The following is a 57,429-nucleotide window of genomic DNA, read 5'->3' on the forward strand; positions in this document are numbered from 1 at the left end:
AGCCGGTGTTCAGCTGGACGACCTACCCGGAACGCCTGCAGCAGCACGGGGTTTCGTGGAAGGTGTACGCCAGCAAGGAGGTCGGCGACGCGGGCGGCTCGTTCGTCGGCGACTACGGCGACAACCCGCTCTGGCTGTTCAAGGCCTACCACCAGGACTACGCGAGCGACCTTTCGAAGCGCGCCAGCGTCTTCAAGACCTGGGGCCCGGACTCGGGTAAGGGCAAGGACGTCAACCACGTCCTGAGCGAGTTCACCGCCGACTGCGCGAGCGGGTCGCTCCCCCGCGTGTCGTGGATCGTCGCGCCCTACGGTTACTGCGAGCACCCCGAAGCGCGTCCGGTCGACGGCGCCGCGTACACCCAGACCGTGCTGAACGCCCTGTGGGCCAACCCGAAGCTCTGGGAGTCCACCGTGGTCCTCATCAACTACGACGAGAACGACGGGTTCTTCGACCACGTCGCGCCGCCGATCGCGCCGTCCGGCACCGCGGGTGAGTACATCGGCGGCAAGCCGATCGGGCTCGGCGCCCGGGTGCCGATGACGGTGATCTCGCCGTGGAGCCGCGGTGGCTGGGTCAGCTCCGAGGTCACCGACCACACGTCGGTGATCCGGTTCCTCGAGCGCTGGACCGGCGTCGCCGAGCCGAACATCAGCGCGTGGCGCCGCGCTCTCTGCGGCGACCTGATGAGCTGCTTCGACTTCGGCACCTCCGACGTCCGGATCCCGCTCCTGCCGGACACCGCGGCGCTGCGCAAGCAGGCCGACGACACCCAGCGCAAGCTGCCGAAGCCCGCGCCACCGGCGACCGGGAAACAGCAGGTCCCGGTGCAGGAGGCCGGCACCCGCCCGGCCCGCGCGCTGCCTTACCAGCCGCTGGTGACGACGTCGCTGAGCGCCGACCACCAGATCCTGACCACGACGTTCGCCAACCAGGGCACCGCGGCCGTCCAGCTGATGGCGTACCGCAACGACGGCCAGACCGACGGGCCGTGGCCCTACGACCTCGCCGCCGGTGCGCAGGTCAGCGACACGTGGCGGATCCAGCTCTACGGCGGCGGCAAGTACGGCGTCGCGGTGCACGGGCCGAACCGCTTCCGCTGGGTGTTCGCCGGGGACGCGAACAGCGCGGGTGCCGGGGTCGACGTCACCGCGGGCTACACCGCCGACCACAAGCTGCGGCTGACCCTGCGCAACGGCGGCACGACGGCCGTCAAGGTCACGGTGACCGCGAACCAGTACCGCACCGACGGGCCCTGGACGTACGCGCTGGCCGCGGGCCAGACCGTGACCGACGACTGGAACGCCGTCGCCTACGGCTCGGGCTGGTACGACCTGTCCGCGACGCTCGACGCCGACCCGAAGTTCCTGCGCCGGTTCAGCGGGCACATCGAGACGGGCTCGCCGAGTATCACGGGCTGATCTTTCACATACGTGACGGGCGTTCAGTTTGTTGACGCACGTCACATCCGTGACCTATAAAGGGCGAGTCCGGGTGTCCGCCGCAACACCTCCGCTGTAACTCCTCTCCCGGAGGTCACGGGTGTTCCGACGCAGTCCGCTCCGCCGTGCCGCTTTCCTGGGCGGTGCCACCGTTTCGGCCGCCGCCGTCGCCGTCGCGCTGATCGGCGGCGGCCCCGCGCAGGCCGCGGCGGCGAACCTGTCCGCCACGTTCGCGCAGACCTCGGTCTGGAACGGGGGTTACGGCGCCGGCTACACGATCGCGAACCGTGGCGACGCGGCCTCGACCGGCTGGACGGTCGAGTTCGACCTGCCCGCCGGGACGTCGGTGAGCAGCTCGTGGAGCTCCGTGAAGACCCAGGCCGGGCAGCACTACAAGTTCACCAACGCCGGGTTCAACGGCACGATCAAGCCGGGGGCCACCGCGGACTTCGGGTTCAACGTCAGCGGCGCCGGACTGCCCTCGGGCTGCACCGTCAACGGCGCGGCGTGCGCGGGCGGCGGTCCCGTCACGACGACCCCGACGACGACCACCACCACGACTCCCCCGCCGACCACCACCACGACGCCTCCGCCCAGCGGCGACACGGTGACCGTCTCGACGGCCGCCCAGCTGCAGGCGGCGCTGGCGAACGCGACGCCGGGCCAGGCGATCAAGCTCGCGGCGGGCACCTACCGCGGCTCGTTCGTCACCACCAAGGCCGGGACGGCGGCGAAGCCGATCACGCTGTCGGGGCCGTCGAACGCGATCCTGATCAACGACGGCCCGTCCGGCGACGCGCCGGACTGCCCGGTGCCGACGGCGGGCTGGGACTCCGGCTACGGCCTGTGGCTGTCGGGGGCGCCGTACTGGAACCTGACCGGCTTCACCGTGCAGGAGTCCAAGAAGGGCATCGTGGTCGACAACTCGCCGCACACCGTCGTCGACGGGGTGAACGTCAACCACGTCGACGAGGAGGCGGTGCACTTCCGGCGTTCGTCGGCCGACAGCGTCCTGAAGAACTCGACGATCACCTACACGGGCCTGGTGCAGCCGGGCTACGGCGAGGGCGTCTACCTCGGCTCGGCGAACTCGAACTGGGCCTGCCACGGCAACTCCGGCGGCGTCGACCGCGGCGACCGGATCCAGGTGCTGGACAACCACATCGGCCCGTTCATCGCGGCCGAGCCGATCGACGTCAAGGAAGGCACGTTCAACGGGGTCATCCGCGGCAACACCTTCGACGGCCGCGGCATCTCCGGCGAGAACTCGGCCGACTCCTGGATCGACGTCAAGGGCATCGGCTACACGATCGAGGACAACACGGGCACGTTCGCCCCGCCGGGGGTGTTCGCGAACGGCTACGAGAACCACAACACGAGCACGTCGCCGTCGTTCGCCAACGGCTGCGGCAACGTCTGGCGCAACAACAGGTCCGACCTGGGCGGCGTGGGCGCCTACGCGATCAAGATCAGCTCGGTGTCCAAGTGCGCGGCCGACCCGAACGTGGTGTACGCGTCGAACACGGTCACGAACGCGACGTCCGGGCTGACGAACATCACCGTCACCCCCTAGGGGCACTGGTCAGAGGTGCATGGCCAGCCAGAGCGCTATCCAGGCGGCGGCCGCGAAGGCCGCGCCCATCACCGCTCCGAAGAGCACCCGCCGTAGGGCCACTGGTGTCCTGGTCTGCTCCATGCAGATGATCATGAACCACGCGGCCGGATCGCGACAGGCGGCGCGCTCGACCGGGCGACCCCCGCGCGGGGTACCCCGGCGACGTACGTCACTCCGCGGGGCGGAACACCACGCCGCCCGGGGCGTTGTACGGTGTGTCGGTACGGCGGTGCCCCCGGGCCTCACCCCTTGCCTTCACGGAATACCGGTCACGCTGGAGCCGTGTTGTGCCACTCGCCGCGAGGCGGACCCCGTACCGGCCCCAAATCTCTCGTCCTCACCCGGGGTTCCCCCGTGCTTCCGGGTGGGGACGGGACTCACGGCACGATCGAGTCCACATAACCGCCGTCGACGCGGACGGCCGCGCCGGTGGTCGCCGAGGCGAACGTCGAACTCAGGTACACCACCAGGTTCGCGATCTCTTCCGGCTCGATCAGCCGCTGCAGCAACGACTGCGGCCGGTGCTTCTTCATGAATTCGCGCTGCGCCTCGTCCCACGGCAGGTCCTTGTCGACCAGCTCGTAGACGAAGTCCTCGACGCCACCGGTGTGCGTCGGGCCGGCGATCACGGAGTTGACGGTGACGCCGGTGCCCGCCGCGTGCTTGGCGAACCCGCGGGAGACGCCGAGCAGCGCCGTCTTCGACACTCCATAGTGGATCATCTCGGCGGGGATCACGATCGCGGAGTCGCTGGCGATGTACTGGATCCGGCCCCAGCCGCGCTCCGTCATGCCCGGCAGGTAGGCGCGGGTGAGGCGTACCGCGGCGAGGACGTTGACCTCGAAGTAGCGCCGCCAGTCCGCGTCGGTGATGTCGAGGGGCTCCTGGGCGCCGAAGATGCCGAGGTTGTTGACGAGGACGTCGGCGTCGGGCACGGCCTCGACGACCTTCGCCGCGCCGGCCTCGTCGGAGACGTCCCCCGCGGCGGCGACCAGGTCGGCGTCCGGCATCTCCCGCTTGAGCCGCACGATGGCGCCCTGCACGCTGTCGGCGGTCCGGCCGTTGATCGCCACGCGCGCGCCCGCGGCGGCGAGTCCCTTCGCGATCGCCGACCCGATGCCCTGGGTGGACCCGGTGACCAGCGCCGTCTTCCCACTGAGGTCGACCCGCATTCGTGAAAGCCCTTTCTCGCGCCGACGTCCGTCCGGCCGATTGAAGCACAGCTCAGGACCACCCACCGGCTGGACGACGGCGGCCGAAAAGTGGTTGCCCCGGGTTCCGGTGGGCGGCACCATCGGCGCCATGACCACGCACCGCACCGCGCTCCTGCCGACCGTCGCCGCGATCTCCGCGCCGGTCCAGCAGCAGCCGTGCCGTCCGCGGAGGTCCGACGCCGTCGCGTCGTGACCGGCGCGCTGGTCGCCGGCCTGCTGGCCGGGTACGGCATCGCGATCCCCGTCGGCGCCGTGGCGACCTACCTCGTCGCCCTCACCGCGCGGACGTCCCTCAGGACCGGCCTCGCCGCCTCGCTCGGCGTCGCCACCGCCGACGGCGTGTACGCGCTGGTGGCGGTACTCGGCGGTGCCGCGATCGCCGGGCTGATCACGCCGATCGCCGGGCCGCTGCGGCTGGTTTCCGCGGCGATCCTGATCGGGCTGGCCGTCCGCGGCGCGGTGCAAGCCCTCCAGAAAACGACGACCAGACCGGTGACCGAGATCAGCGCCGGGCGCGCGTACCTCAGCCTGCTCGGGATCACCCTGGTCAACCCGACCACGGTCGTCTACTTCACGGCCCTGGTGGTCGGTGACCGGGCGGGCACCGCCGTCGCCATCACCGACCAGGCCGTGTTCGTGCTGGCCGCGTTCGCCGCGTCGGCGAGCTGGCAGGCGCTGCTCGCCGGGGGCGGGGCGTTGCTCGGGCGGGTGCTGACCGGACCGCGCGGGCGGCTCGTGACGGCCCTCGTCTCGAGTGCGGTGATCACCGCACTCGCCGTCCGGCTTGTGGCGCAAACCGTTGCCCTGTAACGGTTTGCCCGGTTCGTACGGTCCTCATGAGACGCACGCAGGGAGAAGGTCCGGTGCCGTTTTCCCGGCTACCCTTCGACCAGACCGGGGGAATTGGAGGCCGTCATGACCATGCCCATGTCTGCGATGTCGGGCTGGGACACCGCGGGCGCGACGCTGCTCGTGCTCTGGGCGCTCGCCATGTGGGCGGCCGTCGGTGTCCTCGCCTACGCCAACCGCGGGCCGGTGCGCCCCTGGGTGTACCGCGGTTCGGTGCTGCTCATCGGCGTCGGCGTGCTCGGGCAGCTCGGGCACGTCCAAGAGCACGTCGCCCAGGTCGGCTACTGGCTCGGCCACCCGAACTCGCCCGCCTGGATGACGCCGTGGGGCACCAGCCTCGCCAACGGGCTGCAGATGGTGCTGCCGAACCGGCCGACGTTCGGCATGGAACTGCTGCACCTGACCGGGAACTTCATCTTCCTCGCCGGCCTGGTCGGCGTCATGGTGATCACCCGCCGCGCCACGCAGACGCGGGCCCGCCGCTGGGGGAAGATGGGCGTCTGGATGCAGGGCATCCACGGCCTCGAGCACCTCGTGCTGACACTGTCGGTCGCGTTCGGCTCGCGCGCCATCGGCCTGTCCACGTTCTTCGGCCTCATCGACCCGGGCCCGGGCCTCACCACCTACCGCGTCTGGTGGCACTTCATCGCCAACGTGATCGGCACGATCATCTTCGGTCTCGCCGTCTACCACCTGTGGAAGGAGCGCCGGGCGGTCCGCGCCACGTACTTCGTCCGCCCGGCGCCCGTGCTCACCGAGCAGGCGGCGTGACGCAGGTCAGCGTCGGCTGCGCCCAGTCCGCGTGGTCGTTGCCGTTGCCGTCGCCGCCGTCGTTCACCAGCAGGTCCAGCACCTGCGCGCCGGTGACGTCGACGTCGATCGGGACCGCCGCCTGCCCGCCGCGCAGCACCGGTGTCGTCACCCGGGTCGTGCCGTCAACTGAAACGCTGAAGCTGACGCTGCCCGCGGTGCCGACTTCGCCGTCGACGCCGACCGAGGCCGTCAAGCGGGTGCAGGCGCCGGCCAGGTAGAGCTGGACGTCGCCCGGCGCGTGGACGCCCAGGCCCTTCGCGTACGACGTCCCGGCGATCGTCATCGGCTTGCCGTCACCCGCGTTCGCCTCGCCGTTGCTCGTGTCGCGCTCGACCGGGCCCCAGCCGTTGGCCGCGGTCAGGAACGGCAGGTCGCTGACGGCGTCCTGCCCGGCGGGCGGCGCGGCCGGGACGGCGCCGACGATCCGCTCGTCCGTCACCGTCCCGGGCCGTCCGGCCTGCCGGTAGCCGACCCGCACCGAGAGCGCCGCGGTGTCTACTGTGGACGGCGCGGTCACCGGCCAGGAGAACGTCGCCGAGGCGCCGCCGTTGATTCGCGCGACGGAAGGCGGTGACGCCGCGCCGACGGTCCACCCGGCCGGGGCCGTCAGGACCGGCCGGACGTCCGTCGCCGGCGGCGCGCCCGCCGGGACCCGGACGGTGGCCGTCGCCGTGAACGACTGGCCCGCTGTGGCGGTGTCCGGCGTCGACAGCGAGACCGCCGCCGTCGGAGCCGGGGGCATCGTGTACCGGCCGTCGTAACCCGGCGACGCGTTCTGCCGCACGACCAAGGGCGAGCGGTGCGAACCGTAGTTCGTCCAGGTCACCGAGCCGAGACCGCCGGTGCTGCCGTCCAGGTTCCAGACGGCGACGGCGATCGTGTTGTGGCCGTTGGGGTTCAGGATGCCGTTGGGGATCGGGAAGCTGTGCTGCGGCCCGAGGTAGTTGACGTACTGGCCGAGCTGCCACCCGTTGACGAACAGCAGCGCCCGGTACTGCCGACCCGGGTCGTCGGTGATCGTGAGACCCAGCGACGTGTCCTGGCCGCGCGGCAGGTCGAGGTCCGCGTTGGTGCGGTACCAGGAGACACCCGGTGTGCTGTCCTTCACGGGCAGCGTGGCCGGTTTCCAGGCCGCGTCGGGGAAGCCGGGCAGCGACCAGCCCGCGCGCTCGCCGTAGAGGCCGCCGGTGTTGAGCGGGCCGCGCACGGGGTCGAGGCCCTGCTCGCCGCCGCGGACGCCCTGCAGCCGCCAAGTCACCGACGTCAGCGGGGACCCGGTCAGCCGCGCCGACGTCAGGCCGCGCGCGGCCTTGCTGCCGTTGGCCGCGCCGTAGTCCTCCTCGTGCCCCATGTTCACGGTGAGGACGGAGATCTCGTTGTCCCCCGGTTTCACCGCACCGGCCGGGAACGTGAAGGTGTGCTGCTGGGTGGTCGAACTGCCCAGGAAGACGCCGTTGAGCCACGCAGAGAATGCGCCTGCCGGTCCGCCGCTCTGGCTGTTCAACGTGATGCCGGTCTGCTTCCCGTCGCCGGTGAAGCGGCCGCGGTACCAGGTGTTGCCGGTGTGGAAGCCGTAGTCGTCGGCGAACAGCACCGGTTTGGTGCCGACGGCGGTGCTGCTGTTGCTGGTGGTCTTGTCGGCCACCGGCCACGCCGAGTCGTCGAAGCCCGGCGCGCTCTCCGGCGACTCCTGCTGGTGCTTCCAGCCGGTCAGGGCGGGCAGGGTCACCGGCTTCGCCGTCGGCAGGGTGCCCGTGCGGCTGCCGCTGGACGTCGGCCGCGTCGCGACCGGCTGCCCGTTCCAGGTGACGTTCCCGCCGCCGAACACCTCGAACGCGCCGTCCGCGCCCGTGTCGCCGGTCAGGTCGAGGCTGCCGGGACGGGCCGTCGCCGTGCGCAGCAGGTCGGTACCGCGGACGAGCACCGGCCCGGCCGCGGTGTCCTGACGCCAGAACGTCCCGGCCATCGCCTTGTCCGCGAGCAGCAGGAGCAGCGGCCGCTTGCCCGGGGCGGTGACGAGCACCCGGGCCACGCCGTCGTGGGTGTAGTTCAGCCGCAGGTCGCCGCGGGCCGCGTCCCAGGTGCTGGTGGCGGCGCCGTCGAGGACCTGGACCTTCGGCTGCTGCGCGAACCGCAGGACCGTCTCCCCCGGGCCGCCGTGGTCGCCGTAGAGCACCGCGAGGTCGCGGCCGCCGATCGTCGCGGACGTCATGATCTCCGACGTCGAGTACTGCAGCCGCGTCTGCCCGAGGTCGTAGCCGGCGACGACGATCTTGGACTGGCGCCCGTCGAGCGTCACGCCGGTGCCGGGCTGCTGCGGCACGACCGGGTAGAAGTCGGTGCTCGCCGAGAGCAGGTCGACGGCGTCCACCACGACGAACGGCCCGGTCGCCTGCGCGTTCTTCTGGCCGGTGACGACGATCTTGAGCGTGTGCGGACCGGCGGGCAGGCCGCGCGTCTCGTAGCCGGTGACCTGGTTCTGCTTGCTCGTCGCGTAGAGGTCGACGGTGCTGACCTTGGCGTCGTCGAGGTAGACGTCGGCGACACCGTGGCTCGGGTCCTTCGAGGTGACCCAGCGAATCCCGGTACCGGTGAACGGGATGCTCACGCTGTCGCCGGTGACCTCGGAGAACGACTCCGTGTGCTGGTAGTCGCCACCGGTGTAGTCGACCTCGGGCCCGGCGTGGGTCCAAGTGCCGGTGTAGCCCACCTCGGCCGCGCGGTCGTCGTAGGTGTAGCCGGCGTGCGCCGCGAGGTCGAGGGACAGGCTGGTGGTGTTCTTCGCGTTCGACGTCGAGTCGGTGTGGCGCAGGGTGTGGAACTGGGTGCGGGTGTCCGGGTTGATCCGCGCGGTGTCGGTCAGCGCCGGGTCGGTCAGCGGCGCGGCGGCCAGGCCCTCGGTCTTGGTCAGCGGCGCGACGGACTGGGTGAAGTAGCCGATCAGCTTGTCTTCGCTGTACTTCGGGTCGAACTGCCGGGCTTCGGTGATCGCCGCGCCGTAGTCGTAGGACGTGTAGTTCTGCGGGATCGCGCTCCAGCCCCACGACGTGCCGCCGTGCAGCATGTAGAAGCTCTGGCCGGTGGCGCCGACCGCGATGTTCTGCTTGTAGAAGACGTTCGCGAACTTGTCGTTGATCAGCTGGGCACACTTCGCGTACCCGGGGCCGCCCCACGGGTCGAACGCGCCGCCCTGGAACTCCGCGGTGATCAGCGGTTTCCCGGGGACGTGGTCGTAGCTGATGTCCGGGACGCCGTTCCACTTCTCCGGGTTCGAGCAGTCGAAGCCCTGCGGGTAGGAGTCGGCGGCGTCGACGTCGAGGGCGGCCTCACCGGCGTTGAAGGTGCCGTTGTTGTTGCCTACCAACGGAACCGTGATGCCGTCGGCGTGGGCCTTGTCCTCGAGGTGCTTCATGTAGGCGCGGCCGTCGGCGTCACCGTTGTAGTACTCGTTCTCGACCTGGTAGGCGAGCACACTGCCGGTGCCGTTGGTCAGCTGGTGGCGCGCGATGATGCGGTCGATCTGCGTCTGCCACTCGTCGGAGTACTTCAGGTAGACGGGGTCGGCGCTGCGGGTGTGGCCGGGCGTGGTGGACAGCCAGGTCGGGAAGCCGCCGCCGTCGACCTCGGCGTTGATGTACGGGCCGGGCCGCGCGATCACGTAGAGGCCGGCCTGCTGGGCCATGTCGAGCAGCTTGTCGAGGTCGCGGACGCCGGTGAAGTCGTAGACGCCCTGACGCGGCGAGTGGTAACCCCAGTCGAAGTAGAGCGAGGTCGCGTTGAAGCCGGCGGCCTTCATCTTCTGGAAGATGTCGAGCCACAGGTCGGGGCTGGGCAGCCGGTAGGAGTGGAACTCGCCGGACCACAGGTAGGTGCGGTTCCCGTCGACGAGGAACGAGTAGCCGTCGTAGGTGACGGTGTGACTCGCTCTGCCGGGCGGCGGTGGCGCGGCGGACGCGGCCTGCGGGACCACGACCCCGGCGAGCGCGAAGACGACCGAAAGCAGGGCGGCGAACAGCGTCCGGGCGGCGGTGCGCATGGCGAGGTCCTCCTGGATCGACGGTGAACCAGAATGTCCGGATTCACGCAGAATCGAACACGAACGCTAGGGAACCTCAACAGAAGCCGTCAAGATACGACACCAGGATGGATCAAGCCGTACGTCGGGGTCAGCGCGGGCCCGGTGCTCTCGCGGACGATCAGCTCGGCCGGCCGACGTCTTACCCGCGGCAGTCCTGCCGGACCCGTCGACGAGCCTCGGACGCGTGACACCAGGTCGCTCGAGGTGACGCGGAGGCCTCGGTGTTCGTCGCCATGAACAGCGGTAAGCCGCCGGGGTCAGCGCGGGCCGGTGCTCTCGCGGACGATCAGCTCGGCGGGTACCAGGTGCCGGGCGCCGACGTCGCCGCCGGCCATGCGGGCCTCCAGGAGCCCGAACGTGCGGCGGCCCACCTCGATGAAGTCCTGGCGGACCGTCGTCAGGGGCGGGGAGAAGTACGCCGCCTCGGGGACGTCGTCGAAGCCGGCGACGTGGACGTCGCCCGGGACCCGCAGGCCGGCCTCGGTGAACGCCCTCAGCAGACCCAGCGCCATCTGGTCGTTGGCCGAGAAGACGGCCCCCAGGCCGCGCACGGCGGCGAGCGTCCGGCCGGCGTCGTAGCCCGACCGGGGGCTCCAGTCGCCGCGGATGACGTCGGGAACCTGCAGGCCGTGGCGTTCGAGGGTCTCGCGCCAGCCGCGCTCGCGGTCGCGCGCCTCCAGCCAGTCCTCCGGCCCGGCGACGTGCCAGACGGTCTTGTGCCCCAGCGCCAGCAGGTGCTCGGTCGCGCGGCGGGCGCCGTCGTACTGGTCGACGGAGATGACCGGGACCGGGGCCCCTTCGCCGCCACCGACCGCGACGACCGCGATGTCCGCGGGCGCCGCCGCGAGGGCGCGTCCCGCCGTGACGTGCGGGGCGATCACGATGATGCCCTCCACGGCCTGGCGCCGCAGGCTCTCCACCGCGTCGCCGATCGACGACCGCCCGGGCCGGCCGACGCTGCAGATCGCGACGCCGTAGCCGGCCTCGCGGGCGGCGTTCTCGATGCCGTAGAGGGTGCTCGCCGGCCCGTAGAGGTTCGACTCCAGCGCGACGACGCCGAGCGTGCCCGACCGGCCCGTGACCAGCGTCCGCGCCGCCGAGTTCGGCCGGTAACCCAGCTTCTGCACGGCCGCCTGCACGCGGGCGCGGGTCTCCGGGTGCACCGGCCCGCTCTCGTTGACCACCCGCGAGACGGTCATGTGCGAGACGCCGGCCAGGCCCGCGACGTCGGCCAGGCTCGGCTGGCGCTCCCCCGGCCGTGTCCGCTCCGCCACCTGGCCCCCCTCCGCTCGTCCCCCGCCGGGTTCACGATAACCAGTCCCGGGAACCGTCCGGGGCCCGCGTTCGTTGCCAGTACCTACGGCACCGTAAGTTACGGTCGCGTAGGTGACGGACGGAAGGAACCCCGCCATGCCGGTCCCCGAAAGCACGCGCCTGATGTACGAGCTGGAGGGCACGGTCGAGGAGAACCTCAACCGGCACCTCACGGCCGCCCAGGAGTGGATGCCGCACGAGTACGTCCCCTGGAGCCAGGGCCGCGACTTCGCCGACCTGGGCGGCGAGGCCTGGGACCCGGAGCAGTCCCGTGTGACGCCGATCGCCCGGACGGCCCTCGAGGTCAACCTCCTCACCGAGGACAACCTGCCCAGCTACCACCGTGAGATCGAGCGCGCCTTCGGCCGCGACGGCGCCTGGGGCACCTGGGTGCACCGCTGGACCGCCGAAGAGGGCCGCCACGGCATCGCCATCCGCGACTACCTGCTCGTGACGCGGGCGGTCGACCCGGTCGAGCTCGAGCGGATGCGCATGGAGACCATGCAGGCCGGGTACGAGACCGGCGACAAGCCGCTGCTGCACGTCTGCGCGTACGTCTCGTTCCAGGAGCTGGCCACGCGGCTCTCGCACCGCAACACCGGCCGGTACACGCAGGATCCCCTGGCCGAGAAGCTCCTCGCCCGGGTGTCCACGGACGAGAACCTGCACATGGTCTTCTACCGCAACCTGGTCAAGGCCGCGCTGGAGATCTCGCCCGACGCCATGATGCGCGCCATCACCGACGAGGTCCTCGACTTCGCGATGCCCGGCGCGGTCATCCCCAGCTTCGTCCGCAAGGCGGCCCTGATCGCCAAGGCGGGCATCTACGACCTGCGCATCCACCACGACGACGTCGTGATGCCGCTGCTGCGCTACTGGAAGGTCTTCGAGCTGACCGGCCTCGGCGAGGCCGGCGAGACCGCGCGGCAGGAGCTGGCGGACTTCCTCAAGACGCTCAACGCCCAGGCGTCCCGCTTCGAGGAGCGCCGTGACGCCGCCGCCGCGCGGGCCGCGGCCCGGGGCGTGCCGGCGGTCTGACGCCAAGGGCAGCATCCAAGCGGGCGCGGGTGACCCCCCGCGCCCGCTTTGCTTTCTGCCCGCATCGACACCAGAAGTGACCAATGGTCACCACCCGGCACATCCCCATGGCCTGCGCGTGTGCGGATAACAAGGTCTAGACCAAACGACCTAACTTCGTTGACTTTACCAATGGTCACCTGCAAGCTCCTCACCACCCGAGGAGGTTGCCCCCGTGAACAGACGCTCCCTTGCCGCCGTGGTCGGCACGCTCGCCCTCACCCTCACCGCCTGCGGCACCTCCGCCGGCCCGGCCGCGGCGCCGGGTGGCGGGCAGCTGACCGTGTGGCTGATGAACGGTGACCTGAGCGACCAGGCCACCGCCGCCGTGAACACCGCGTTCGAGAAGGCCACCGGCGCCAAGGTGACCGTGCAGATCCAAGAGTGGGACAACATCAACACCAAGATCAGCACGGCGCTCGCGCAGGACGACACGCCGGACGTGATCGAGATCGGCAACACCGACGTCCCGCTGTTCGCCGCGAACGGCGCGCTGGCCGACCTTTCCGGCCACCGCGACGACCTGGCCGCGGGCCAGACCTGGCTGCCCGGCCTCGCCGGACCCGCCACAGTGGACGGCAAGATCTACGCCGCGCCGCTGTTCGCCGGGAACCGCGCGGTGATCTACGACAAGCAGCTCTGGGCCGACGCCGGGGTCACCGCGCCGCCGGCGACGTTCGCCGAGCTCACCGCGGACCTCGACAAGATCAAGGCCAAGCACCCGGACCCGGGCTTCTCCGCCTTCCACTTCCCCGGCCAGTACTGGTACGGCGCGCTGCAGTTCGTCTGGGACGCCGGGGGCGAGCTGGCCACCGAGTCCGGCGGCAAGTGGTCCGGGGCGCTCGAGACGCCGGCCGCGCAGCGGGGACTGCAGGCGTGGAAGGACTTCCAGGCCGCCTACTCGACCCCCGCGTCGCGCAATGTCGACACCAAGGCACCCGACCAGGCCGCGATGTTCGCCTCCGGCGGTGCCGGAGCCATCCTGGACACCAGCGTGAACACCGTGCTGAAGAACAAGCCCGAGCTGAAGGACCGGCTCGGCACGTTCCCCTTCCCCAGCGCGACGCCGGGCAAGAGCCAGCCGGTGTTCCTCGGCGGGTCCGACCTCGGGATCGCGGCGAAGAGCAAGAACCAGGACCTCGCGCTCGCCTACCTCAAGGCCGCGGCGAGCCCGGCCGTGCAGCGGGACGCGATCGTCGGCATCGACGGCTGGACGCCGGTGTCGCCGCAGATCATCGACCAGGTGACGCCGACGCTGCCGCCGGTGCGGGCCGCGTTCTACGCCGCCGCGAAGTCGAGCGGCGCCACGCCGGCCACGGCGGGCTGGGCGACCATCGAGAGCGACAAGTCCGTCAACACCTTCTTCGCCGACATCGCCACCGGCCGCAAGTCCGTGGCGGACGCGGCCAAGGACTTCGACGCGCACCTGACGCAGGCGCTCAACGCCGGCCAATGACCGGGTGGGACGCCCGCGGTGGACTGCCGTCCCCTGACCGCGGGCGTCCCGCCCACCCCCATGGAGGAACGCCGTGAAGGTCCTGAAGCGGCCCGCGCCGGTCGCGCCGCCACCACCCGTACCCGCCCGGAAACGCCGCCGCACCCTGCTGCCCTACGGCCTGCTCGTGCCCGCGGTCGTCGTCCTCGGGCTGGTACTGGGGTATCCCCTGGTCCGGCTGGTGCTGATCTCGTTCCAGGACTACGGGCTCCGGGCGCTGTTCACCGGCACGGCGACCTGGGCGGGCGGGGACAACTACGCCGCCGTGCTCGGCGACGGCCAGCTGGTGCCCGTGCTGCTGCGCAGCGTCGGGTTCTGCGCGGCGCTGGTGCTCGGCACGCTCGTGATCGGCATGGCCGTCGCGCTGATGCTGCGGCGGCTCGGCCCCCGGATGCGGATCGCCGTCACGATGAGCCTGATCGCCGCGTGGGCGCTGCCGAACGTGGCGTCCACCTTGGTCTGGCAGTGGCTCTTCCAGCCGGGCTACGGCGTGGTGAACTGGCTGCTCTCTCAGCTGGGCCTCGGCGACTTCACCCAGCGGGACTGGACGACGACCCCGGCGTCGGCGTTCACGCTCGTGTGGCTGCTGGTGGTGTGGCAGTCGGTGCCGTTCGTGGCGCTCACGCTGCACGCCGGGCTGTCGCAGATCCCCCGGTCCTACTACGAAGCGGCCACTTTGGACGGTGCCGGCCCGTGGCGGGTGCACCTGACCATCACCTGGCCGTTCCTGCAACCGATCCTCGGCCTGGTCACGATCCTCTCGGTGATCTGGGACTTCACCGTGTTCAACCAGATCTGGATCCTCACCCAGGGCGGCCCCAGCCAGGGCACGACGACACTCGGGATCTGGACGTTCACCCGGGCCTTCAGCACCAACTCCTTCGGGCAGGGCGCGGCGATCGCCGTCGTCTCGGTCCTGCTGCTGCTGGCCATGACCATCGTGTACGTGCGCCGCCTGGTGCGGGCGGGAGAGGACTTCTGATGCGGGCACGGCGGATCGGCACCAACGTGATGGCAGCGCTCTTCTGCCTGGTGTGGGTGTTCCCGGTCTACTGGATGGTGAACACGGCGTTCAAGCCGCGCGGGGACATCCTGAGCCCGACCCCGCAGTTCCTCCCGCTGAACTTCACGTTGGACAACTTCGCCGACGCGCTCGCCAAACCGGGCTTCACGCGGGATCTCCTGAACAGCGTGCTGGTGACCGTGACGGTGGTGCTGCTGTCGATCGTGGTGGCGTTCCTGGCGGCGACGGCGTTGACCCGCTTCCGGTTCTTCGGCCGCCGCAGCTTCCTCATCGGCGTGCTGATCCTGCAGATGGTGCCGGTGCCCGCACTGGTCATCCCGCTGTTCCTCGGCCTGAAGAGCGCGCACCTGCTGAACAACCTGCTCGGGCTCACGCTCACCTACGTCGCGCTCGTGCTGCCGTTCACGATCTGGACGTTGCGGGGCTTCCTGCACGGGATCCCGGTGGAACTGGAGGAAGCGGCCATGGTGGACGGCGCGTCACGGGCCCGGATCATGCGCTCGGTGCTGCTGCCGCTCGTACTGCCCGGGCTCATCGCCACGAGCGTGTTCGCGTTCATCACCGCGTGGAACGACTTCCTGTTCGCGTACGTGATCATGAAGGACCAGTCCGGCTACACGCTGCCGGTGTGGCTGGTCTCGTTCAGCACCAGCACCGGGACCGACTACGGCGGCCTGATCGCGGCGTCCACGCTGTTCGCGCTGCCCGTGGTCGTGTTCTTCGCGCTCGTCCAACGGCACCTCGTCGAGGGCATGACCGCGGGCGCGGTGAAGGGCTAGTGCTCCCCCTCATCCCCCGGCCCGCCGAACTGGCGCGCCGCAGCGGGTTCTTCGCGCTCCACAACGGGGTGCGGGTCGTGGCCGGCCCGGGAGCCGGGCGGGCGGCGGACCTCCTGACGAGCGTCGTCGGGTCCGGCCACGGCCCGGAGATCCGGCTGGACCTGCGCCCCGGGCTCGGGCCCGAGGAGTACGAACTCGACGTCGCCGAGGACCGCGTCACGCTCGTCGCGACGCGGGAAGCCGGGCTGTTCCACGGGGTCCAGACCCTGCGGCAGCTCGGCGCGGACCAGTGGCCCTGCCTGCGGATCCGGGACCGGCCGAAGCTGGCCTGGCGCGGGGTGCTGCTCGACGTCGCCCGGCACTTCATGCCGCTGGAGTTCCTGTACGAGTTCACCGACCTCATCGCGCTGCACAAGTACAACGTGCTGCACCTGCACCTCACCGACGACCAGGGCTGGCGGCTGGAGATCGAGGGCCGGCCGAAGCTGACGGAGATCGGCGCGTGGCGCAGCGAGTCGATGGTCGGCGCGGCCGGCAGCACGCTCTTCGACGGCGTCCCGCACGGCGGTTTCTACACCCGCGCCGAGCTGCGCGGGCTGGTCGCCCACGCGGCCGCCCGCGGGGTACGGGTCGTGCCGGAGATCGACCTGCCCGGCCACGTCCGGGCGGCCCTGGCCGCCTACCCGGAGCTGGGCAACCACCCGGACCGGCCGCTGCCGGTGTGGACGGAATGGGGCATCAGCCCCGACATCCTCGGCATGCACGACGAGGCCCTGGACTTCTGCCGGGACGTCCTGACCCAGACCGCCGGGATCTTCCCCTCGCGGCACCTCCACGTCGGCGGGGACGAATGCCCGACGACGCAGTGGGAGACCGCGCCCGCCGCCCGGGACCGCGCGAGGGCGCTCGGGCTGGACGGCACGGCCGGGCTGCACAGCTGGTTCCTCGGTGAGCTGCACGGGTTCCTCGGCGAGCTCGGGCGTCAAGCCGTCTGCTGGGACGAGACGGGCCACTCGCCGGGCACGCTGCCCTCGGGAATGACCGTGGCGAGCTGGCGGGACGCCGGCCACGGCGCGCAGGCCGTCGCCCGCGGCCACCAGGTGATCATGGCGCCGCACACGTCGACCTACTTCGACTACCCGCAGACCGACGGGCCGGGCGAGCCGCCACGCGAGCTGGTGACGACCCTGGCCGACGTCCACGCCTACGACCCGTTGGCGGGAAACCTGCCCGTCGCGGACCCCGACAACGGCGGCCGGCCCGGCGTCGTCGGCACCCAGGCGCAGCTGTGGACCGAGCACGCGCCGACCCCCGACCACGTGCGGCAGCTGGCCTTCCCGCGGCTGTGCGCGCTCGCCGAGTCGGCCTGGTCCCCGGGCCCACGCGACTATGCTGGCTTCCAAGCCCGCTTGGCCGGTCACCTGGATCTGCTGCGCGCGCTGAACGCCCTGCCGAAGGAGCGCGTCCGGTTCCCGGGCGCGGTCCCCGTACCCCGAAAGCCGAGAACTTGACCGCAGACGCGCTCGGACCCGACCGGCCGCCCACCGCGAAACGGGACCGGGTCCGCCGCCACCTGCTGAACGTGATCGAGAAGGCCGGGCCGGGCACCGGGCTGGCCTCGGAACGCGACCTGGCCCAGGAGCTCGGCGTGTCCCGCCCCACCGTCCGCGCGGCCATCGACGAGCTGACCCGCACCGGGCTGCTGGTCCGCCAGCGCGGCCGCGGCACGTTCACCAGCCCGCACAAGGTCACCCAGGAGCTCGCCGGCACCGCCGCGGGCCTGGGCGTGCCGCCGGCCGAGGGGCACTGGACCAGCGGCGTCGTCGGGTTCACCACGGCGCCCGCGAGCCCGCCCCGAGCGGCGCGGCTGGAGATCACGCCCGGCGCGCCGGTCCTGCGGGTCACGCGGGTCCGCTACGTCGACGACGAGCCGATCGCCATCGAACGGCTGGACCTGCCCGCCGAGCTCGTCCCCGGCCTGGCCCCGGCCGACATGGAGGCCGGGAACTTCTACCGGCTGCTGCGGGAGCGGTTCGGCATCACCGTGGCCGAGGCGGAGCAGACGATGGAGCCGGCGGTCACCAACCCCGAACAGGCCGAGCTGCTCGACGTCCCGGTGTACGCGCCGATCCTGCAGGTCGAGCGGGTCACCCGGGACTCCGGCGGCCGGATCGTCGAGCTGACCCGGTCGGTCTACCGCGGCGACCGCTACCGGATCACCTCGAAGCTGCGGTTCGACGCCGACTCCGGCTGAGTCACTTCGCCCAGCCGAGCGGCCCGGAGAGCGCTTTCACCACGGCCGTCACGCGGTCCGAGGCGGTCTGCCAGCCGGTGTCGGCGGACTGGGCGCTGAGGACGACCACGACGTAACGCCGTCCCTCGACGAGCCCGCTGGTGTGCAGGTTGCGGCCCGGGTCGCAGCACGACCAGCCCTGCTTGACCGCCCAGTCGACGGCCGTGACCGCGCCCGGGATGCCGAAGAACTGGTCGAAGCCGTCGGCGCCGTGCTCGGTGGCGGCGTCCAGCGCGTGGAGCACCACCTGCCGGGTACCTTCCGGTGCCTGGTCCATCAGGTACTCGTAGAGCTTCACCAGGTCGGTGGCGGTGACGGTCGTGCCGCCCCAGTGCCCCGGGTCGGCCGGCGGACGCGTCGACCTCATGCCGATCCGCGCGGCCCAGCCCGAGACGATCGCGGGGCCGCCGAGCCGGGTCCACAGCCGGCTCGCGACGTCGTCGTCGCTGCGCGAGAGCATCTCCGCCACGACACCGGAGTCCACGCCCTGCCGGAGCGCCTCGAACGCGATCAGCAGCTTGACCAGCGACGCCGAGGTGTAGGTCGCGTCCGGCCGGTAGGAGACGAGGTCGTCACCGTTCTTCCGGTCGTGGACGAGCACGCTGACCTTGCCCGGCACCAGCTTCGCCAGCTCGGCACCCGAAGGCAGCTTGCCCTGCCCCTGGTCCACCGTCGGCGACGGCTTCGCCGGCGTGGTCTCCGGCGGCGCCGAGGTCGCCGTGGTCGCGACGCTCGTCGTCACCGGCGGCGCCGTCCCGAGCAGCGACGCGGACGCGGCCACCGGGCCGGGGGAACGCAGGGTCGCCGCCGCGATCAGCATCGCCGCGACCGCCCCCGCACACAGCCCGGCCAGCAACATGACGTTTCCTCGGTGCATACCGGCTGTTGTCCGGGCGCCCCGGTCGTGTTCGCCCGAGCGGGCCGGAATGTGGGATGCGTCTCACCCGGCCGTGAAATCGGGGACGCGGACGCACGTTCCGGACAACAAGTACCGTGACCAGAATCGTCGAACGGCTGGACCGGCCCGATCTGGCCGCGCGGGATCCGAAGCAGGTCTTCGCGCGGCTCTTCGACGAGTACGCCCCTCCCCTGCGCGGTTACCTCGCGGGCCGGGTGGGCGTGCACGCCGCCGACGACCTCGTGGCGGAGACGTTCGTCGTCGCCCTGCGAAGACGGGCCAGCTACGACCCGCGGCAGGCCCCGATCCGGGGCTGGCTCTACGGCATCGCCACCAACCTGCTGCGCAACCACGTCCGCCAGGAGGTGCGCGGCTTCGAGCTGACCGCGAAGGCCGGCGCCGAAGACCGCCCGGCCGAGAACCACGACCTCGCCGTGGCCGGCCGGGTCGACGCGGCGGCCCGGCTGCGCACCCTCGCCGGTGAGCTCGCCGGACTGTCCGAACAGGACAGAGACGTCCTGCTCCTGACGTCTTGGGCCGGGCTCGAACCGGCCGAAGTCGCCGAAGCACTCGGCGTCCCCGCCAGCACCGTGCGGTCCCGGCTGCACCGCGTCCGCCACCGCCTCCAGGCCCTGCTCGTCCCCACCGAGGAGAACACGCATGAATGAGCTCGACGAGACCCTCGAGCGGCTGCACCGGGACGCCCGCCGGGCCCCCGCCGACCTGACCGCGGCCCGCGCGAAGCTGATGGCGGAGCTGGACGCCGTCTCCGCGCCGGACGCCACCGTGCTCCCGCTGCGGGCGGGCCGCCGCCGGGCGCGCCGGTTCGCGCTGCCGGTCGCGGCGGCCGTCGCCGGGGTGGCCGCCGCGACCGTCGTGGTCGTGCAGTCCGGTTCGCCCGGTGCGCCGCCCGCCGGGCCGGACGTCCGGCTGATGTCGGCCACCGAGGTGCTCACCAAGGCCGCGGACCTCAGTGTGGGCGCGGTCGACCAGCCGCTCGCGCCCGGGCAGTTCCGCTACGTCGTCGAGCACACGTGGGTGACCAGCGGCGTGCGGCTCAACGGCACGACCGGCTACACCTACCTGTGGGAGCAGCAGATCCAGCGCTGGATCCCGGCCGACGAGCACGATGTCTGGCAGGAGAACCGCAAGATCCTGAGCACCGGGAAGTTCCTCGGCGGCACGGTGCCGCAGGCGCAGGCGCCCGAACCGGAGATCACCGACACCGACCAGGGCCAGTGGCAGGGCCGCTGCGGCGACTTCTTCCCCGCGTCCAAGCCGGCCAAGACGTGCGACGACCCCGCGGACTGGGACGGCCCCGCGTTCTACGCCACGCTCCCCCGCGACCCCGCGCAGCTGTACGCGAAGCTGCAGGACCTGACCAAGGTGCGCGGCTCGACGCCGGCCGTGCTGTTCCACTACGGCATCGAGATCCTCCGCAGCGGCATGATGCCCGCGTCGCTGCGGCCCGCGTGGTACCGGGCGCTGGCGATGATCCCGGGCATCCAGGTGCTCGCCGCCGAAACCAACCTGGATGGCCGGGCGGGCGTCGCGCTCGGGCTCGACGACCGGCACGAGCTGACCCAGCTCATCATCGACCCGGTGACCGGCCAGTTCATCGGCGAGCGGACGATCGCCGGTGCCCAGCCGAACGAGCCGTGGATCAAGCCGGGCACCGAACTCGGCGCCAGCGCCATCACCACGGCCGTCGCCGACCGCATCGGCGTCGCCCCGGCGAAGTAGCCGGCCTTGGTCACCGGGTGAGGGCGGCGTTCAGGTCGCCGTAGGGGATGCCGTCCGCCGTCGCGTCGTAGGTGCCTGCGGCCAGGAGTTCCGACGTCGCGCGGGCTGCGACTGCGTACGCGGCTTGGGCGATCGCCGAACCGAGGCTGATCCGGACGGCGCCCGCGGCGGCCAGCTCGGCCACCGAGGGCGCGCCCGCCCAGACCATCACCGCGACCGGCAGCGGGCCCGCCGCCAGCTCGGCGATGGCGTCCGGATCGGTCAGGCCCGGCACGAACAAGCTGTCCGCGCCCGCGGCCGCGTAGACCTCCGACCGGCGCCGGGCCTCCTCGAGACCGCCGGTGCCGGTCAGGTATAGGTCGGTCCGGGCGTTGAGCCACACGGGAATCCCGAGCGCGTCGGCCGCCGCGCGGGCCGCGGCCAGGCGCTCGGCCTGCGCCGCCTCGGCGAATAGCCCGGTGCCGGACCGGTCCTCGAGGTTGACCCCGACGGCACCGGCCCGGACGACCGCGGTGGTCGTCTCGGCGACGTCTTCGTACCCGCCCTCGATGTCGGCGGAGACCGGGACGTCGACCGCCGCGCAGAGCCGGGCCACGACGGCGGCGGACCGTTCCGCGCCGAGGCCGGCGCCGTCCGGCACCCCCAGGGACCACGCGACCCCCGCGCTGGTCGTCGCGATGGCCGCCGCCCCGGCGCCCGCGATCGCGACCGCCGACGCGACGTCCCAGGCGTTGGGCAGCAGCAACGGGTCCCCGCGCCGGTGGCTCGCGGCGAACGCCTTCGCCCGCGCGAGCTGCCCCTCGTTCACAGCGCGACGAGCAGTTCGTGGTCGAGTTCGACGAACTCGACGACCATGCCGGCGAACCGCCCGGCGATCAGCTCCCGGTAGGCCGCCGACCCGGTGTGCGCGTCGTAGGCGGCTTGGTCCGCGAAGTGCTCGACGAACAGCAGGTAGTCCGCGCGGGCCGGGTCGCGGTAGACGCGGAAGGACAGCGTGCCGTCCTCGGCGCCGGGGCCCTTCGGCGCGAACTCCTCGACGAGCGCCTCGGCCTCGGCCTGCTTGCCGTCCTTGAGCTGGATGGGGAAAACCTTGGTGAGCAACGGAAAATCCTCGTTCTCGATGACTGACGAAGACCATCTTGGAGCGGCGCGCGCGCCGGGTCCGGCCACATCCGGACACGGCCTCGATGTCCGGATGTGTCCGGCGCCGCCGTCGCGGCACGGCTATACCTGGGTCATGACCACGTATTCCGCCGTCGTCACGACCGGGATCTACTGCCGGCCCGGCTGTGGTGCGAGGCCGCTCGCGAAGAACGTCCTGACGTTCGAGCACGCCGCCGCCGCGGAGGCCGAGGGGTTCCGGGCGTGCCTGCGCTGCCGTCCCTACCGGGTGGCCGGGCCGGTCACCTCGGACGCGCCCGAGCTGGTGTGCCGGGCGGTGCAGCTGGTCATCGGCGGCGCGCTCGACGACGGCACGGAGGCCGCGCTCGCGGAGCGGGTCGGGCTGTCGCCGCGGCACCTGCGCCGGCTGTTCCTGCAGCACCTCGGCGCGAGCCCCGACCAGCTGGCCCGGTCGCGGCGCGCGCACTTCGCCCGCCGGCTGCTCGACGACACCGACCTCACGGTGCTCGACGTCGCGTTCGCGTCCGGGTTCGGCAGCCTGCGGCAGTTCAACCGGACCATGCGGGAGGTGTTCCGCGCGGCGCCCTCGGACCTGCGCGAGCGCCGCCGCCGCGCGGACCGCCTGGTCGCCGACGGCGGGCTGCCGCTGCGGCTGCCCGTGCTGCCCGGCTACGACTGGGACGCCGTCCGCGGGCTGCTCGCCGCCCGCGCGGTGCCCGGCGTCGAGGCGGTCGACGGCGCGGTCTATCGCCGCACGATCACCGTCGAAGGCGCGCCGGGGGTGCTGGAGCTGTCCCCCGGCGACGGCGGGCACCTGCTGCTGCGCGCCCACCTGCCGTACTGGGAGGGCCTGATCCACGTCGTCGACCGCGCGGCGCGGCTAGCCGGGACCGACGTCGACCCGGGCCCGGCCGTCGCGGAGCTGGCCACCGATCCCGTGCTGGGCCCGCTGGTCCGGGCGCGTCCCGGGCTCGCCGTCCCGGGAACGTGGAGCGCACTGGAGGTCGGCGTCCGGGCGCTGGCGGGCGCTTCCGGAGTCCGGACCGTCGTGCAGTCACTGGGCACGCCGGTGCCGGGGCTGCCCGGCGGCCTCACACACACCTTCCCACCGGCGAGCGCGCTGACGGCCACGGCCCTGCACGACCTCGGGATGCCCCGCGCGGACACGATCGCGGCGCTGGCGAAGGCCGCGGACCACCCGGCGCTGGGCGAGGGAACCAGCCTGAGCGCCCTCGAAGCCGTACCGGGCCTCGCCGAAGGCCTGCGCCACGACCTGGCGTTCCGGCTGGGAGTCCGCGACGCGTTCCCCAGCACCGACCCGGCTTTGCGGTCGGCACTCCGACGGCTCGGCACGCCGGGGGCGACGAGGTGGCCCGCCCTCGCCGCAGCCCACCTACTGGCCGCGGCCGGCCCGGGTGGCCAGCAATGAGGGTTGGAGCGGACCCACTTTGGTGAGCTGCCGGTTCCGGTTGGCGGCCTGTGGTCGCCGGAGCTGGCGCGGCTGCCGATCATGGTCTGCCGCGGCTGGTCGTGAGTGTTTAGAAGGGTTAGAACCCTCCTAAACACTCACGACCGGTACCGGGGTCGCGCATGTGACGTCTAGTGCGGCGGGGGTTGGCCTGCCCAACGCTGGTCCGCAGGAGCCGCCGATGAGGGGGCACGGCTCGGGCCGTACTACCGTCGGGGTGTGAGTTTCTCCGCGGGCGGATCGTGTTAGCCGTTCTGCTGGTCGCGGTGCCGGTGGGGGTGCTCATCGGGACCGTCGGGGTCGGCGGGGTGGTGCTGCCGCCCGCGCTCGTCGGGCTAGGTGGGCTCGACGTGCACGCCGCGGCCGGGACCAGCAGCTGGGCGTTCCTGTTCACCGGGATCGTCGGCACCCTCGGGTACGCGCGCCGGCAGGCGATGCCCTGGCGGTTCGGCGGGCTGCTCACCCTCGGGGCCGCGCCCGCCGCGGCCGCCGGGGCGCTGGTCAACGGGCTGCTGCCGGCCGCGGTGCTGTGGCTGGTGCTGGCCGTGGTGACCGCCGGGTCCGGCGCCTACAACCTGTGGTTCCGCATGAAGACGTCCCGGGTGCGGGAGGACCTGCCCGTCGCCGCCACCGTCGGGATCGGCGTGGTCGTCGGGTTCGGTTCGGCGCTGACCGGGACCGGCGGGCCGGTGCTGCTCGTCCCGGCCCTGCTGGCGCTCGGCGTGCCCGCGCTGACCACCGTCGCGGCCGGGCAGCTGATCCAGCTGCCGCTCGTCGGCTTCGCGACGCTCGGCTACGCCGCGCACGGGTCCGTCCACTTCGGACTCGGCACGCTGCTGGGCGTGCTGGCCGGGCTCGGCGCGCTGCTCGGCACGCAGCTGGCGCACCGCCTGCGCCAGCAGCACCTCCACCGCGTCGTGTCGGCGGCGCTGGTCGTCTTCGGCGCGTTCCTCTTCGTGCTGGCGGCCCGGAGCTAGGACGTCAGGCGGACGCAGCACCGGCCCGGCCGCGGGTCGGGGCGCGCGGTCAGCCCGTCCGGGCCCGCCGCGGCCAGCATGCCCTCCACCAGCGCCAGGCTCATCGCGCAGACCAGCCCCGGGTGCGCCCGGGCCAGCCGGTGGAACGGGCAGTTCCCCAGCTCCACCTCGCCCTCCCCGGCCCGGGGCTCGAACCCGTGGGCCTCGAGGACGGCGAAGACGTCGGACGCCCCGGCGCCCCGCTCCCGCCCCAGTTCGCGCGCCCGCCGCGTGAGGATCTCCCGCGGCGAGCCGCCGGACTCGCCTGCCTCCTCCACCGCCGTCGCCAGGAGGTGCCCGGCCAGCTCGTAGTCGCGTTCCGGCAGCGAGACCGTCACCTGCCGGTCCGAGCGGCGGTAGAGCTTCGCCGGGCGCCCGGCACCCGGGCCGGTGCGGCCCGTGCGGCGTTCGTGCCCGACGTCCAGGAGCCGTTCGTCCACCAGGCGGTCGAGGTGGAACGCGACGGTCGCCCGGGGCACACTCAGGGCGGCGGCGACGTCGTCGCGGCTCACCGGCGCGGGCTGGCGGACGACGTAGTCGTACAGCCGGCGGCGGGTGGGCTCGTCGAGGGCGGCGGCCGCGGCCAGCTCACCGGCCTGGGCTTCGTGCATCACAGCACTCTAAAACAAATAACCGTTGACGAAAACCCGGGCGGCCTTCTAACATCGGTACAACTTGGTTTTAGAAGGAAGGGGCGCCCCGTGACCGTCGACCCCATGAGCGAGCCGGTTCCCCTCAGGCACCTCGGCGTCGTCCCCGACCGCGACGACTTCGACCTCCACGCGGCCGAGCGCGCGGTCGCCGACCTGCTGCGGGCCCTGGGCAAGGACCCGACGTCGGAGCACCTCGGCGACACCCCGCGGCGGGTGGCGAACGCCTACGCGGAGATGCTGCGGCCGCGGGACTTCAAGCTCACGACGTTCCCCAACGACGAGGGGTACGACGAGCTCGTGCTGGCCAAGAGCATCCCGGTGCAGTCCCTGTGCGAGCACCACCTGCTGCCCTTCCGCGGGGTCGCGCACGTGGGCTACCTCCCGGGCGAGCGGATCCTCGGCCTGTCGAAGCTCGCCCGGGTCGTCGAGCTGTTCGCGCGCGACCTGCAGGTGCAGGAGCGGCTGACCAAGCAGGTCGCCGACTGGCTGCAGGAACACCTCGCGCCCAAGGGCGTCGGCGTGGTGATCGAGGCCGAGCACCTCTGCATGTCGCTGCGCGGTGTCCGCGCGACCGGCGCGCTCACCGTCACCTCGTCGCTGCACGGCCTGCTGCGCGAGGAACCCAAGACCCGTCAGGAGTTCTTCGCCCTGACGGGGGTCAACGCCTGAGTCAGTTCCGGCGGTGGCGGCCGCCCGGGCCCGCTTCGATCGCCTGCACCCGGGTCACCAGGTCGCTGCGCCGGGCGCGGCGCGCGTACTCCAGCAGCGCTTCCACCTGGGCCTCCGGCAGCCAGCCCTGGTCGGCACCGATCTCCAGGCGGAGCAGGTGCGTGACCAGCTCGCGGGAATCGTCGTCGCACTCGCCCGCCAGCTCCGCGAACCGCAGCGCCGCGTCGGCCGCGCCGTCGCACCAGGCCGTCATCGCCAGCAGCGTCGCGGTCGCGGTCAGGATGTCACCGCGGTGGACGCCTCCTTCCGCGGCCAGGTGCTCGGCCAGCTGGAAGCTGTGGGTACCGACGCCGCCCGCCCCTTCCTCGCGCACCGCTCTCGCGAGCGCGTGGATCTGCTGCGTGACGTAGTCCCCGCTCGAAAACCCCGACATGCCGTCCCCTCCACCCGCACCAGGTCCCGTGCGGCCCGTGCGGTCACACGACAGGTGTACTCCATCCGTGGCCAGATACGTCGGATGCCCCACCGGTTTTCCCCCGACTGGCCGGTGAATCACCCCGAACGCCCTGGTTCGTTCCGCCGCTGCGACACGTAGACCGCCGCCGACGTCCGCCGCTCGACGCCGAGCTTGTGCAGCACCGAGGATACGTAGTTCTTGACCGTTTTTTCGGCCAGGAACAGCCGCTCGGCGATCTGCCGGTTGGTCAGGCCCTCGGCGACCAGGTCGAGCACCCGCCGCTCCTGCGGGCTGAGCTGCTCGTACCGCGGATCCGGGGCCGAGACCGTCTCCCCCCGCAACCGGTTCATGACGGACGCCGTGAGCGTGGCGTCCAGCAGCGAGCCGCCCACGGCGACCGTGCGGACGGCGTCGATCAGCGACCGCCCGGAGACCTGCTTGAGCATGTACCCGGCCGCGCCGGCCATGATGGCGCCGAAGAGCGCGTCGTCGTCCGAATAGGACGTCAGCATCAGGCAGGCCGGCGGCGGCTCGACCGTCGAGCGGATCTCGCGGCACACCTCCACGCCCTGGCCGTCCGGCAGCCGGACGTCGAGGATGGCCACGTCCGGCCGGACCTGCGGGATCCGGACCAGCGCCTCGGCCGCCGTGCCCGCCTCCCCCGCCACTTCGATGTCCTCCTCGGATTCGAAGACGGTCTTCAGCCCGGTGCGGACCAGCTCGTGGTCGTCGAGCAGGAACACCGAAATCGTCATCTTCCATTCCCCTGTCCGCCGGCAATCCGGGCCGGCAGTTCGGCGGTCCATTCCAGCCGGGACCCGCCCCCGTCGGCGGGCAGCAGCGCGCAGCCGCCGCCCCACCGTTCCGCGCGGGCCGCCAGGTTGGCGAGCCCGCTGACCCGCCCGGGTCCCTCGGGCGGCCCGGTGCCGTCGTCGCGCACCACCAGGTTCAGGCGCGTGCCGAGCGTGTCCACGGTGACGTCGACCGAGCACGTGGTCGCCCCGGCGTGGCGGGCGACGTTGGTCAGCGCCTCCCGCAGCGACGCGATCAGGTCGGAGCGCACCGCGTCCGGCACCGCGGCGTCCAGCGGCCCGTCGAAGCCGACGCGCGGCTCGAAGCCCAGCGTGTCCCGGGCGTCGACCGCCACGCGCAGCAGCTCGGCGCGCAGGCTTCCCTGGGCCTGCGCGGGCGCCTGCAACGAAAAGATGCTGTTGCGGATCTCCCGGATCGTCCCGTCGAGGTCCTGGGCGAACCCGGCGACGCGCGCCGCGACCCCCGGGTCGGCGATCAGCCTGCTGACGCCCTCGAGCCCGAGCCCGGTCGCGAACAGCCGCTGGATCACCAGGTCGTGCAGGTCCCGCGCGATCCGGTCGCGGTCCTCGAAGACGGCGAGCTGCTGCCGGGCCTCCTGCGCCCGGGAGAACTCGACGGCCAGCGCGGCGTGCCCGGCGAACGTCTCGGCCAGCTGGACGTCGGCGTCGGTGAACGGCGAGCGGTCGCGGAACTTCGCCACCAGCAGCACGCCGAGGGTCTCCTCGCCGACGAGCAGCGGCACCGAGATCGCCGAGTCCAGGTCCTTGATCATCGCGGGCATCGGCCCGGCGCGGTCGCGCTGCTCGTTCTGGACGTGCTCGCCGTAGTCCCGCACGACGATCGGGCGGCGGGTGGTGAAGGCGATCCCGGTCGCGGTGCCCTCGGTCGGGATGGTCAGGCCGGTGAGCCGCTCGGAGTCCTCCCCCGGCGGCTCGACGACGTCGAACACCAGCAGGCCCGGCCCCGCGGGCAGGGCGATCGCCCCGCCGGTGCCCCCGGCCACGACGCGGGCGCGTTCGGCGATCAGCCGCAGCGTCTCGCGCAGCCCCTGGGAGCTCACCAGCGCCTTGGTGACGTCGTAGGAGGCTTCGAGCCAGCGTTCGCGGCGGCGCATCCCGTCGACGAGCAGCGCCTTCTCGACGGCCATCCCGGTCGCCGCGGTCAGCGCGCCCAGCACCTCGCGACGCCGGCCGCCGAGGCCGTCCTCGCCGGGTTCGATCCGGAACGTGCCGAACACCTTGGGCCCGGCGCGCACCGGGATCTCGACGACCCCGTCGTTACCGTCCGCGGCCTGGCCGTACTCCGCCACCCCACCGTCGGGTCCGATGACCTCGAGCCGGCCGTGGCGTGCGCCGACCAGGTCGCACACCGTCGTCACCGCGCGCCGCAGCAGCGCGGGCATCTCCAGCTCCCGCGCGATCCCGGCCACCGCGGCCAGGATCGCCGGCATGCCGATTTCGTCCGCCACTTCCCGTTGACTCCGCTGGCGTCGCCCACTCCCGGGGGTATCCCCGGGCCGTCAAGGGTCCCACAGGTGACTGCCCGTGTCGGCCCATGCCGGTTCGTCCATCCGGTGGGTCGCTCGGTGACATGACCTTGTTACTCGGCGGCACAAACCATGCGGTGACCGGTGATGGTCTCGACCGGGATCTGCAGGAACCGCCGTCCCGCCTGGGAAGGACAGGGGCACAGGCAGGCGATTTCCGCGGCCGAGGCGTCCCGGAACTCCCCCGCCCGGCCGAGCAGGCTGACGAACCAGCCCGCGCCGAGGTCGTCGGCGAACTCGTCGGCTTCGAACGCGACGACGGCGCCCCGTGCGCCGGCGTAGAGCGGGCTTCCGTCGGGAACGGCGAACACGACCGCGTCCCCGACCACGGTGAACCGCACGGGACGGACGGCGGGCATCGCGCGGTGGGTGAAGATCACCCGGCCCAGGCTCGCCGTGCGCAGCAGCGCGAGGCACTGCGCCCGGTCGAGCAGGAGGCCGAAGCCCACATCGTCAGCCATCTCGTCCCTGTGTTTCTCCTGTGAAAACCCCGGCTACCAGCGTGATCCGTAGCGGCAGGCGGCCGATAGGGCCGTTGGACCCACCCCCGCGCCACCCCGGGTACGAAACACACGGGCCGGAGCCGTCCGCCAGTGCCGAAAGACCCGGGTCCGCACGGGCGCCCGGCACGTGTGGCGGACACGCACCGCGACCTACGGTTCTCACCGTCCGTTGCCGGCCCGTGTCCGAGGGGAGAGTGAGGCCGATGCCGCCGCAACCCGCCGGGGGTGACACCCCACCCACGGCGACGTTCGCCCTCGACACCGCGCTCGTCCGGCAGGCCGTCGGCGGCAACCGGGCCGCGGTGGCGGGACTGCTGCGCGAACTGCGGCCGCTGGTGCACCGCTACTGCCTCGGCCGGCTCGGCAGCTGGCAGGACGGCTCGTCCGACGCCGAGGACTGCGCCCAGGACGTGCTGCTCGCGGTCGTCCGCGCGCTGCCCGGCTACCGGTACGAGCTCGACGGGTTCCTGCCGTTCGTCTTCGGCATCGCCGCACACAAGGTCTCCGACTTCCACCGCCGCCGCGCCCGCGACCGCACCAGCCCGGTCGCCGAGCTGCCCGCCGGGCGCAGCGAGGGCGCGGAGGCCACCGACCCCACGGGGGAAGAGGTCGAGCGCTCGGCCGCGCTCGACTGGTCGTCCGGCCTGCTCGACACGCTCCCGCCGCGCCAGCGCGAGATCCTGGTGCTGCGCATCATCCTGGGCATGACGGCCGAGGAGACGGCGGTGGCGGTGGGGCTGAGCAGCGCGGGCGCCGTCCGGGTCGCCCAGCACCGGGCCCTCACGACGCTGCGTCGCAACCTGCGGGCGAAGTCCTCCTCTTGACCGCTCCCGCCGATCCCCGACAGGACCCCGGATGCTCTACCGACTCCACCCGCCGGCCACGGTGACCTGGTGCGCCGCGCCTGGCGGCACCCTCCGGCTCGGCCCGGCCGGCCTGGACGCGCTCGCGTGGGCGCCCGCCGAGGAGCTCGGCTTCACCGATGACCTGCTGCGGATCGCCCTCCGGCACGGCGTGCCGTCGGGCACCGGCCTCGTCCTCGACGTCCGGCACACCCTGGACCTGGGCCGGGCCGACGCCCTGCGGCGCAACCAGGCCGTCCTCGACGAGGCCCGCGCGGAACTCGCCGAGAGCGAAAGCATGCGGGTGGTCGAGCAGCTCTACCCCGGGTCGTACGAATGGGGCGCGCAGCTCGACGAGCGCGCGCGGGAGACCATCGAAAACGTGGCCCGCAAGGCCGAAGCCGATCTCACCGAGGTGCTGGCGGCCCCCGTGCGGCCCGAACTGGCCGAGCACTGGCGGCGGCTCGGCGGGCACGACCCGGACTGAGCGCGTGCGATCATGCCCGGGTGCCTCCGCTGCTGATCGTCGTCGGCGGGCTGCCGGCGTCCGGGAAGACCACCGTGGCGACCGAACTGGCCCGCCGCACCGGGTTCTCCTACCTGCGCGTCGACACGATCGAGCAGGCGATCGTCCGCAGCACGCCGCTGACGAACCCGGTCGGGCCGGTCGGATACGTCGTCGCCTACGACGTCGCCGCGGACCTGCTGCGGACCGGCGTCAGCGTGATCGCCGAGTGCGTGAACTCCCTGGCCGTCACCCGGGATGCCTGGCGGGACACCGGAACCGCCTGCGGCGCGCGGGTGCTGGAGACCGAGATCGTCTGCTCAGACCCGGCGGAACACCGGCGCCGCGCGGAAACCCGCGACACCGGCATCCCCGGCCACGTGCCGCCGACGTGGCGGCAGATCGTCGACCGCGAGTACGAGCCCTGGACCCGCGACCGCCTCGTCGTCGACACCGCCGCGCTCTCGAGCGGCGAGGCGGCCGCGCTCATCGCGTCGGCTGCCCGGCCCTGACGTCGTCGTCGAAGGCCGCGCCCGGAATGACGATGCGGGTGTCGTGATATGTGGCGGCGCCCGATCCCGGGAATGTGATGCTGGGACCGGAGGGCGTCCGGCGGGCGCGATTGTGACCAGTCTGCGACGATCTGGCCGGCAGGCATTCGAGCCGCTTCACTGAGGGATACGGCTGCCGGTTCGGATCGGTTCAAGGAATTTTCCGCGGGTTTCGACACACCCCCGGATGCTGGACAACCACCCGGTCAGGGGCCCAGGATGACCGCCGTCACCCAGTACTTGAGAGCGCAACCAGCGTACACGCACGACTACCGCGCGTGACGCACCCGCGAGCCGCTGCGGGCGCGATGCGCGCACGCCTGTTTTCGCGCGTGCCATTCTTCGACCATTCTTGGTGACCATTCACGACCGCATCCGATTACGGAAACGGAAACCGGCCCTGACGGTTCGTGATTGCCGGAAACAGCTTCTTGCCCGGTGTCAAACCCCGGTGTAGCGTCCATAACGGAACGATAACCACCCGGTCGACGGCGTGGTCACGGGCAGGTGACCAGCCGCGTCCACTGATGTCGGGTCAGTGGACCGGCCGGGCTTCGTTCCTTCCCTGCCGACGTCTTTCCTGATGGGTACGCCCCTGGGCTCGTACCGGTCAGTGTCGCGTTTTCCCGCCAGCCCGACCCGGAGGATCCATGTCCCGCACCCAAGGACGGCATCGCATTTCCCGCAGAACGAAGATCGCCACCGGCGGTCTCGCGTTCGCGATCGCCGTCGGCGGCATCGCCGTCGCCGTCACGACCGGCAACACCGGCCAGGCCAGCGCCGACGAGGTCGACCCCGCCCTCTTCGTCGACATCCTGACGGTGCAGCCGAACCAGTTCGACCCGCGCCCGGTCTACGGCGCGTCGACGGGCACGTTCACCGTCGACTGCGGCCGCAACGAGAACGGCCACTTCAACCCCGACAACTTCATCGCGCAGCCCGGCGTCAAGAACGGCGCCCAGCACCTGCACGACTACGTCGGCAACCTCTCCACCAACGCCGACTCCAACAACAAGAGCCTCGTCAAGGCCGGCACCACCTGCCGCAACGGTGACAAGTCCGCCTACTTCTGGCCGGTCGTCCGCATCGACACCGGTGAAGAGGAGAAGGCGGCCGCCGAGAACCCGCCCGCGAAGGCGCCGGACGCCGAGCGCGCCCAGGCCGCCCAGGAGGCGAAGACCGACCAGGTCGCCTGCCCGGACGTCGCCAGCAAGCTCGCCGACGTCCCCGACCAGGCGATGGACGAGGTCGACGGCAACCTGGACCAGCTCGACACCCAGACCGACGAGGCCAACCAGCGCGTCGCCTCGACGCAGGGCCAGGGCGGCGCGGACTTCATGCGCAACGCTATCCTGACGCCGCTCAAGGACCGTCGTGCCGCGATCCTGGAGCGGATCGCCGCCGCGATCGCCCGGTTCCGGCAGAAACCGGACCTGGGCGGGCTCGCGCCGTGCGCGCCGAAGCCGGGCAAGGACACCGGGACCGGGACGACCCCGCCGCCGAGCAGCACCGCCCCGGGCGGCGCGCTGCCGGGGCAGGACCAGAACAACGAGCTGCCCGGCAACGACGGCGTGATCCAGCGGCCGCAGAAGGTGCAGATCACCTTCCGGGGCAGCCCGGTCGGCAAGGTCGTGGCGATGCCGAAGTTCCTGCGCGTGCTCTACGGCGACGCGAAGGTGTCGACCAACGGGCCGGCCAACGCCCGCGCGAGCTGGACGTGCAGCGGGTTCGAGAACCGCGTCACCCAGCTCTACCCGATCTGCCCGCCGAACAGCAAGGTCAAGCGGATCCACACGTTCCCGAGCTGCTGGGACGGGCAGAACACCGACAGCGCGAACCACCGCACGCACATCGTGTTCCCGGACCAGAACGGCCGGTGCGCCCAGGGTTTCAAGGCCGTGCCGCAGCTGCAGATCTCGCTGACCTACGACATCCCGCACGACATCCAGGTCAAGAAGCAGTACAAAGTGGACGGTTTCCCGCAGGAGCACCACAACCCGTTCTCCGACCACGACGACTTCGCCAACGTGATGTCGCAGCGGATCATGAACAACCTGGTCAACTGCGTGAACCGCGGCAAGACCTGCCGGGCCTGACCACCCCCGGCACTCCACAAAGGACAGACCGAGCGCCCCGCCACCCATTCCCGGGTGGCGGGGCGCTCGCGTGCGCGCGGGGAATCGTCATTCCGGGGGCGTGCGTTCCTCACGGGTGCCTCCGTGCGCATCGCACTCCAGAAGACGTCGCGGTGCACCCCGGCACCCCAGACTTGTTCACGTCACCCCGTCCCGGAATCCACACCGGAGACACTCCACATCGCACAGGAGGACCCATGATCTCGACCTTCGAGCGCCCCTCGGCCGTCGTCGTCCACAACCGCGCCGTGGTGCACAACCGGGCCGTCGTCCACAACCGCGCGGTGGTCCACAACCGCGCCGTCGTCCACAACCGCGCTTCCGCCAAGTAGCAGCACCCGTTCCCTGCCGCACCACGTGCCGCGGCCCCACCCCGGGGCCGCGGCACGGCCGTCTCGACCCAGGGGGTCCGCCATGCCTTCCGACGACGTACGCCTGGAGCTCACCGGGGTCGAGGTCCACGACCTGGAGCCGGCCCTGTGCCTGCTCATCACGCCGAACGGCGGCCAGTACTCGATCACGGCGCCCACCAGGGAGTTCCGCGCGTGGATCGCCCGCTGCGACGGCACCCGCACCCGGGCCGAGCTGCTCGCCGGGATGAACCCCGACTACGAGGAGGTGCTCGACGTCCTGGAGGCGGACGGCAGCCTGCGCCCCGTGTCGGACGGGTCCGGGGTCCTGCGCGCGGCCGAGACCACCGTCCTGATCGCCGGGACGCCCGAGCTGACCGCGCCCCTCGCGCAGCTCCTCGCGCCGGTCGGGTACGCGCGAGTCGAGACGCTCTCCGACCTCGACGGGCCGTTCCCCGTCGACCCGGCCGACACCGTCGTCGTCGCCGCGTTCACCCATCCGGCATATTCGGAACTCACCGCGCTCGACGCGTTCTGCACGGACCGCGGCGTGCGCCTGCTGCCCTTCCGCTGTGAACGCGGGCAGGGGCTCGCCGGCCCCGCGATCACGCCCGGCGGCGCCGGCCCCGACTTCGCCGACGTGCTCGCCCGGCGGCGCTCGGCGGCCCTGGACCCGCGGGTGATCGACGCCTTCGCCAGCGCCGACCCGCCGCGCGGCCGGCGGTTCCGGCCCGGCGACGCCCGCTGGATGATGAGCGTGCTCGCCGTCCAGCTCGAACGCTGGCTCGCCGGCGAACCCGCCGAGACGACCACCGGCGAGCTCGAGATCGACCCCGTCCGGCTGAGCGTGCTCCCCCGGCCGGTGCTGCCCGTCCCGGACCGGCCCCGGCCGGTCGAGGCGCACGGCCCGCGCCCGGACCTGCTCGTCGACGACCGCACCGGGATCGTGACCGCGGTGCACGAGCTCCCGCCCGCGCCGGGGATGCCCGCGCGGCTGCGGGTGTGCGCCGTGGACGTCGCGGACATGCGCCGGGTCGTCGACTGGCCCAACGACCGCCAGGCGTTCGGCACCTCCTGGCACGACTTCGACCAGGCCCGCGACTCCGCGATCGGGGAGGCCGTGGAACGCTACTGCGGCAGCTGGCTGGCCCCGGAGCGCGAGATCCGGCACGGGAGCTTCCGGCAGCTGCGCCGCAACGGCGTCCCCGCGCTCGATCCGCGCCGCCTGAACCTCTACTCCCCGCGCCAGCACGCCACGCCCGGCTTCCCGTTCGCGCCGCTGACCCCCGAGACGGAGTGCGCCTGGATCGAGGCTTTTTCGCACACGACAAGGGAAGCCGTGTGGGTCCCCGCCTGTCTCGTGTCCCAGGAGGCCGAACCCGGCGGCGCCCGGTTCACCGATCCCCTGATCGCCGGCCTCGCCAGTGGCACCAGCGAAGAGCACGCCGTGACCTCGGGCCTGGAAGAGGTGCTCGAACGCGACACCACCATGCTCTGGTGGGCCAACACGCCGCAGCTGCGCCGGCTGCCGGTCCCGGCCGAGATCCGGGCGCTGGTCGCCGACACCGCCGAGACCTACGACGTCACGCTGATCCCGCTGGACAACGAGTTCGCCGTCCCGATCGTCGCCGCCGCGGTGTTCGACCGGGCCCGGCGCTGGCTGTCGATCGGCTTCGCCACCCGCCCCGACGCGCTCGAGGCGGCCAAGAAGGCGCTCGCCGAAGGGTTCACGCTGCAGCACACCTGCCTCGCCCTCGACGACGAGCGCGAACTCGCCGGGATGCAGGCCGACCTGCCGCACCTGTCCAACCTCAAGGCCTACCGCGCCGACCGCCGCTACCTCGACTCCTACCGCGAGGACTTCGGTGACGTCGTGGACCTGCTGTGCCAGCAGCAGATCTACCTCGACCCTCGTGCCGCGACCCGGGTGGCGCCGTGGGTGCGCGACCTGGCGGTGCGGCCCTGGGAGGGCCTGCCCGCCCTCGGCGAGCGGCGGCTCAAGGCCTACCGCGAACGCGTCGAGGAGCGCGGGTTCGAGGTGATCAGCGTCGACCTGACCACCCGGGACGTCGCGGCCGCCGGGTTCCACGCCGCGCACACGATCGTGCCGGGGCTGGTGTCCAACTTCCCGGCCGGGTTCCCGTACTGGGGCGACGGCCGGATCCGCCGGGCGGCCGTCGACCTGGGCTGGCGGACGACACCCCTGCCCGAAGAGCGGCTGAACGTGTTCCCGCTCCCCCACGCGTGAGGGATACCGATGGCTGTCACCGAACTGCTCGGGCTGCCCCGCACCCGCGGGCGGCTGCCGCTGGTCGCCGCGCAGGGCGTGGACGCGCTCGGCACGGGGCTGTTCCTCCCGTTCGCCGTCGTGTACTTCCACGCGGCGAAGGACCTTCCGCTGACGGCGGTCGGCGGCGCGCTGTCGGCCGCCGCGCTGCTGGCGCTCCCGGCCGGCCCGCTCGCGGGCCCGCTCGTCGACCGGCTCGGCGCCCGCCGGGTCGTGGTCGTCGCGAACCTGCTGCGGGTGCTGACCTTCGCCGGGTACGTCTTCGCCGGCTCCCTCTGGCAGCTGGTCGTCCTGGCGGCGCTGACGTTCTGGGGTGAGGGCCTGTTCTGGCCCGCCTCGGGCGCGCTCGTGGCGCAGGTGGCCGACGAGGGCCAGCGGGCCCGCTGGTACGCGATGGACCGCGCGCTGCGCAACGTCGGCATCGGCGTCGGTGGGCTGGCCGGGGGTGTGCTCGTCGCCTGGGGCGGGACCAGCGGCTACACCGGGATCGTCCTGCTGAACGCGGCGACCTTCCTGGTCGCGGCCGCGCTGGTCGCGTCGTGGCGGGGCCCGGCCGCCACGCCCGCCCCGCCACCGCGTGAGACGGCGGCGCGCGGGGGTTATCGCGCGGTGCTCGCGGACCGGGCGTTCCGGCGCGTGCTGGTGACCGTCTTCGTGTTCGCCTTGTGCGACCTGGCGTTGACCGTGCTGCTCAGCGCGTACGTGATCGACACCCTCAGCCTGCCGACGTGGCAGCCGGGGATCCTGTTCGCCCTCAACACCGTGCTGGTGGTGGCCGGGCAGACGGTGGTGGCGAGCCGGCTGGAAGGACACCGCAAGCCGCGCGTACTGCAGATTGCCGCGATCGTGTGGGCCCTGTCGTTCCTGCTGTTCGCCGTCGTACCGTGGGCTGTGCCCGTACCCGCGATCGTCGTGCTCACGGTGGCGACGGCGGTGTTCACCGCCGCGGAGCTGCTGCAGGCGCCGACCAGCAGCGCGCTCACCGTCGCGCTGGCCCCGCCGCACCTGCGCGGCCGCTACTTCGGCCTGGAGGAGCTGCTCTGGGGGGCCGCCAGGGTCGTCGCGCCGGTGACGTTCACCGCGTTGCTGGCCGGCGGGGCCCAGCTGCCGTGGCTCGTGCTCGCCGGCTGCTGCGCGGTGGCCTTCGCCGTCCTCAAAGGACTGAAGCCGGCCGAGGCCGTCTCCGAGGCGAAACAGCCCGCGGATGCGTGATCCGGCGGAACTGGAAGACGTCTACCTCGCGGTCTACCGCGAGCCGCCGTACCGGGAGGACGCGGCGGACGCGGCCCGCTTCCGTGACACCGTGACCCGGCACGCGCGGCTGCCGGGGTTCGCGCTGACGACCGTCCGCGACGGTGCCGGGCTCGGCGGGTTCGCCTACGGCGTCGGCCGCGAGGCCGGCTGGTGGCACCCGGCCGCCGCGACGCCGGCGCCCCTTCCGCTCGGCCGGGGTCCGCTGTTCTACGTCTACGAGCTCGCCGTCCGGCCGGCCCTGCGCGGCCGGGGGCACGGCGGCGCGCTGCTGCGCGACCTGCTCGACGGGCGGCCCGAACCATTCGCCGTGCTGGCGGCGGCGAGCGCGGCGCCGGCGTACGCGATGTACCTGCGGTGGGGCTGGGAGCGGGTCGGCGCCCTCACGTCGGGCTCGGACCTGCTGGCGCTGCCGCTGCCCGTCCGGCCTCGCGTTCCGCGGCCACGAGCGCGTCCTCGGTGACCACGAAGAGCCCGGCCACCACGGTGAAGGCCAGCACCGCCATGACCACGAACACCGCGTGCAGGCCCAGCGCCTGGGCGAGCACGCCGGCCGTCAGGGCGCCGAGCGACTTGGTGCCCCAGGCGACCAGGCGGTAGCTGCTGTTGAGGCGCCCGAGCAGCCGGTCGGGCGTGAGGCGCTGGCGCAGCGACACCATGACGACGTTCGACACCACGATCCCCATCCCGCCGGCGAAGAACCCCGCGCCGACGGCGTACGGATTCGCCGTCACCGCGAGGACGCCGACCGAGAGCCCGCCGGCGAGCCAGGCCACCCACAGCGCCGGGATCCGGCCGAGCCGGCGTTCCACCGCTTCGGCGAGGAACGACCCGGCGACCCCGCCCGCCGCGTTGACGGCCATCAGCAGCCCGAAGGCCGGCTCGGACAGGCCCATCGGCGAACCCGGGCCGACCGCGTAGAGCACGAACACGGCGAAGGTCGCGCCGGTCGCGAAGTTGAACGTGCCGACCATGACCGAGAACGTGCGCAACACCTTGTGCCGCACCAGGAACCGCAGTCCTTCGGCGATGTCCGCGCGGAGCGTGGTGCGGCCGGTCCGCTCGACCCGGTACGAGCCGCGCACCAGCAGCAGTGCCGCCACGGCCACCGCCCACAGCGCCACCGGCGTGACGAGCGCGGCCAGCACGCCCGCGGCGACCAGCAGCCCGGCCAGCGGCGGCCCGGCGAACTCGTTGGCCGTCTGCTCGGCGGCGTACATCCGGCCGTTGGCCGCCGGCAGCCGCTCGCGCCCGACGACCTGCGGGACGATCGACTGCGCGGCGGTGTCGTAGATCGTCTCGGCGAACCCGACCCCCGCGGCGACGACGTAGAGCGCCCAGATCGACCCGCCGCCGAAGAGGGTCAGGGCGGTGACGGCGGCGAGCAGGCCGCCGCGGACCAGGTTCGCGCCGAGCATCGCGCGACGGCGGTCCAGCCGGTCGACCAGCGCGCCGGCGGGGAGCGCGAAGAGCAGCCACGGCAGGGTGAAGGCGAAGGCCAGCCCGGCGATCAGGGCCGGCGACCGCGTGTAACCGACCGCCAGCAGGGGCAGGGCCACCTTGAGGACGCCGTCGGCGAGGCTCGAGAGGCCGGCCGCGGTCCACAACCGCCAGTAGGTGCTGCCCAGGCTCATGCTATTGAGAGTTGCACATCGATGGGGAAATCTCCATCGATGTGTCGGAATTCGATCGATGGACTACGCTGCGTTCATGACCGAACCCCGCCGGCGCCGGCCGGCGACCCCGCGGGAGGCGAAGGCCCTCGGCCACCCGCTGCGCCTGCGCATCATGCGGATGTGCCTGGTCGAGGAGCTGACGAACAAGCAGCTCGCCGACCGCCTCGACCGGGATCCCGGCACGGTCCTGCACCACGTCCGCCAGCTGGTCGCCGCCGGGCTGCTGGAGCAGGCCCCGGTCCGCACCGGCCCGAGCGGCGCGCTGGAGAAGCCGTACCGGTCGAACAACGAGACGTGGTGGCTGGACGGCCCGCTGGCCGGCGCCGACGCCGAAACCCGGTTCGCGCCGATCGAGATCTTCCAGGAGGAGCTGGCCGCGTCCGGCCCGGACTCGGTGGCGGTGCACGAGAAGTTCCTGCTGCACCTGTCCCCCGACGAGGTCCGGGAGCTGGACCGGCGCATCCTGGCGGTGCTGGACGAGTACGTGGCGTCCGACCACGAGCGGCTGGACCGCCCGGCCCTGGGCGGCATCTTCGTGCTGCACCGGGTGAAACCGTCGTGAGTGGCAAGGAGGGTTAGAACCCTCCTCACCACTCACGACCAGCCGCGGCAGACGATCAGTGGTTCACCTTGAACCACGGCTGCGACCAGCCGAGGTAGGTCTGGCCCCACTTGCTCTTGATCTGCGCGATCGTCGTCTCGGTGTAGGTGCCCGCGCCGTTGATGTCGTTCGACAGGAACTTGCCGCCGCCGATGGAGATCATCGTGTGGCCCGAGCCGCCGTTGGAGAAGAACGCCAGGCCGCCGGCCGGGACGTCCGTGCTGCCCGCGTGCTTGTACTGGGCCGGGATCTGCGTCCAGTGCACGTACGCCGTTTCCGAGCCGCTCGCGCTGAAGCCGTAGTTCTGCGCGTTGATGCGGTCGCACCAGCCGTTGTAGGACGAGTCGTTGTTCGTGTGCACGCGCGACTTCGCCTTCGCGACGGCCTGGGCGCAGGTGTTCGGGTCGTTCAGCCCGGACGTCGTGCAGTTCGCCGCCGGCGGCGGCGGGACGTCGGTGCAGTCCGGCGCGATCCGGCCGTCGGAGCCGGTGTAGACGTAGGTGTCGGTGATGTAGCCGCCCGGGACGTGGTCCCAAATGTTGCTGGTGCCGTACTTGCCGGTGACCGACTCGCCGGTGGTCTGGCAGTCGATGTCGACGGCGGTGCCGTCGGCGACCGTCCCGGTCGAGCCCGCGCCGGTGCTCGGCGACGAGCGCACCGTCAGCGGCGCGCCCGAATCGGTGTGCACGGTGCCGGTGGCCGCCAGCGCCGGGGTGGCGCCGGCCAGCACGATCGCCGCGGCGATGCCGACCACCCCGGCCGCACGCTTGCCGATGCGAATTCTCATTTGTCCGTCCTCCGTCGTTCTGGTGTGCCGACAGAGTGACGAGCACCGGTACAAGCCCCGTACAAACGCCGGTGCGGCTCGTGGAGATACGGCAAAAAGGACGGGCCCCGCCGGTCGAAACCGGCGGGGCCCCGTCAAGGCGAACTCAGGCCAGGTACTCGGCCGCCGCGCGCAGGCTGACGTACGAGCCGCTGAACGTGTCCAGCCGCGGGCCGTCGCCGTCCGGCGGTCCCGGGACGCCCGTCTCGACGCGGATGAAGTCCACAGTGGACAACGCCGACAGCAGGGCGCGCACCCGCGGGTGGCGGTGCGCCTCGCGCGTCACGACGACGACACTCGAGAACCCTTGCGCCGCTTCGAGAATCTTGTCGAGGTCGTCCGGGCCTGCGGTGATCGCCCGCGTGCCGGGAACCAGCTCGGCCAGGTGCGCGCCGAGGCCCCACGGCATCGGGCCGGCCGCGATGGTCGGCTCCGTCTCGACGTCCACCACCAGCGGCGGGCCGTCGAGCCGGGGCTCGCCGGTGACGCGCAGGGCCTTGCGGGCCGCCTCCAGGCCGAGCCGGCGGTCGACCGGGCCGACCGTCGCCGGGGCCGGGTCGGTGCCCAGCGCCGCCGTCCGCTCCGCCGCCTCCGCCAGCCGCTCCAGCGGCAGGTCCCCCGACGCGACCGCGGCCACGATCGCCGCGTTGATCGCGTCCAGGGCGTCGGCCTCGAAGGCCGCGCCGCCGATGCAGAGCGCGTCCGCGCCCGCCTTCAGCGCCCGCACCGCCGAGAGGCCGAGACCGTCGTGGCGGCCGTACCCGCCCGACACCGCGCCCATCTCCAGCGCGTCGGTGATGACCGCGCCGGTGAAGCCCAGCTCGCCGCGCAGGACGTCGGTCAGGGCGGTGCGGTTGAACGTCGCCGGCTCGTCGCCCCAGGCCTGGACGACCAAGTGGCCGGTCATCACCGAACGCACCCCCGCCCGGATCGCGGCGGCGAACGGGACCAGCTCGATCTCGCGCAGCTCTTCGGGCGTCCGCGGCAGCACGGGCAGGGCCACGTGCGAGTCCTCGGTCGCCGCGCCGTGGCCCGGGAAGTGCTTCGCGCACGCCGCGACGCCGTACTTCTGCAGCCCGGTGACGTACGCCGCGACGTGCGGTGACGCCTTCGCCGGGTCGGACCCGAACGCCCGGACGCCGATGATCGGGTCCTCGGCCGCCAGGGTCAGGTCCGCGCACGGCGCCAGGTTGATCGTGACGCCGCAGGCCGCGAGCCGCTCGCCGAGCGCGGCGGCGACCGCCGTGGTCAGCTCCGGGTCGTCGGCCGCGCCGAGGGCCAGCGGCCCCGGCACGAACGACCCGGTGTTCACGTCGAGGCGGGGGGGGGCGCCCCCCCCCCCCCCCCGCCGTTCACACCGCCGCGATCAGCTCTTGGCCGCGACTCCCTGCCGGGCCCGCAGGTCCAGCTCGATCTGCTCCAGCGAACGGCCCTTCGTCTCCGGGACCAGCCACTTGGTGAGGACGAACAGCACCACGTTGATGCCGGCGAACAGGAACATCGAACCGCCGATGCCGAGCGAGCCCACCGCGGAGATGAGCGGGAAGACCGCGCTCACGATGCCCGTCGCCGCCCAGAGGATGACGCTGCTGACGCCCATGCCCGCCGCGCGGTACTTGAGCGGGAACACCTCGGCCATCATCACCCAGACGACCGCGCCCCAGCCGAGCTCGTAGCCGACCAGGTACAGCACCATCATCACCAGCATCAGGATGCCGCGGGTACCGGTGTCGTGGACGTTCAGCACCACGAGCCCGGCCGCCACCAGCGTGATCACCATGATCACGTTGCCGATGAGCAGCAGCGGCTTGCGGCCCCAGCGGTCCACCACGAACACGACCCACGCGGTGAACAGGAACTTCGTGACGCCCAGCAGCACGCCGGACAGCAGCGCGGCCTGCGTGGCGAACCCGAGGCCGATCAGCATCGTCGGGAAGTACGCGTTGATCGCGTTGACGCCGCTGAACTGCTGGCCGATCGCGAGCAGGGCCGCGACGATCATCATCGGCCGCACGAAGCCGGAGAACAGGTCGCGGAACCGCGGCTTGTCCTCGGTGTCCATCTGGATGACGCCGCGGATGGTGGCGATCTCCTCGTCGAGGTCCACGGTGTTGCCGTGCGCGCTCGCCAGGACCCGCCGGGCCTCTTCCTCCTGACCGTTCTTGACCAGCCAGCGCGGGGTCTCGGGCAGGAACGCGAGCCCGACGAGCAGGATCGCCGCGGGCACGATCGCGCCGGCGAACATCCAGCGCCACGCCGAGATCGGGCCGAGCCAGTAGCTGACCAGGAACGCGATCAGGATGCCGAGCACGATGAAGATCTGGTTCAGCGCGCCCATCGCGCCCCGCAGCCGCGCCGGGGCCAGTTCGGACAGGTACGTCGGCACGGTCGACGAGGAAAGGCCGATACCGAGCCCGATGACCAGCCGCGAAACCACCAGGAGCGCGAACGTCGGCGAGAAGGTCGCCGCCAGCGTGCCCACGATGACGATCGCCGCGGCGACCATGATGGTGCGCCGCCGGCCGAGTGCTTCGTTGATGCGGCTGGAGAACAGCGCGCCCACGATGGCACCGACCGAAAGGCTGGCGGTGATCACACCCTTGTCCCAGGCGGTCAGCGACCACGCTTTCCCGATGAACGGGAGCACCCCGGAGATCACCCCGAGGTCGTATCCGAACAGGATTCCGCCGAGCGCGCCGAAGAAGTACAGGGTTGTTCGGCTTATCTGCCGTGGCGGGGCCGTCTGCGTCATTGCCGGGTCGCCTCTTTCATAGGTCCAGTCCAGCCAGCGGCACCACACTCACACGCCGAAAAAGGCCCGGCAAGACAGTCCTTGATAACGATTCAGAAACGTGATCGCCGTTCACATATGTGACAGCAATTGGCGCACAACGCTACTCCGTCCGCCATTTCGCCATTCACATGCTCGAATCGGTGCACAGTGGACACGGTTCGGATTCGCCGGCGGTTCAGGCGTCCATTCCGGACGCCGGACCGGGAAGGGTTTGAAAGCGCTCCCAGAGGGGAAAGAAGAACGCAGCAGGAGAGGGGTTCAACCCACCCCCAGGTGGTTGAACCCCTCTCCGCGCCCCCAGACCGGACAGTCGGGGCCGAGCATCCGCAGCCTTGCTCGGGTGCTGTCCGATGTCTGTCTGGTACCACTCTCCCCGGTACTGGGACCCGACGCCATTCCTGCCCGGATGCGAGTTTTTCGCCCGTTCGCACCCCGCCTGAGCTGCGGAAATCGTAGATCGGGGTACAGAACTACCCAAGCGGGCGGGCAAAAATTACCCGGTCACGGGGCTTCCAGCACGACCTTGCCGACGTGGGTGCCGGACTCGAGGTGCTTGAACGCCGCCGCGACGTCGTCGAAGCCGAACCGGCGGTCGATCACCGGCCGCAGCCCGGACTGCTCGATCGCGCGGTTCATCACCTGGAACGTCTCCCGGGAGGCGTTGGTGAGCCCGCGCAGGGTCAGCTGCTTGACCAGCACGAGGACCGGGTCCGCGGCACCTTCGTGTGTGAGGACGCCGGCGACGCTGACGTGCCCGCCGACGCGGGCGGCGAGCATCGACTGGCCGATCGTGCCGCCCCCGCCGACGTCGACGACGTGGTCGGCGCCGCCGCCGGTCAGCTCCGCCACGGCGGGACCCCACTCGGGGGTGGTCGTGTAGTTGAGGGTCTCGGCCGCGCCGAGCGCGCGCAGCCGCTCCAGCTTCTCGTCGGAGCTGGACGTCGCGATGACGCGGGCCCCGGCGAGCGCGGCGAACTGCAGGGCGAACGCGGACAGGCCGCCGCTGCCGAGGGTCAGCACGGTCTGGCCGGGGAACACCCCGCCCTCCTCGACGATCGCGCGCCACGCCGTCACCCCGGCGCTGGGCAGCGTCGCGGCCTCGGCGTAGTCCAGGTGCGCCGGCACGGCCACCAGCGCGTCCTCCGGGAACACGGCGTACTCGGCGAGCGTCCCGTCGAGCGAGCCGAACAGATCGTCCGCGGTCTTCTCCGGCGTCCCGGGACCGGCGAGCCAGTTCGGGAAGTACGTCGCGGCCACCCGGTCGCCCACCGACCACGAGCCCACGCCGTCGCCGAGGCCGACGACCTCGCCCGCGCCGTCGGACAGCGCGACGACGTCCGGCTTGACCGGTTTCGGGTAGAAACCCTTGAGGATCATCAGGTCGCGGGCGTTGAGCGCCCACCCGCGCAACCGCACGAGGACCTGACCGGGGCCGGGTTCCGGGACGTCACGCTCGCCCAGAACGAGCCCGGCTCCGGGACGCGGCAGGGAAAAGTACTTCACAGCGGCTCCAAGGGTGCGGGAAAGTCGTCAACAGGGCCAGTGTGTCGAAGTCGCGAGCTCTTCGTCGACGGTCCCGAGAAGTTCCGGCGTCAGTTCGGCGAGTGACACCGGGAGGTGCCGGACGCCGTACCCGGCCATGAACTCCCGCTGCCGCGCGTGGGCCGGGCTGGAGGGGAACCCGATGAACCCCGCGCCGTGCTCGCGCGCGTCGGCGGCCACCCGGCTCACGTCGTCGACGAACACGATCTCGTCGAACCCGACGTCGAACACCGTGCGGGCGATGTGCTCGACGCCCGGCCGGTGTTCGTTGATGCTGACGTACGGCACCTCGGGGTCGAGCAGCGCGGTGAAGTCGCCGAGGTACCGGTCGAACGTGTGCTCCCGGGTCCGCCCGCCGTAACAGGCGAGCCGGACGGGCAGCCCACCCAGCGCCGTCAGGCAGTCCTGGACGCCCTCGGCGACCCGGATCGGGTGCTCCCGCAGGTACTCCTGCCGCGCGGCCCACAGCTGCTTCAGCGTCTCCTCGGCCGGCTGGTCCAGATCGCAGAGCCGGGTGACCTTCTCGGCGACTACGAGGTCGCGCAGCCCGATCACGTCCCGCTCGGCCGCGGCGTCGTACCGGCCGCCGTGCTCGGTGACGAACCGGGCGATCATGTCCAGGTACGTGTCGTCGATGAGCACGCCGTCGCAGTCGAGCGCGACCACGCGCAGCTTCTCGAGCGCGGTCACCGCTGCGCGAACACTTCCCGCGCGGCCGCGATGGCGTTGAGCGCGGCCGGGAAGCCGCAGTAGAACGCCAGGTGCAGGATCGTCTCGACGATCTCCTTCTCCGTGCCGCCGACGTTGAGCATGCCGTGCAGGTGCACCTTCAGCTGCGGGGTCGCGGTCCCGAGCGCGACGCACGCGGCAATCGTGACGATCTCGCGGTGGCGCAGGCTCAGGTGCGGCCGGCTGTAGAGCTCGCCGAAGGAGAACTCGATGATGTAAGTGGCCAGGTCGGGCGCGATGTCCTTCAGCGCCTCGGCGACCTTCTCCCCCGCGTCGCCGTCGATCGCCTTCATCGCGGCCAGGCCGCGCTCGTAGCGGTCCTCGATGCCGGCCCACGGCACGGCGGGCTCGTTCCGTTCCTCGGGCGCCGGCTCGTCGTCCGGCAGGCCGGCGAACGCCGCCTTCAGCTCCCCCAGCGCGTTCAGCGTGGCGGGGAACCCGGCGAACGAGCTGATGTGGATGACCGCCTCGATCAGCTGGCGGCGGGTGCAGCCGACGTTCAGCGCGGCCTTCGCGTGGAACTGCAGCTGGGAGCCCGCGTAGCCCAGGGCGGTCAGCGCGGCGACCGTCGCCAGCTGCCGGTCCGGGAGCGGGAGGCCGGGACGGTGGTAGACGTCGCCGTAGATGAACCCGACGCACTGCTCGCCGAACTCGGCTTCGCCGATGCTCGCGAACAGGTCCAGCACGGCCGGGCGGTCCACCCCGCCGAGCCGCTGGATGAGGGCCAATCCCTGGGCGAAGGACGCGTCGGACATCGTCGTGGGGTTTCCTTCCGCAGTGGTTTCGCCGGGTGTTCCCCGCGTCAGCCGAGGTAGGCGCGGGTCGCCTGGTCCGCCTTGCGGCGTTCCAGGGTGTCGATGCGGTCCAGCCGGATCATCGCGTAGTCGATGCCGGCGGTGGCCACGGTCCGCCCGTGCTGGCGCACGGCGGCGGTGGCCCGGAACTTCAGGTGGTGGTCGCGGCCGAGGTCGGACTCCTCGATGCGCGACTCGACCGTGGCCGGCAGCGGGAACAGGAAGTCCTCGAAGGACAGGTCGATCCGCTTCCACACCCCCGCATAACCGGAAGAGGTCAGGGACGGGCGGACCGCGGTCTCGAACTGCGCGATGCAGATCTGCCGCATCGCCTCGATGATCACGATGCCCTGCACGTGCTCGCCGGTGTGGTGGTCGAGGACCAGCTCGTTGTCCCGGTGGATGCGCAGGCCGGCCTGGCAGAGTGTCGCTTCCGGACTGTGCACGCCCGCCAGCAGGACGTTCTCCTGGCGGTGCTTGTGGACGACCTCCGGGGCCACCGGCACCGGCCCGAACGCCGCCGGGTCCACCAGCCCCACCACGCCGCCGGTCTTGTCGGCGGCGGCTTCCAGCAGGTCGCGGTCGGTCCCGTCGATGCCCTGTCCCGGGTGGACGATCCAGTGGCAGCCCTCGACGTCCGGGCCGCCGGAGGTCATGAAGGTCAGCAGCCCCGACATCGTGAACACCCGGTCGCCGCGGGCGAACCGGGCGAACCGGTCGGCCACCACCACGACGTGCCGGCGCGTGCGGCCGTCGAGCGCCCAGTCCGGGGCGGTGCCGGCCGGCCCCGGGGGACCGTCATGAGGTGCGCGGCGTGCAGAACCATCCGGCTCTGCCATCGGCACCTCCATCCGGATCGGGTCGATCGTCACGGCCGCGCCGACGCCTGCGCGTCCAGGAGCGCCTCAGCGAGGTTGCGGGCCGCCGTGACGTTACGCCAGCGCGGACCGGACAATTCGTCGGCGAGGACCTTGAGCATGGCATGCACCATGTCCGGCTGTCTGCCCACATCGGCGATCAGCAGCGGTTCGACTTGGGCGGCGGCCCCCTCGAGATCGTCGAGCCGCAGGTGCGCGCGGCCCGTGTCGATCCGGATCATCGGGTCCATGGCGCCCCAGCGGTTCTCCAGCGACAGCTTCTCGTGGGCCTCGCGCGCCGTCTTGAACTCGCGCAACGCCGCCGAAGCCTGCCCGACCGACAGCAGCGACGTCCCCGCCATGTAGTGCCGGCGGTCCTTCGTGATGTTGAAGAACCGGTCCTCGCCACCCGCGCCGAGCTCCGGGTCCTCGATGCTGGTCCAGCGCGCGATCGCGTCCAGCACCTGCGGCTCGGCCTGCACCGACGACCACCCGCGCGCCTCGGCGAGGATCAGCGGCGCGTCGGTCAGCCGCCCGCCCACCTGGTAGTTGAGCCCGTCGGCGGCCAGTTTCGCGGACTCCACGCCGCTGCCGGCCCAGAACGCCACGCGGGCCTGCGAAGTGCGCACCCAGCGCCGGGCGAGGAAGTCGTCGGCGTACTGCGTGTAGAGCCAGGCGGCGGAGTTCAGCTCCCGCGAAAGCCGGAACCGCCCGAGGTCACCCGCGATCCACGCCATCATCGACGCGCACTTCGCCCCGACGAGCAGCAGGTCCTGGGTCTGCTTCGGACGCTGACGGCCCCGCAGCAGCGCGGCCGTCCGTTCCCCGACGACGGCGAGCTGCGAGAGCGCCGAGTCCGGCGCGGTCCGCGTGTAGGCGCCGCCGACGAAGTCGAGGTCCGACCACAGGTCGTCGAGCTGGACGTCGTCCACGTTGGTCTTGGTGAGCAGGATGGCGTCGTCGAGCGAACCCGCGCCGACGTCGGCGTCCGGGCCGGGCTCGACGCGGGCGACGGCGCGGGCCGGGTACGGCAGTTCCTCCGCCGCGGCCGGCGGGGCCGCGGCGGGCTCGACGTCGGCGTGGTACTCGGCGAGGTCCTTGGCCGGGAGCTGCTCGAGGTCACGCAGCCCGAGCAGGGACTTCCAGCTCGTGCCGTACACCTGGGCCAGCACCCGCAGGGCGGTGATGGTGGGCCGGACGCCGCGTTCGGGCCACTGCTCGTACTCCCAGATGCGGGTACCCCGCATACCCGCACGGGGGTCACCCGTAAGGGTGTTGAACTGGTGTGCCGCCACGTCCAGCGACAACTCGGACGCCAGCCGCCAAGCGGTGCGCGGCGGGACCCCGCAGTCGACGATCAGGTTCTCCGCCACGCGCGCCGGGATGGCCTCGGCGGGAAACCCCAAGGCTGCCAACCGGTCGCGCAACTGTGCCCGGTACGGCTTACTCCCTGGTTTGACCTGTCGACTCATCGTTCATCCAACGATTTCCGGAGTACTGGTGCACGGACCGACAGTACCGCAGCGTGACGGTGGCGGCCTCCGATGCGGCAAAGCCGCGATACCCGGGAAAAGCGCGGATGCGGGACATAAGAAGTGCCGGCCGACCTGGGGGTCGTCGGCCGGCACCGGGGCGGGGCGAACCCCGCCGTCGCTCATTATGCACGTGCAGCCGCCGGCGCGCAGCACGAACGCGCGCCCCGGCTGCACGTGCGTCAGCCCGCGGCGAGGAAGTGCTGCCGGACCCCCGCGCCGAACGCCGTCGGCGTGCCGTCGTAGGCCGAGATCAGCGCGGGCCCGGTGGAGCAGTTCCAGGTGTTCCAGGTCCAGCCGAGGTAGGACGCCTGGTGGCGGTCGAGCCAGTCCATCAGGCCGGTGACGTAGCCGCTCGCGCAGTCGTTCTCGCCGATCTCGCCGGCCACCAGCGGCACGGCCGCCGCGACCGGGGCGAGCTGGCTGTCCCAGCAGGACGACGAGCTGCAGGTGTTGAAGTTGTACGAGTGCCAGGACGCCACCAGGTTGCCCGCCGGGTCGCTCGGCTTGTACTGCAGCCACTGGGTCAGGTCGTTCGAGTAGGCCAGCCCGCCCAGCATGAGCACGTTGGTCGCACCGGTCGCGCGGACGGCGTTCACCAGCGTCTGCATGCCCGCCACCGCGTAGCCGATGCCGGAGCACGCCGAGCCGCCGTCGCGCCAGCACGTCCAGGCCGCGGCCGAGCCGGAGACGGCGCGGTCGAGGTAGGGCTCGTTGAACAGATCCAGGATGGTCGCGCCGTCACCCTTGAACGTGTTCGCGACCGACGTCCACAGGTCCACGGCGTGCGCGGCGTCGGTCATCGGCTTCTGGCACGTCGAGTTGACGTCGGCGCACGCCGAGGAGTTTCCGGTGTAGACGCCCTGGGTCCAGTGCAGGTCGAGGATCGCGACCAAGCCGTTCTGGTGCAAGAGGTCCACATAGGACTTGAGCGCGGCGCGGTAGGTCGCGCCGGAGTAGGCGGGTTCGACGTTCGGCAGGCCGAGCCAGCAGTCCTCGTTGAACGGCACGCGCACGACGTTGGCGTGCCAGCTCTTGATGGCGGCCACGGAGGCGGCGTCCATCGGGCCGTCGAAGATGCCGTTGCCCTGCACGCAGGCGAACTCGGCGCCGGAGCGGTTCACCCCGCGGAGGGTGACGGGCGTGCCCGCGGAGTCGGCCAGGCGGTTGCCCGCGACGTGCAGAGCGGGCGCGCCCCCGGCCGGCGGCGGGGTCGTGGTGACGGTCGTCGGTGGTGGCGTGGTGGTCGTCGGCGGCGGGGTGCCGCCGCAGGGCGCGCCGTTGACGCTGATCGACGCGGGCGCGGTGTTGGTGCCGCTGTAGCCGAAGTTGGCCCCGGCGGTGACCGAGGCGTTCGGGGCGACGGTGCCGTTCCAGCCCGCCGGGGTGACGGTGACTGTCTTGCCCGTCTGGGACCAAGTGCCGTTCCAGCCCTGCTGGAGCTGCTGGTTGCCGGTGTAGGTCCAGCTGACCTGCCAGCCGGTCAGCGGCGTCGTCCCGACGTTCTTGAGGGTGAGGTTGGCGGTGAAGCCGCTCCCCCAGTCGTTCACGGTGTAGCCGACTTCGCAGGCCGTCGCCGCCGCGGCGGGCGTCGGCGTGCCGAGGGTGAAGGCCGTCGTCGCGCCGACGACGGCGAGCGCGCTGAGGGCGCCGAGCAGTGCTGGTCCGGAACGCATCGATCACTCCTTTGTGCACGACAGGACACCTGAGAGCGCTCCCAGCACCGGTGGACGCTACCGCTCGGCCCGGCGGCTGTAAACCTCGTGGCGATCTCCCGCGAACAACCCGGAATCCACTCCAACGGCGGCATCCGCCCGCTCCCGCCGGTGGCGCAGCGCGACCGGGACATTTCTTCCACGCCAACGGGTTCGGCCGTTCAGGAGCGTTCAGTTCGCTTCGTTCGCGGAACCCCCGCCGAAAACCGACCACCGGATCGGGTCACGTCCGGGTCGCGCTTTACAACGACGATACGGCGGGGTTACCTTCTCGTCGGCTGGAAGCGCTCCCATGCCAGGCCGACGTCGTCAGACCGAAGCCACGAAACACCAGGGGCGCCGTGGCTTCCGTCACGGCGCCCCTGTTCGTGTCCCCCGTCCGGGAAGGAACCCCGATGAAGAGGTTCGCCGCCGCCCTGGCCGGGCTCTGCCTCGCCGCGGCGGGCACCACGGCGGTCCTCGCCGCGGGCCCGGCCGCCGCCGCTCCCGCCTGCGGTGTCGACTACCACGTCGACCAGTGGGCGACCGGGTTCACCGCCCAGGTCACCGTCACGAACGGCGCCACCGCGCTCGCGTCCTGGACCCTCTCCTGGCACTACGCGGGCACCCAGGTCGTGACGTCCGGGTGGAACGCGACCGTCCGCCAGTCCGGCACGGCGGTGACCGCGGAGAGCCTGCCGTACAACGCGTCCCTGCCCGCCGGCGGCACCGTGACGTTCGGGCTGCAGGGCACGTACTCCGGCAGCAATCCCGCGCCGGGCGACTTCGCGCTCAACGGCGTCTCGTGCGGTGGTGAAGCGCCGCCGACCACAACCACTTCTTCGCCGCCGCCCGCCGGGTGCGCCGACGTCTGCGACGACTTCGAGCAGCAGACCGGCACCACCCCGGGCGGGCGGTGGACGATCGGCGCGGCGAACTGCACCGGCACCGGCACGGTCTCCGTCGACAGCACGGTGGCGCACTCGGGCACCCGCTCGGTCAAGGTCACCGGCCAGGGCGGGTACTGCAACCACGCCTTCCTTGGCACGCCCCTGGCCACCGGGACCGTCCGGTACGGCCGGCTCTGGGTCCGCCACACGACCCCGCTGCCCGCCGGGCACGTCACGTTCCTGGCACTGAAGGACAGCGCCGACGGCGGCCGCGACCTGCGGGCCGGCGGCCAGAACCGGGCCCTGCAGTGGAACCGCGAGTCCGACGACGCGACCCTGCCCGCGCAGAGCCCGGCCGGCGTGGCGCTGAGCGTGCCGCTGCCGACCGGGACCTGGTCGTGCTTCGAGTTCGGGATCGACGGGCCCGCCGGGCAGCTGCGGACCTGGCTGAACGGCACCGAGGTACCCGGCCTGGTCGTCGACGGCGTCCCGACCCCCGACGTCGACCAGCAGTGGCTGGCGCGGGCCTGGCACCCGTCCCTCACCGACCTGCGCCTGGGCTGGGAGAGCTACGGCACCGACGCGGACACGCTCTGGTTCGACGACGTCGCCACCGGCCCCGCGCGCATCGGCTGCTAAGCCACGATGCGGTCGATCTCCGCCAGCTCCTCGTCCGTGAACTCCAGGTTCGCCACCGCCGCCACCGTGTTCTCCAGCTGGGCGACGCTGCTCGCGCCGATCAGCGCCGACGTCACGCGGCCGCGCCGGAGGATCCAGGCGATCGCCATCTGCGCCAGCGATTGGCCGCGCCGCTTCGCGACGTCGTTCAGCGCGCGGATGGTCGCCAGGGTCTCCTCGGTGAGCCGGTCCTCGGTCAGGAACGGGCTGGCCCCGGCGGCGCGGGAGCCGGCCGGGATGCCGTCGAGGTAGCGGTCGGTGAGCAGGCCCTGGCTCAGCGGCGAGTACGCGATCGAGCCGACGCCGTGCTCGCCCAGGGTGTCGAGCAGGCCGTCTTCGACCCAGCGGTTCAGGATCGAGTACGACGGCTGGTGGATCAGCAGCGGCGTGCCGAGCTCGCGCAGCGCCCGCAGCGCGGCGTCCGTTCGCTCCGGCGAGTAGTTGGAGATGCCTGCGTAGAGCGCCTTGCCCGACCGGACCGCCGTGTCGAGGGCGCCCATGGTCTCCTCGATCGGGGTGTCCGGGTCCGGACGGTGCGAGTAGAAGATGTCGAAGTGGTCCAGACCCGTGCGGGCGAGGCTCTGGTCGAGGCTCGCGAGGACGCTCTTGCGGGAGCCCCACTCGCCGTACGGGCCGTCCCACATCAGGTAGCCCGCCTTGGACGACACCAGGATCTCGTCGCGGTACGGGCGGAAGTCGGCCGCGTAGTGCCGCCCGAAGTTCGCCTCGGCCGCGCCCGGCGGCGGGCCGTAGTTGTTGGCCAGGTCGAAGTGCGTCACCCCGAGGTCGAACGCCCGGCGCAGCACCGCGCGCTGGACGTCGAGGGGCTTGTCGTCCCCGAAGTTGTGCCACAGGCCGAGCGACACGGCGGGCAGCTTGAGCCCGCTGCGCCCGGCGCGCCGGTACGGCATGCCCGCGTAGCGGTCCGCGGCGGCGGCGAAAGGCGACATGGTTCTCCTTGTCGGGAGGGAAACGACTTTCCGAGCCTACCCGCGTGATCAGCTTCCCTCGGCCACCGCGCCCCGGTCGAGGGACAGCACGCCGGCGAAGGAGACGGCCGGCGGCAGCACGGGCAGCAGCGTCGCCTGGTAGGCGTGGTAGACGTCCGGCTTGCCCGCCCAGACGGTCGCGGCCGGGCGGTTCTCCGGGTCCAGCTCGTGGTGCCACGAGCCGCGTTCCCGGTCGACGAAGCAGGCTTCGGCGTGCTGGCACCACTCCTCGAACCGGGCGAGGTAGGCCGGGTCGCCGGTCTCCTGGTGCAGCGTCCACGCGGCGGCGATCGCCTCGGCGACCACCCAGTGGAGCCGGTTGCGCACGACCGGGACGCCGTCGAAATCGGTCGTGTAGACGAAGCCCGGGTGGCCGTCGACGGCCCAGCCGTCCCGCACCGCCGTGGCGAACAGCGCCTCGGCGTCCGGCACCAGCCACTCCGGTGCACCGGAGCCGAGCGCTCGCTTCAGATGTACCGCTAGGCGGGACCATTCGAGCAGGTGCCCGATGGTGACGCCGAACGGGCGGAACGGGTGCGCGGGCTCGTCCCGGTTGAACTCCAGGCGCACGTGCCACTGCGCGTCGTAGTGCTCCGGCAGGCGCCAGCCGTGCGCGCGGGCCTCGCCGTGCACCAGGTGCTCCACAATGGACAACGCGCGGGCAGCCCAGACCGGGTCGCCGGTGACATCGTTGACAGCGAGCAGCGCTTCGACCGTGTGCATGTTGGCGTTGGCGCCGCGGTAGTCCTCGAGCCGCGTCCAGCCGCGGTCCCAGACGTCGGCGACCCGGCCGTGGCCCGGCTCCCAGAACCGGCGCTCGAAGACGTCGAGGGCGTCCGCCAGCAGCGCGTCCGCGCCCTCAGCCCCGGCGGCCACCGCGCTCGCGGCGGCCAGCACGACGAAGGCGTGCTCGTACGCGCGCTTCTCGCCGTCCGCGGGCCCGTCCGGGCTCGCCGCGGCGAACCAGCCGCCGTGGCCTGGATCCCGCAGCAGCCCGGTCAACCCGGCGACGCCGTGCGCGACCTGCTTCACCGCGCCCGGCACGCCTTGTAGCGACGCGAGCGCGAAGACGTGCGTCATCCGGCAGGTGATCCACGTTTCGACGGGCCGGTCGAGGACCGGGTGCCCGGTGTCGTCGAGCCAGGCGAAACCGCCGGCGGGATGCGCCGCCGACGCGGCGAAACCGAGCAGCCGGGCGGGTTCGGCCCGCACCCAGGAGGGGACCGAAGACGGAATGTCCACTTTCCGACAACCTTGCCTTTCTCCACTGACCAGCCCGGTGATCGGGTGCCTTTCCCAAGGTATGCCAAAGCTCCCGCGCCAGTCACCCGCCCCCTCGCCCGGATGTTCCCGAAGCCGCCGCCACCGCGTATCCTGACATTGGGAGCGCTCCCAGTCTTCGACGCACGCAACCCATCGAAGGGACTGACGTGACCAGGAGACGAAGTACGATCCTCGCCGCCGTGACGGTGCTGGTGGCGAGCCTGACCGCCGTGCTGCTGAACACGGGCACCGCCGAAGCGCACGGCGCCATGATGAAACCGGGCAGCCGGACCTTCCTGTGCTGGCAGGACGGGCTGAGCTCGACCGGCCAGATCATCCCGCAGAACCCCGCCTGCTCGGCCGCGGTGGCCACCAGCGGCGCCAACTCGCTGTACAACTGGTTCGCCGTGCTGCGCTCCGACGGCGCCGGGCGCACCCGCGGCTTCATCCCGGACGGGAAGCTGTGCTCGGGCGGGAACCCGAACTACGCCGGGTTCGACCAGGTCGGCGACTGGCCGCTGACCCACCTCACCGCGGGGTCCACGTTCGACTTCTCCTACAACGCGTGGGCGGCCCACCCGGGCTGGTTCTACACCTACGTGACGAAGGACGGCTGGGACCCGTCGAAACCGCTGACCTGGGACTCGCTGGAGGACCAGCCGTTCCTGACCGTCGATCACCCGCCCGTGACCGGGCAGGTCGGCACCGTAGACGGCCAGTACAAGTGGACCGGCGCGCTCCCGGCGAACAAGACGGGACGGCACGTCATCTATTCGGTCTGGAAGCGCTCCGACAGCGCCGAGACGTTCTACGGCTGCTCGGACGTCACGTTCGACGGCGGGCACGGCGAGGTCACCGGGGTGCACGACCCGGGCACCCCGCCGACGACGCCGACGACCCCGACGTCTCCCCCGCCGACCGGCGGCTCGTGCATGGCGATGTACGAGATCACGAACGCGTGGAACGGCGGCTACCAGGCCACGGTGACGATCATGAACCACAGCACCACGGCCTACTCCGGCTGGCAGGCGGGCTGGACGCTGCCCGCGGGCCAGACGGTCGGCAGCGTCTGGAACGGGACGCTGAGCCAGTCCGGCTCGGTGGTGACGGTGCGCAACGCGGACTGGAACGGCCGGATCGCCCCGGACGGCGAGACGACGTTCGGGCTGGTCGTCAACGCGTCCGGGACCAACCCGGCCCAGCCGTCCCCCACCTGCCAGGGCACCTGACGCGAAGGTCCGTGAAGGCCACATCGAGGGACTCTGAGTCCCTTGATGTGGCCTTCACGGACCGGGACGCGCGGGGCCGGTGCTGCCGCGGGTGACCAGCGACGGTGGTGACGTGCGGACGTCGCCGGGGTCGCCGCCCGTCATGAGGTCCCGCAGCACGGACACCGCGAGCGCGCCGAACTCCGCGACCGGGCGGCGCACCGCGGTCAGCGCCGGGCGGACCAGGCGACAGAGGGCCGAGTCGTCCCACGCCACCACCGAGACGTCGTCCGGCACCGCGAGACCCAGTTCCCGCAGCGCGGTGATCCCGGCGACGGCGAGGACGTCGGTGTCGTACAGCAGCGCGGTCGGCGGCCGGCTTCCCGCCAGCAGCCGCCGGGTCGCGGCCACCCCGCCCTCGCCCGAGTGGTCCGTGTGGACGGTCCGCGCGCCGGCCAGGCCCAGCCGGCCGGCCACCGCGGCGAACGCCTCGGCCCGCACCCGCGTCTGGACCAGCACCCCCGGCCCGGTGACCCACGCGACCCGGCGGTGCCCGAGCGCGGCCAGGTAACCGAGCACCTCGCCGACCGCGGCGGCGTCGTCCACCCGCACCGAGGGGACGCCCGGGCAGCCGAGCGGGCCGCCCAGCGCCACCGCCGGCAGGCCGATCCGGGGCAGTTCGGCGATCCGGTCGTCGTCACGCCGGGGGCCGGTGAGCAGCACGCCGCCGGCCCGGCGCTCGCCGTGCCAGCGCCGGTAGACCTCCAGCTCGGCGGCGTGGTCCGGGGCCACCTGCAGGATCAGGGACGCCGGTCCGAGCTCACGCTGGATCCCGGTGAGCAGGGCCAGGAACACCGGCTCGACGCCGAGGACGTCCGCGGGCCGGTCCAGCACCATCCCCACCGCCCCGGCGCGGACGCCGGACAGCGCCCGCGCCGTCTCGCTCGGCTCCCAGCCCAGCTCCCGGGCGATCGCCGTGATCCGGTGCCGGGTCGCTTCGGAGACGCCGGGGCGTCCATTGAGGGCATAGGACACGGCCCCTTTGGACACTCCGGCCTCGCGGGCGATGTCGGTGATCGTCGGACGCTTCATCGCGCTCCTCCACTGGACCCGTTGCACCACAAGAAATCCGACCCCAGTGCTTGACCGGTTCATCACGTGCCCGTGTCCGTCCGGACACCCGCAGTCGCCCACCTTGACACTCGTGGCCTGCGGAAACAAGACTCCGACCGGGAGCGCTCCCACCCTCGTGTGCGAGCGCGAGTCGCGAACCGGGAGTGCGCACACGTGAGGAAGTTCCGAAGAACACTGGCGGCCGCCACGGCCGCCGTCCTGCTGGTCCTGACCGGGGGCTGCGGCCCCGCCACGCCGGAGAGCTTCACGCTCACCCTGGCGACGTTCGGGCAGTTCGGCTACGACGACCTGATCCCCGGGTACGAGTTCACCCACCCCGGGATCACCATCCGCCAGGTCCGGACCGAGCAGGGCGGCCCGTACCACCAGGACCTGCTGGCCAAGCTGCAGAGCGGGCAGGGCCTCGCCGACGTCCAGGCCGTCGAGGAGGGCCACCTCGCCGACGTGCTCGCCCAGTCGGCGAAATTCGCCGACCTGGCCGAGATCGGCCCGTCCGACGTGCAGCCCGGGCGCTGGCTGGAGTGGAAGTACGAGGCCGGGCGCAGCAAGGACGGCAAGCTCGTCGGCTACGGGACGGACATCGGCCCGCTCGCGATGTGCTACCGCAAGGACCTCCTCGAGGCCGCCGGGCTCCCCACGGATCCCGGCTCGGTGAAGACGATGTTCGCGAGCTGGGACAGCTACTTCCAGGCCGGCGAGCGGTACGTCAAGCGCTCCAAGGGAAAGGCCTGGTTCGACTCGGCCGCGCAGAACTTCAACGCCATGGTCAACCAGCTCCCGACCGGGTACCTCGACCGGCAGGACCGCCCGGCGTTCGACACGAACACCGGGCTCCGGGCCGCCTGGGACCAGGTCACCCGGGCCGTCAAGCAGGGCCAGTCGGCCGGGCTGACGGCCTTCGCCGACGACGGCAACGCCGGCCTGCGCAACGGGACGTTCGCGACGAAGGTCTGTCCATCGTGGATGCTCGGCGCGATCGAGCAGCAGGCCGGGCCGGGCAACGCGGGCAAGTGGGCGATCACCGACGCCTTCCCGGACGGCGGCGGCAACTGGGGCGGCTCCTACCTCACGGTGCCGGCGGCGAGCCCGCACCAGAAGGAGGCCGCCGCGCTGGCCGCCTGGCTCACCGCGCCGGAGCAGCAGCTGCACGCGTTCCGGGTCAGCGGGAACTTCCCCAGCCAGGTCGACGCCTTCACCTCGCCCGACCTGCTCAGCGAGATGAACGGCTACTTCGGCGGCGCGCTGAGCGGGCAGGTCTTCGTCGCGCAGGCCCGCAAGGTCGGGAAGCCGCAGTACAAGGGCCCCGGTGACGGGAAGATCCAGGAGACGGTCGTCGCGCCGGCGCTCAAGGCCGTCGAGCAGGGCGCCGACCCCGCCGCCGTCTGGCAGCAGGTGAAGCTGGGTGCGAGCCGGCTGGTGC

General features: G+C 72.2%; 50 protein-coding genes and 1 pseudogene (2 of these 51 only partly in view). 27 read left to right on the forward strand and 24 right to left on the reverse strand.

Features of this window, described 5'->3' with window-relative positions:
• A protein-coding gene (locus VA596_RS36090) for a phosphocholine-specific phospholipase C (RefSeq protein WP_323333198.1) crosses the window boundary here: on the forward strand, positions 1-1,421 show its 3' portion. The gene continues 622 nt to the left of window position 1, outside the view; only the last 1,421 of its 2,043 coding nucleotides appear in the window; its start codon lies off the left edge, out of view; the stop codon is at positions 1,419-1,421.
• Positions 1,422-1,542: 121 nt separating this feature from the next.
• Positions 1,543-3,015 (forward strand): cellulose binding domain-containing protein, encoded by a 1,473-nt coding sequence (locus tag VA596_RS36095; protein WP_323333199.1) that lies wholly within the window; start codon positions 1,543-1,545, stop codon positions 3,013-3,015.
• A gap of 419 nt (positions 3,016-3,434) precedes the next feature.
• On the opposite strand, the gene VA596_RS36100 is transcribed toward VA596_RS36095, so the two are convergent.
• Positions 3,435-4,229 (reverse strand): SDR family NAD(P)-dependent oxidoreductase, encoded by a 795-nt coding sequence (locus tag VA596_RS36100; RefSeq protein ID WP_323333201.1) that lies wholly within the window; start codon positions 4,227-4,229, stop codon positions 3,435-3,437.
• Positions 4,230-4,460: 231 nt separating this feature from the next.
• Here VA596_RS36100 and VA596_RS36105 point away from each other — a divergent pair, with 231 nt between their 5' ends.
• On the forward strand, positions 4,461-5,081 hold the full coding sequence (locus tag VA596_RS36105; RefSeq protein ID WP_323333203.1) for a LysE family transporter: 621 nt from the start codon (positions 4,461-4,463) through the stop codon (positions 5,079-5,081).
• Between the two features lie 105 nt (positions 5,082-5,186).
• Positions 5,187-5,891, forward strand: coding sequence for a DUF6008 family protein (locus VA596_RS36110; RefSeq protein WP_323333205.1), 705 nt, complete (start codon positions 5,187-5,189; stop codon positions 5,889-5,891).
• Here VA596_RS36110 and VA596_RS36115 read toward each other — a convergent pair.
• Both VA596_RS36115 and VA596_RS36120 read right to left on the reverse strand, forming a co-directional pair.
• Entirely contained in the window at positions 5,872-9,969 is a 4,098-nt protein-coding gene (locus VA596_RS36115) for a beta-galactosidase (protein WP_323333206.1), read from the reverse strand. The genes VA596_RS36110 and VA596_RS36115 overlap by 20 nt on opposite strands.
• Before the next feature lie 299 nt (positions 9,970-10,268).
• Positions 10,269-11,285 carry a LacI family DNA-binding transcriptional regulator gene (locus tag VA596_RS36120; RefSeq protein ID WP_323333207.1) on the reverse strand — a complete coding sequence of 339 codons (1,017 nt, stop codon included), beginning with the start codon at positions 11,283-11,285 and terminating at the stop codon, positions 10,269-10,271.
• 136 nt (positions 11,286-11,421) lie between these two features.
• Between VA596_RS36120 and VA596_RS36125 the strand changes: the two genes are divergently transcribed.
• The 6 genes from VA596_RS36125 to VA596_RS36150 all read left to right on the forward strand — a co-directional run bounded on the left by VA596_RS36125 (position 11,422) and on the right by VA596_RS36150 (position 17,954).
• A complete protein-coding gene (locus VA596_RS36125) occupies positions 11,422-12,363 on the forward strand; it encodes an acyl-ACP desaturase (RefSeq protein ID WP_323333693.1) in 942 nt (313 codons plus the stop codon).
• 214 nt (positions 12,364-12,577) lie between these two features.
• Positions 12,578-13,858, forward strand: a complete 1,281-nt coding sequence (locus tag VA596_RS36130) for an extracellular solute-binding protein (protein ID WP_323333209.1) — start codon at positions 12,578-12,580, stop codon at positions 13,856-13,858.
• Positions 13,859-13,931: 73 nt separating this feature from the next.
• Positions 13,932-14,879, forward strand: a complete 948-nt coding sequence (locus tag VA596_RS36135) for a carbohydrate ABC transporter permease (protein ID WP_323333211.1) — start codon at positions 13,932-13,934, stop codon at positions 14,877-14,879.
• Positions 14,879-15,700 (forward strand): carbohydrate ABC transporter permease, encoded by an 822-nt coding sequence (locus tag VA596_RS36140; protein WP_323333212.1) that lies wholly within the window; start codon positions 14,879-14,881, stop codon positions 15,698-15,700. The genes VA596_RS36135 and VA596_RS36140 overlap by 1 nt, the downstream gene beginning before the upstream one ends.
• Positions 15,700-17,211, forward strand: a complete 1,512-nt coding sequence (locus VA596_RS36145; protein WP_323333214.1) for a beta-N-acetylhexosaminidase — start codon at positions 15,700-15,702, stop codon at positions 17,209-17,211. The genes VA596_RS36140 and VA596_RS36145 overlap by 1 nt, the downstream gene beginning before the upstream one ends.
• Entirely contained in the window at positions 17,208-17,954 is a 747-nt protein-coding gene (locus VA596_RS36150) for a GntR family transcriptional regulator (RefSeq protein ID WP_323333216.1), read from the forward strand. The genes VA596_RS36145 and VA596_RS36150 overlap by 4 nt, the downstream gene beginning before the upstream one ends.
• A 1-nt stretch (position 17,955) precedes the next feature.
• Here VA596_RS36150 and VA596_RS36155 read toward each other — a convergent pair whose 3' ends face one another.
• Positions 17,956-18,852 (reverse strand): serine hydrolase, encoded by an 897-nt coding sequence (locus VA596_RS36155; RefSeq protein ID WP_323333217.1) that lies wholly within the window; start codon positions 18,850-18,852, stop codon positions 17,956-17,958.
• Between the two features lie 134 nt (positions 18,853-18,986).
• Between VA596_RS36155 and VA596_RS36160 the strand changes: the two genes are divergently transcribed.
• Entirely contained in the window at positions 18,987-19,559 is a 573-nt protein-coding gene (locus VA596_RS36160) for an RNA polymerase sigma factor (RefSeq protein ID WP_323333219.1), read from the forward strand.
• Positions 19,552-20,634 (forward strand): CU044_5270 family protein, encoded by a 1,083-nt coding sequence (locus VA596_RS36165; protein ID WP_323333221.1) that lies wholly within the window; start codon positions 19,552-19,554, stop codon positions 20,632-20,634. Before VA596_RS36160 ends, VA596_RS36165 begins: the two co-directional genes overlap by 8 nt.
• Positions 20,635-20,644: 10 nt before the next feature.
• On the opposite strand, the gene VA596_RS36170 is transcribed toward VA596_RS36165, so the two are convergent.
• Together VA596_RS36170 and VA596_RS36175 are read right to left on the reverse strand one after the other, a co-directional pair.
• Positions 20,645-21,442 (reverse strand): isocitrate lyase/PEP mutase family protein, encoded by a 798-nt coding sequence (locus VA596_RS36170; RefSeq protein ID WP_323333223.1) that lies wholly within the window; start codon positions 21,440-21,442, stop codon positions 20,645-20,647.
• Positions 21,439-21,735 carry a putative quinol monooxygenase gene (locus tag VA596_RS36175; RefSeq protein WP_323333225.1) on the reverse strand — a complete coding sequence of 99 codons (297 nt, stop codon included), beginning with the start codon at positions 21,733-21,735 and terminating at the stop codon, positions 21,439-21,441. Before VA596_RS36175 ends, VA596_RS36170 begins: the two co-directional genes overlap by 4 nt.
• 136 nt (positions 21,736-21,871) lie before the next feature.
• Between VA596_RS36175 and VA596_RS36180 the strand changes: the two genes are divergently transcribed.
• Positions 21,872-23,185 carry a helix-turn-helix domain-containing protein gene (locus VA596_RS36180; protein ID WP_323333227.1) on the forward strand — a complete coding sequence of 438 codons (1,314 nt, stop codon included), beginning with the start codon at positions 21,872-21,874 and terminating at the stop codon, positions 23,183-23,185.
• A gap of 281 nt (positions 23,186-23,466) precedes the next feature.
• The gene (locus tag VA596_RS36185; RefSeq protein ID WP_323333229.1) at positions 23,467-24,201 is read left to right on the forward strand and encodes a sulfite exporter TauE/SafE family protein; all 735 of its coding nucleotides are present in this window, start codon (positions 23,467-23,469) and stop codon (positions 24,199-24,201) included.
• Here VA596_RS36185 and VA596_RS36190 read toward each other — a convergent pair.
• A complete protein-coding gene (locus tag VA596_RS36190) occupies positions 24,198-24,851 on the reverse strand; it encodes a helix-turn-helix transcriptional regulator (RefSeq protein ID WP_323333231.1) in 654 nt (217 codons plus the stop codon). The genes VA596_RS36185 and VA596_RS36190 overlap by 4 nt on opposite strands.
• A 105-nt stretch (positions 24,852-24,956) precedes the next feature.
• Between VA596_RS36190 and folE the strand changes: the two genes are divergently transcribed.
• Positions 24,957-25,562 carry a GTP cyclohydrolase I FolE gene (folE, locus tag VA596_RS36195; RefSeq protein WP_323333695.1) on the forward strand — a complete coding sequence of 202 codons (606 nt, stop codon included), beginning with the start codon at positions 24,957-24,959 and terminating at the stop codon, positions 25,560-25,562.
• Position 25,563: 1 nt separating this feature from the next.
• Here the strand turns inward: folE and VA596_RS36200 are convergent, their stop codons facing one another.
• The 4 genes from VA596_RS36200 to VA596_RS36215 all read right to left on the reverse strand — a co-directional run bounded on the left by VA596_RS36200 (position 25,564) and on the right by VA596_RS36215 (position 28,839).
• On the reverse strand, positions 25,564-25,995 hold the full coding sequence (locus VA596_RS36200; RefSeq protein WP_323333232.1) for a hypothetical protein: 432 nt from the start codon (positions 25,993-25,995) through the stop codon (positions 25,564-25,566).
• A gap of 119 nt (positions 25,996-26,114) precedes the next feature.
• The gene (locus VA596_RS36205; RefSeq protein ID WP_323333233.1) at positions 26,115-26,774 is read right to left on the reverse strand and encodes a response regulator transcription factor; all 660 of its coding nucleotides are present in this window, start codon (positions 26,772-26,774) and stop codon (positions 26,115-26,117) included.
• On the reverse strand, positions 26,771-28,282 hold the full coding sequence (locus VA596_RS36210) for a GAF domain-containing sensor histidine kinase (RefSeq protein WP_323333697.1): 1,512 nt from the start codon (positions 28,280-28,282) through the stop codon (positions 26,771-26,773). The genes VA596_RS36205 and VA596_RS36210 overlap by 4 nt, the downstream gene beginning before the upstream one ends.
• Before the next feature lie 149 nt (positions 28,283-28,431).
• The gene (locus VA596_RS36215; protein WP_323333235.1) at positions 28,432-28,839 is read right to left on the reverse strand and encodes a pyridoxamine 5'-phosphate oxidase family protein; all 408 of its coding nucleotides are present in this window, start codon (positions 28,837-28,839) and stop codon (positions 28,432-28,434) included.
• 245 nt (positions 28,840-29,084) lie between these two features.
• Here VA596_RS36215 and VA596_RS36220 point away from each other — a divergent pair, with 245 nt between their 5' ends.
• The 8 genes from VA596_RS36220 to VA596_RS36255 all read left to right on the forward strand — a co-directional run bounded on the left by VA596_RS36220 (position 29,085) and on the right by VA596_RS36255 (position 37,265).
• Entirely contained in the window at positions 29,085-29,705 is a 621-nt protein-coding gene (locus tag VA596_RS36220) for a sigma-70 family RNA polymerase sigma factor (protein ID WP_323333236.1), read from the forward strand.
• Positions 29,706-29,736: 31 nt separating this feature from the next.
• Entirely contained in the window at positions 29,737-30,210 is a 474-nt protein-coding gene (locus tag VA596_RS36225) for a hypothetical protein (protein WP_323333238.1), read from the forward strand.
• Positions 30,211-30,230: 20 nt separating this feature from the next.
• Positions 30,231-30,740, forward strand: coding sequence for an AAA family ATPase (locus tag VA596_RS36230; RefSeq protein WP_323333240.1), 510 nt, complete (start codon positions 30,231-30,233; stop codon positions 30,738-30,740).
• Positions 30,741-31,429: 689 nt separating this feature from the next.
• Positions 31,430-32,875: a DUF1996 domain-containing protein gene (locus tag VA596_RS36235; RefSeq protein ID WP_323333241.1), complete on the forward strand. Its 1,446-nt coding sequence runs from the start codon at positions 31,430-31,432 to the stop codon at positions 32,873-32,875.
• A gap of 236 nt (positions 32,876-33,111) precedes the next feature.
• On the forward strand, positions 33,112-33,246 hold the full coding sequence (locus tag VA596_RS36240; protein WP_268747407.1) for a hypothetical protein: 135 nt from the start codon (positions 33,112-33,114) through the stop codon (positions 33,244-33,246).
• Positions 33,247-33,328: 82 nt separating this feature from the next.
• Positions 33,329-35,512, forward strand: coding sequence for a YcaO-like family protein (locus VA596_RS36245; protein ID WP_323333243.1), 2,184 nt, complete (start codon positions 33,329-33,331; stop codon positions 35,510-35,512).
• 9 nt (positions 35,513-35,521) lie between these two features.
• The gene (locus VA596_RS36250; protein ID WP_323333245.1) at positions 35,522-36,763 is read left to right on the forward strand and encodes an MDR family MFS transporter; all 1,242 of its coding nucleotides are present in this window, start codon (positions 35,522-35,524) and stop codon (positions 36,761-36,763) included.
• Complete coding sequence (locus VA596_RS36255; RefSeq protein ID WP_323333247.1) at positions 36,756-37,265, forward strand: GNAT family N-acetyltransferase; 510 nt, start codon at positions 36,756-36,758, stop codon at positions 37,263-37,265. The genes VA596_RS36250 and VA596_RS36255 overlap by 8 nt, the downstream gene beginning before the upstream one ends.
• Here the strand turns inward: VA596_RS36255 and VA596_RS36260 are convergent.
• Complete coding sequence (locus VA596_RS36260) at positions 37,186-38,436, reverse strand: MFS transporter (protein ID WP_323333249.1); 1,251 nt, start codon at positions 38,434-38,436, stop codon at positions 37,186-37,188. The genes VA596_RS36255 and VA596_RS36260 overlap by 80 nt on opposite strands.
• 76 nt (positions 38,437-38,512) lie before the next feature.
• Between VA596_RS36260 and VA596_RS36265 the strand changes: the two genes are divergently transcribed.
• A complete protein-coding gene (locus VA596_RS36265; protein WP_323333251.1) occupies positions 38,513-39,040 on the forward strand; it encodes an ArsR/SmtB family transcription factor in 528 nt (175 codons plus the stop codon).
• 55 nt (positions 39,041-39,095) lie between these two features.
• Here VA596_RS36265 and VA596_RS36270 read toward each other — a convergent pair whose 3' ends face one another.
• From VA596_RS36270 to VA596_RS36310, 9 genes and pseudogenes are all read right to left on the reverse strand, one after another.
• Positions 39,096-39,866 (reverse strand): SH3 domain-containing protein, encoded by a 771-nt coding sequence (locus VA596_RS36270; protein ID WP_323333252.1) that lies wholly within the window; start codon positions 39,864-39,866, stop codon positions 39,096-39,098.
• A gap of 145 nt (positions 39,867-40,011) precedes the next feature.
• A pseudogene (locus VA596_RS36275) lies at positions 40,012-41,241 on the reverse strand (glycoside hydrolase family 3 protein); the annotation flags it as partial.
• 30 nt (positions 41,242-41,271) lie between these two features.
• Complete coding sequence (locus VA596_RS36280) at positions 41,272-42,657, reverse strand: sugar porter family MFS transporter (protein ID WP_323333255.1); 1,386 nt, start codon at positions 42,655-42,657, stop codon at positions 41,272-41,274.
• Positions 42,658-43,200: 543 nt separating this feature from the next.
• Entirely contained in the window at positions 43,201-44,202 is a 1,002-nt protein-coding gene (locus VA596_RS36285; protein WP_323333257.1) for a zinc-dependent alcohol dehydrogenase family protein, read from the reverse strand.
• A gap of 27 nt (positions 44,203-44,229) precedes the next feature.
• Positions 44,230-44,931: an HAD family hydrolase gene (locus VA596_RS36290; RefSeq protein WP_323333258.1), complete on the reverse strand. Its 702-nt coding sequence runs from the start codon at positions 44,929-44,931 to the stop codon at positions 44,230-44,232.
• Complete coding sequence (locus tag VA596_RS36295) at positions 44,928-45,725, reverse strand: carboxymuconolactone decarboxylase family protein (protein WP_323333260.1); 798 nt, start codon at positions 45,723-45,725, stop codon at positions 44,928-44,930. Before VA596_RS36295 ends, VA596_RS36290 begins: the two co-directional genes overlap by 4 nt.
• 47 nt (positions 45,726-45,772) lie before the next feature.
• Positions 45,773-46,603: an AfsA-related hotdog domain-containing protein gene (locus tag VA596_RS36300; protein WP_323333262.1), complete on the reverse strand. Its 831-nt coding sequence runs from the start codon at positions 46,601-46,603 to the stop codon at positions 45,773-45,775.
• Between the two features lie 29 nt (positions 46,604-46,632).
• Positions 46,633-47,994: a hypothetical protein gene (locus VA596_RS36305; protein WP_323333264.1), complete on the reverse strand. Its 1,362-nt coding sequence runs from the start codon at positions 47,992-47,994 to the stop codon at positions 46,633-46,635.
• Positions 47,995-48,335: 341 nt separating this feature from the next.
• Positions 48,336-49,829 carry a cellulase family glycosylhydrolase gene (locus VA596_RS36310; RefSeq protein WP_323333266.1) on the reverse strand — a complete coding sequence of 498 codons (1,494 nt, stop codon included), beginning with the start codon at positions 49,827-49,829 and terminating at the stop codon, positions 48,336-48,338.
• 434 nt (positions 49,830-50,263) lie between these two features.
• Between VA596_RS36310 and VA596_RS36315 the strand changes: the two genes are divergently transcribed.
• Complete coding sequence (locus VA596_RS36315) at positions 50,264-51,376, forward strand: cellulose-binding domain-containing protein (RefSeq protein WP_323333268.1); 1,113 nt, start codon at positions 50,264-50,266, stop codon at positions 51,374-51,376.
• On the opposite strand, the gene mgrA is transcribed toward VA596_RS36315, so the two are convergent.
• Entirely contained in the window at positions 51,373-52,365 is a 993-nt protein-coding gene (gene mgrA, locus VA596_RS36320; RefSeq protein ID WP_323333270.1) for an L-glyceraldehyde 3-phosphate reductase, read from the reverse strand. The genes VA596_RS36315 and mgrA overlap by 4 nt on opposite strands.
• 48 nt (positions 52,366-52,413) lie before the next feature.
• Positions 52,414-53,646 carry an AGE family epimerase/isomerase gene (locus tag VA596_RS36325; protein ID WP_323333272.1) on the reverse strand — a complete coding sequence of 411 codons (1,233 nt, stop codon included), beginning with the start codon at positions 53,644-53,646 and terminating at the stop codon, positions 52,414-52,416.
• 221 nt (positions 53,647-53,867) lie between these two features.
• Between VA596_RS36325 and VA596_RS36330 the strand changes: the two genes are divergently transcribed.
• A complete protein-coding gene (locus VA596_RS36330) occupies positions 53,868-54,896 on the forward strand; it encodes a lytic polysaccharide monooxygenase (RefSeq protein WP_323333274.1) in 1,029 nt (342 codons plus the stop codon).
• 54 nt (positions 54,897-54,950) lie between these two features.
• On the opposite strand, the gene VA596_RS36335 is transcribed toward VA596_RS36330, so the two are convergent.
• Positions 54,951-55,967, reverse strand: coding sequence for a LacI family DNA-binding transcriptional regulator (locus VA596_RS36335; RefSeq protein WP_323333275.1), 1,017 nt, complete (start codon positions 55,965-55,967; stop codon positions 54,951-54,953).
• Between the two features lie 195 nt (positions 55,968-56,162).
• Between VA596_RS36335 and VA596_RS36340 the strand changes: the two genes are divergently transcribed.
• Positions 56,163-57,429, forward strand: the 5' portion of a protein-coding gene (locus VA596_RS36340) for an ABC transporter substrate-binding protein (RefSeq protein WP_410171958.1). The gene runs 5 nt beyond the window's last position; 1,267 of the gene's 1,272 nt are visible here — the first part of the coding sequence; its start codon is at positions 56,163-56,165; its stop codon lies off the right edge, out of view.

This window comes from Amycolatopsis heterodermiae, from assembly GCF_034929455.1.
In the GTDB taxonomy this organism is placed as follows: domain Bacteria; phylum Actinomycetota; class Actinomycetes; order Mycobacteriales; family Pseudonocardiaceae; genus Amycolatopsis; species Amycolatopsis heterodermiae.

Excerpts from the sequence above, each read along its gene's own strand:
- VA596_RS36100 (WP_323333201.1), bottom strand. The coding sequence starts at position 4,229 with ATGCGGGTCGACCTCAGTGGGAAGACGGCGCTGGTCACCGGGTCCACC.
- VA596_RS36110 (WP_323333205.1), top strand. The coding sequence starts at position 5,187 with ATGACCATGCCCATGTCTGCGATGTCGGGCTGGGACACCGCGGGCGCG.
- VA596_RS36115 (WP_323333206.1), bottom strand. The coding sequence starts at position 9,969 with ATGCGCACCGCCGCCCGGACGCTGTTCGCCGCCCTGCTTTCGGTCGTC.
- VA596_RS36125 (WP_323333693.1), top strand. The coding sequence starts at position 11,422 with ATGCCGGTCCCCGAAAGCACGCGCCTGATGTACGAGCTGGAGGGCACG.
- VA596_RS36140 (WP_323333212.1), top strand. The coding sequence starts at position 14,879 with ATGCGGGCACGGCGGATCGGCACCAACGTGATGGCAGCGCTCTTCTGC.
- VA596_RS36155 (WP_323333217.1), bottom strand. The coding sequence starts at position 18,852 with ATGTTGCTGGCCGGGCTGTGTGCGGGGGCGGTCGCGGCGATGCTGATC.
- VA596_RS36165 (WP_323333221.1), top strand. The coding sequence starts at position 19,552 with ATGAATGAGCTCGACGAGACCCTCGAGCGGCTGCACCGGGACGCCCGC.
- VA596_RS36180 (WP_323333227.1), top strand. The coding sequence starts at position 21,872 with ATGACCACGTATTCCGCCGTCGTCACGACCGGGATCTACTGCCGGCCC.
- VA596_RS36190 (WP_323333231.1), bottom strand. The coding sequence starts at position 24,851 with ATGCACGAAGCCCAGGCCGGTGAGCTGGCCGCGGCCGCCGCCCTCGAC.
- folE (WP_323333695.1), top strand. The coding sequence starts at position 24,957 with ATGAGCGAGCCGGTTCCCCTCAGGCACCTCGGCGTCGTCCCCGACCGC.
- VA596_RS36200 (WP_323333232.1), bottom strand. The coding sequence starts at position 25,995 with ATGTCGGGGTTTTCGAGCGGGGACTACGTCACGCAGCAGATCCACGCG.
- VA596_RS36205 (WP_323333233.1), bottom strand. The coding sequence starts at position 26,774 with ATGACGATTTCGGTGTTCCTGCTCGACGACCACGAGCTGGTCCGCACC.
- VA596_RS36210 (WP_323333697.1), bottom strand. The coding sequence starts at position 28,282 with ATGCCGGCGATCCTGGCCGCGGTGGCCGGGATCGCGCGGGAGCTGGAG.
- VA596_RS36215 (WP_323333235.1), bottom strand. The coding sequence starts at position 28,839 with ATGGCTGACGATGTGGGCTTCGGCCTCCTGCTCGACCGGGCGCAGTGC.
- VA596_RS36220 (WP_323333236.1), top strand. The coding sequence starts at position 29,085 with ATGCCGCCGCAACCCGCCGGGGGTGACACCCCACCCACGGCGACGTTC.
- VA596_RS36225 (WP_323333238.1), top strand. The coding sequence starts at position 29,737 with ATGCTCTACCGACTCCACCCGCCGGCCACGGTGACCTGGTGCGCCGCG.
- VA596_RS36235 (WP_323333241.1), top strand. The coding sequence starts at position 31,430 with ATGTCCCGCACCCAAGGACGGCATCGCATTTCCCGCAGAACGAAGATC.
- VA596_RS36240 (WP_268747407.1), top strand. The coding sequence starts at position 33,112 with ATGATCTCGACCTTCGAGCGCCCCTCGGCCGTCGTCGTCCACAACCGC.
- VA596_RS36245 (WP_323333243.1), top strand. The coding sequence starts at position 33,329 with ATGCCTTCCGACGACGTACGCCTGGAGCTCACCGGGGTCGAGGTCCAC.
- VA596_RS36250 (WP_323333245.1), top strand. The coding sequence starts at position 35,522 with ATGGCTGTCACCGAACTGCTCGGGCTGCCCCGCACCCGCGGGCGGCTG.
- VA596_RS36255 (WP_323333247.1), top strand. The coding sequence starts at position 36,756 with ATGCGTGATCCGGCGGAACTGGAAGACGTCTACCTCGCGGTCTACCGC.
- VA596_RS36260 (WP_323333249.1), bottom strand. The coding sequence starts at position 38,436 with ATGAGCCTGGGCAGCACCTACTGGCGGTTGTGGACCGCGGCCGGCCTC.
- VA596_RS36265 (WP_323333251.1), top strand. The coding sequence starts at position 38,513 with ATGACCGAACCCCGCCGGCGCCGGCCGGCGACCCCGCGGGAGGCGAAG.
- VA596_RS36270 (WP_323333252.1), bottom strand. The coding sequence starts at position 39,866 with ATGAGAATTCGCATCGGCAAGCGTGCGGCCGGGGTGGTCGGCATCGCC.
- VA596_RS36280 (WP_323333255.1), bottom strand. The coding sequence starts at position 42,657 with ATGACGCAGACGGCCCCGCCACGGCAGATAAGCCGAACAACCCTGTAC.
- VA596_RS36295 (WP_323333260.1), bottom strand. The coding sequence starts at position 45,725 with ATGTCCGACGCGTCCTTCGCCCAGGGATTGGCCCTCATCCAGCGGCTC.
- VA596_RS36300 (WP_323333262.1), bottom strand. The coding sequence starts at position 46,603 with ATGGCAGAGCCGGATGGTTCTGCACGCCGCGCACCTCATGACGGTCCC.
- VA596_RS36310 (WP_323333266.1), bottom strand. The coding sequence starts at position 49,829 with ATGCGTTCCGGACCAGCACTGCTCGGCGCCCTCAGCGCGCTCGCCGTC.
- VA596_RS36315 (WP_323333268.1), top strand. The coding sequence starts at position 50,264 with ATGAAGAGGTTCGCCGCCGCCCTGGCCGGGCTCTGCCTCGCCGCGGCG.
- mgrA (WP_323333270.1), bottom strand. The coding sequence starts at position 52,365 with ATGTCGCCTTTCGCCGCCGCCGCGGACCGCTACGCGGGCATGCCGTAC.
- VA596_RS36335 (WP_323333275.1), bottom strand. The coding sequence starts at position 55,967 with ATGAAGCGTCCGACGATCACCGACATCGCCCGCGAGGCCGGAGTGTCC.